Here is a 55812-nt window from a genome sequence, read left to right as displayed (position 1 = left end):
GGGTCTCGATTTCGGCAATCATCTGCCGGAACGACACGTTCGTTTCGCCTACACCAACGCCATTCCGGTTCTGGCCGAAGGGCTGGAACGGCTGCGGCGGGCGCTGGCGGTCTAACTCGGCCGCCCACTAAAGAGGCGGTGGAACGCTCACAGGGCTATAGCGCTCGCGCGCCTGCTGGCGGTACTTGCTGGGCGTCATCCGTTTGTGTTGCGCAAAACGCCGGTTGAAGTTGGCGATATTGTTGAAGCCGATTTCACAACTGATCAGCGTTATAGCCATATCGGTTCGAGATAATAAATCACAGGCTCTGGCGACCCGGACGCGATTGACAAAATCGTTGAAGCAATTGCCCGTGGCTCTGTGAAAGAAACGCGAGAAATGGCCCTCGCTCATCCCGACCAGCGCCGCCACCTGTCCCAGCAGGATCTTATGCTGATAGTGACCCATCACAAAGCGAATCACGCTATCGACTTTTTTCTGCAATTCGCTGTTGGCGGGCAGGTCGATATGCGTCGTTGACAGCGAGCGTTGCTGCGGGCTGCGGGCCAGCATGTCAAGCAACTCATAAAAATAACCCACCCGCGCCGCACCATCCGTTTCCTTAATCCGCAACATCTGCTTTTCGGCAGTCTCCCCATGGCGCAAAAACTCAATGCCGTGCCTGGCCTGATCCAGCAGCGGCAGCAGCATGGCCAGCTCCGGAAATAACGTGACCGCGCCGGCAATAGCCTCGTGATCGAAATGCACGACCCGATCGCGCAACTCGTAATGCGTGCCATCAGGCGCGCTCGTCACCCAATTGTGCGGCAGGCGCGGGCCGGTCAGCACTAGGCAGCCGGGTCGAAAGCTGCCGATGTAATCGCCGATGAACATCTTGCCGCTGCTGGCGACGATCAGGTGCAGTTCGTACTCGTCATGGTAGTGCCAGCGAATCCGCCAGTGCGGGCAGCCGTGTTCGAGGTAACGGACGGCTCCGGGCTGTTTGTCGCTGATTTCCAGCTCCGGCATTCCCTGATTCGGTTGATGTTGCGTCATGACGCTCCCCTCCTCTAGCACCATCATCAGAAAAGTATAGATATTGGTGAATCAAGTACTGGTGATGCTGAAGGAATGCGCCATATTTCCAATAAGGCTCCTAGATTAACGCCGACAACACCTTTGGAGTGGAGAGGACAACCCGATGAAACTACGCAAATCCGCGATTGTGATTGCCGCTTTATCATTCGCCGCCGCCGTGCAGGCGGCCACTACCGTCACCATCGGCACCGTCAACAACGGCGACATGGTGATCATGCAGAAGCTGTCGAAACAGTTCGAGGAGCAAAACCCGGACATCAAGCTCGATTGGGTGGTTTTGGAAGAAAACGTTCTGCGCCAGCGGCTGACCACCGACATCGCCACCAAGAGCGGTCAGTTTGACGTGGCGACCATCGGCACCTATGAGGTTCCCATTTGGGCCAAGCAGGGCTGGCTGATGCCGCTGGAGAATTTGCCCGCCGATTATGCGGTGGACGATATTTTGAAGTCGGTGCGCGACGGCCTTTCCTACGAGGGCAAGCTGTATGCCGCCCCCTTCTACGCCGAAAGCTCGATGCTGTTCTACCGCAAAGACCTGTTCGAGAAGGCCGGCATCGCCATGCCCGAACAGCCGGCCTGGGATAACGTCAAGCAGTGGGCCGAGAAGCTGACCGATAAAAAGGCTGAAGTCTACGGCATCTGCCTGCGCGGCAAGCCGGGCTGGGGCGAGAATTTCGCGTTCCTGTCCACCATGATCAACACCTACGGCGGCCAGTGGTTCGACATGAACTGGCAGCCGACCATCGACACCCCGGAATGGAAAGCCGCCATCGGCGATTACGTCGAGATGCTGAACAAATACGGCCCGCCCGGCGCGGCCGCCAACGGCTTCAACGAGAATCTGACGCTGTTCGCCAACGGCAAATGCGCAATGTGGATCGACGCCACCGTGGCGGCGGGCCTGCTTTATAACCCGAAGCAGTCCAAAGTGTCGGATAAAGTCGGCTTCGCCCAAGCGCCCATCGCCAAGACCCCGAAGGGCGCGCATTGGCTGTGGGCCTGGACGCTCGCCATCCCGCAATCCTCCGACGCCAAGGACGCCGCCAAGAAGTTTGTGCTGTGGGCCACCTCCAAGCCCTACGTCCAATTGGTCGGCGAGAAGGAAGGTTGGGCCAGCGTGCCGCCCGGCACCCGCACCTCGACCTATGAGAATGCCAAGTATCTGGAAGCCGCACCCTTCGCCAAACCAGTATTGGCCGCGATCACCAGCGCCGATCCCACCGATCAGACGCTTAACCCCCGGCCGTATGTCGGCATTCAATACGTCGGCATCCCCGAGTTCCAGGCCATCGGCACCCAGGTCGGCCAGACCATCGCCGCCGTGCTGACCGGCAAGATGCCGATCGACCAGGCGCTGAAGAGCGCCCAGGCCGCCACCGCCCGCACCATGACCCAAGCGGGCTACGGCAAGAAATAGACGCTGGCAACCCTGCTCCCCTCTCCCCTTGAGGGAGAGGGATCGGGTGAGAGGGAATCACGTAACGGCTTGTTCCTGCCACCGACCGGCGGCAGGCGATCCCGAAATCTTCCGCACGAGGGTTTTTTATGACGGCCCTGGCATCCGCTCCGCCCGCCGCCGTGGCGGCGAAAACCACCCGACAAATCGATACCCGACCGTTCCTATGGCCGTCGGTCGGCGTCTTGTTTCTGTGGATGATCGTCCCGCTGGCGATGACGCTGTATTTCTCGGTCATCCGCTACAACCTGCTCAATCCGACCCTGACCGGTTTCGCCGGCCTCGAAAATTATAAATTCCTGTTTGACGACCCAGCCCTGTGGACCGCGCTGTGGAATACCCTGGTGCTGGTGGGGTCGGTGCTCGTCATCACCGTGGTCTTGGGCACTTTGTTCGCGGTGCTCTACAACCAGGAATTTCCGGGCCGCAACGTGGCCCGATTGCTGGTGATCGCGCCGTTCTTCGTCATGCCCACCGTCAGCGCGCTGGTGTGGAAAAACATGATGATGCACCCGGTCTATGGGCTGATCGCCTCGCTGCAAAGCATGATCGGCTTAACCCCCACCGACTGGTTCAGCGATTACCCGATGTTCTCGGTGATCGTGATCGTCGCCTGGCAGTGGGTGCCGTTCGCCTTTCTGATCCTGCTGACGGCGATTCAGTCGCTGGATTCCGAGCAGAAGGAAGCGGCGCGCATCGACGGGGCCGGGCCGTTTGCGATGTTTTTCTATATCACCCTGCCGCATCTGAGCCGGGCGATTTCGGTCGTCATCATGATCGAAACCATCTTCCTGCTGACGATCTTCGCCGAAATCTACGTCACCACCTCCGGCGGGCCGGGCACCGCGACCACCAATCTGGCCTGGCTGATTTACTCGGTCGGCCTGTTGCAATTCGATGTGGGCTACGCCTCGGCGGGCGGCATTATCGCCGTCATTCTGGCCAACATCGTGGCGTTCTTCCTGGTGCGCACCGTGTCCCGCAACTTGCAGCAAGGCTAAGGAGCACGCCATGTCCATGCCGTCCACCCTGCAAAAACCGCCGCGCTGGATTCCGATTCTGGCCTGGGTCATCGCCATTCTGGTGTTCTTCCCGATCTTCTGGATGGCGCTCACCTCGTTCAAAACCGAAACCGAGGCGATCAGCACCCCGCCCTCGCTGTTCTTCGTGCCGACGCTGGAGAATTACACCGATGTCTTCGCGCGCAGCAACTACGCGCGTTTCGTCTGGAACTCCATCGCGGTGTCGTTCGGTTCGACGCTGCTGGCGCTGGCGTTCGCCATCCCGGCCGCTTATGCGATGGCCTTCTTTCCGACCAAGCGCACGCCCTCGACGTTGTTGTGGATGCTGTCCACCAAGATGATGCCGCCGGTCGGTGTGCTGATTCCAATTTATTTGTTGTTCAAGACCTTGGGTCTGCTGGATACCGTCACCGGTCTTCTCATCATCTACACCCTGATCAATCTGCCGATTGTGGTGTGGATGCTGTACACCTACTTCAAGGACGTGCCGGGCGAGATTTTGGAAGCCGGGCGGGTCGATGGGGCCAATCCGATACAGGAGCTGTTCCTGTTGCTGCTGCCGCTGGCGGTGCCGGGCATCGCCAGCACCGGACTGCTGTCGGTGATCCTGTCCTGGAACGAGGCGTTCTGGAGCCTCAACCTGACCAGTTCCCAGGGCGCGCCACTGACCGCCTTCATCGCCTCGTTCTCCAGTCCCCAGGGTCTGTTCTGGGCCAAATTGTCGGCCGCCTCGCTGATGGCCATCGCCCCGATTCTGGTGGTGGGCTGGATGAGCCAGCGGCAACTGGTGTCGGGCCTGACCTTTGGCGCTGTCAAGTAACCTCATTCCGGGATCACGATCATGGCTGAAGTCGTCTTACGCAATATCAAGAAATCCTTTGGGCCGGTCGACATCATCAAAGGTGTCGATATCGATATCAACGATAAGGAATTCGTGGTCTTCGTCGGGCCGTCCGGCTGCGGCAAATCGACCCTGCTGCGGATGATCGCCGGGCTGGAAAGCATCTCCGACGGCGAACTGAGCATCGACGGCCAACGGGTCAACGACCTGTCGCCCGCCGACCGTGGCATCGCGATGGTGTTTCAAACCTACGCGCTCTATCCGCACATGACGGTGCGCGACAACATGGGCTTTAGCCTCAAGCTGGCCAAGGTTCCCAAGGATGAAATCGACCGCAAGGTCAACGAGGCGGCCCGCATTCTCAAGCTCGACCCGCTGATGGATCGCAAGCCGAAAGCCTTATCGGGCGGCCAGCGGCAGCGGGTGGCCATCGGCCGCGCCATCGTCCGCAACCCCAAAGTGTTCCTGTTCGACGAGCCGCTGTCGAATTTGGACGCGGCGCTGCGGGTGCAGATGCGCATCGAAATCGCAAGGATGCACAGCGATTTCAACGCCACCATGATCTACGTGACTCACGATCAGGTCGAGGCCATGACCATGGCCGACAAGATCGTGGTGTTGCAGGGCGGCGTGGTGGAACAGGTCGGCTCGCCGCTGGAGTTGTACCACCATCCGCGCAACCGCTTCGTCGCCGGGTTCATCGGTTCTCCGACCATGAATTTCCTGGATGTCACCGTAAAAGCCGTTGCCCCGGAAGGCGTGACCGTCGAACTGCCGGGCGGCGACAGCCTGACCGTGCCGGTGCGGCCGGGCGCGACCAAGGCGGGCGATAAGCTGACCTTGGGCGTTCGGCCGGAACACATTCAGGAAGGCGGCGGCGACGGCAAGTTGAGCGGCAAGGCGCTGGTGGTGGAACGCCTCGGCGGCGCGACCTACGCCTACGTCAAGCTGGATAGCGGCGTGATGATCACGGCGGAAGTGGACGGCAATAGCCACATCAGCGTCAACGATCAGATTCAGCTGGGCGTGCGCAGCGCAACCTGTCACTTGTTCGCCACCGACGGGCTGGCGCTTGTCCAATCTGCCCGCCATCCGCTGGCCGATGTCGGCAGGGGCAAACCGGGGGCGCATTAGAGCCATCAGCCCTCTCCCCAACCCTTTCCCCCAAATGGGGGAGGGGCTTTTACTCCCCTCTCTCCTTGGGGGAGAGGTGTCGGGGGTGAGGGCTTAAAGTGAAAGGAGCCAGTTGCAATGGCAAAAGAGCTGGAAGGTAAAGTCGCGGCGATCACCGGATCGGCGTCGGGCATCGGGCTAGCCAGCGCCGAAGCGATGGCGGCGGCGGGTGCGCGGGTGGTGTTGATCGACCGCGACGAAGCCGCCTTAACAAAAGCGTGTACCAAACTCGGCGGCGCGGCGATTCCATTGGTTCTGGATCTGCTCGATCCCAAAAGCTGCGCGACGCTACTGCCGCAGGTGCTAGAGAAAGCGGGTCAACTCGACATTTTGCACGCCAACGCCGGTATCTATGTCGGCGGCGATCTGATTGATGCCGACACCGACGCCATCGACCGGATGCTGAATCTGAACGTCAATGTGGTGATGAAAAACGTCCACGATGTGTTGCCGCACATGATCGAACGGCGCACCGGCGACATCATCGTCACCAGTTCGCTAGCGGCGCATTACCCGACGCCGTGGGAACCGGTCTACGCCTCATCTAAATGGGCCATTAACGCCTTCGTCCAAATCGTGCGCCGCCAGGTCTTCAAGCATGGCATCCGCGTCGGCTCTATCTCACCTGGCCCGGTCATCACCTCGCTGCTGTCCGACTGGCCGGAAGAGAAACTGAAGGAAGCCAGAGAATCCGGCAGCCTGATTGAAGCGAGCGAAATCGCCAATGTAGTGATGTTTATGCTGACCCGGCCACGCGGTATGACCATCCGCGATGTGGTGATTTTGCCGACGAATTTTGACTTGTAAGCTTTTAGTAAGCTTTTAATGCCCTTTCTCATCAGCCATCAGTTCTTAAGGAACAAGCTCAGTGGACTTAGTAATTTTCGACTGCGATGGCGTACTGGTGGACAGTGAAATCCTCGCCCTGCATGTGGTGGAGCGGGAACTGGCCCGGCTGCTGCCCGGCATCGACGCCGCGCCGTTGCTTCACAACACCGCGGGCATCAGCACCGCCGACATTCTGGCGATGGTGGAACAGCGCACCGGCCGGACGCTGCCGCCGGGCGCGGTTCCGGCCATCATCACCGCCATCAACCGGGCGTTGGATGAAGAAGTCGAGCCGATTCCGGGCGCGCGAAACGCCGTCGAGCAAATTCCGACCTTGAAAGCGGTGGCGTCCAACAGCGATCTGGCCAGCGTGCGCCGCTCGGTGGCGCGGGCGGGATTAACCGATTATTTCGGCGACCGGCTGTTTTCCGCCGACATGGTGGCGCGCCCCAAACCCGCCCCTGATTTATATCGCTACGCCGCCGAACGTTTAAATGTCGCCCCTGACCGCTGCCTGGTCATCGAGGACAGCGTATCGGGCGTTCGGGCAGCGCGGGCGGCGGGCATGACGGTCATCGGCTTTACCGGAGCCAGCCACACGCCAGCAGATCAGGAGCAACGACTGCGCGAGGCTGGCGCGGCGGTCATCATCGACCAAATGCAAGGACTGGCGGAATTGGTGAACGGCTGGCCTGTTCCATCGGTGCAGTAAATAAACAACGCACCCTCTCCCCCACCCCTCCCCCCAAATGGGGGAGGGGCTACTCCTCCTCCTTCCTTAAGTGGGGGGAGCTGCTACTCCCCTCGCCCCTTGGGGGAGAGGAGGGGCCGGGGGTGAGGGGTGAGGGCTGGAAGCTGCGAGAAAGCAACCCAACATTTAACATCCTTTATCCAAAGGAGTTCCGCTGATGAGCGATACCCAAAACCGCCGCCTGAATCCGGCGCTGCTCGGCCAACTGCCTTCCACGGTCTCCGTTCCCCGCTACGACCGTTCTAAAATCGGCCAAGCCATCGCCCATATCGGACTCGGCAACTTCCACCGCGCCCATCAGGCCCTGTATCTCGACGACCTGTTTAACGCCCAAGGGCCGGGACCGTGGGGCATCTGCGGGGTCGGGCTACTACCGCAGGACCAGGCGATGGCCGAGGCGCTGCGCCCGCAGGATTTGCTCTACACGCTGGTCGAACGCGACGAAGGCGTCGAGACGGCGCGAGTGATTGGAACCCAGCGCGGCTATCTGCACGCGCCCAGCGAACCGGATGCGGTCATCCAGCGGCTGGCCGACCCGGAAACCCGCATCGTCTCGATCACCGTCACCGAAGGCGGTTATTACCTCGATCACGGCACCGGCGAACTCGATCAAAATCACCCTAACCTGCGCCACGATCTGGCCAAACCCGGTGACGCGCCGGTGTCGCTGTACGGCTATCTGGCCGAAGCCCTGAACCGTCGCCGCAAAGCTGGAGCCGCGCCGTTTACCGTGCTGTCTTGCGACAACCTGCAAAGCAACGGCGAACTGGCCGGGCGGATGCTGACCGCCTTTTCCCGCCTGCGCGATGCCGAACTGGGCCGCTGGATCGAAACCAACGTGACTTTCCCCAACTGCATGGTGGATCGGATTACGCCGGTCACCACCGACCTGCACCGAGAACAGGTCAAGGCGCTGCTGGGCGGGATCACCGACGCCTGGCCGGTGGTGGCCGAACCGTTCCGACAATGGGTGGTCGAGGATAAATTCTGCAACGGCCGCCCAGACTTAGCGGCGGTCGGGGTACAGATGACTCCAGACGTACACCCCTACGAACTGATGAAAATCCATCTGCTCAACGCTGGTCATCAGATGCTGTGCCATTACGGCGTGCTGCTGGGCTATGTCACCGCCGATGAGGCGATGCGCGACCCCGACATCCGGGCGCTGCTCAACCGCTACATGGACACGGTGCGACCCCTGATTCACGAGCCGCCGGGCGTCAATCTGGTGGAGTATCAACAGACGCTGATTTCCCGCTTCGCCAATCCTTCGGTCAAGGATCAATTGTCGCGGATTGCCTTCTACGCCTCGTCCGGCATTCCCAAGTTCGTGCTGCCCATCGCCCGCGAGCAACTGAAACAGGGCAAGCCGATGGCCATCTTTGGTCTGCTGATCGCCGGTTGGATTCGCTACCTTGGCGGTACGGATGACGCGGGCAAGCCCATCACCCCGACCGATCCGCTGCGGGACGAACTGCAACGCCAGGTGCAAAGGGGCGATACCGACCCGACGCCTTTCCTCGGTCTGCATCAAATCTTCGGCTCCGATCTGCCGCAGGCCGAACCGTTCGTTAACGCGGTGCGTCAGGCGTTGGCGAGCCTCTACACCAATGGCACGCGCGCCACGGTGCAAAACCATCTGAAGGGCTGAAACGGCCAGCGCGAGGATCAAACCATGTATCTCGGATTCGATATTGGCACCTCCGGGGTCAAGGCCGTGTTGCTGGACGCCGACGGCACGGTGCGCCAGCAGGCCACCGCCGACCATCCGGTGTCCAACCCGCAGCCGTTGTGGTCGGAGCAAAACCCCGACGACTGGTGGCAAAGCTGCCGCGCGACGCTGGCGGCGCTCAAGGCCCAGGGCGCGGCGCTGGATCAGGTTAAAGCAATCGGATTATCCGGCCAGATGCACGGCGCAACGCTACTGGACGCCAACCACGCTGTATTGCGGCCCTGCATTTTGTGGAACGATGGCCGCAGCCACGCCGAATGCGCCGAACTGGAAGCCGCGCTGCCGGATTTCCGCGAACGCTGCGGCAACATGGCGATGCCGGGTTTCACCGCGCCTAAGTTGCTGTGGGTGAAAAAGCGCGAGCCAGACATTTTCGCCCGCATCGCCAAGGTGCTGCTGCCCAAGGATTATCTGCAATTCCGGCTGACCGGCCAGTTCGCCTCGGAAATGTCCGACGCGGCGGGCACCTTGTGGCTTGATCCCGCCAAACGGGATTGGGATGACTCACTGCTCGCCATCACCAGTCTGAATCGTTCCCACATGCCCGCGCTGTTTGAAGGCTGCCAGATTGTCGGCGAACTGACCGCAGTAACGGCAACGGCTTTAGGTTTACCTCGCGTCCCCGTAATAGCCGGGGCGGGCGACAACGCCGGTGGTGCGGTCGGGGTCGGCGTCATCGATCCCGGTCAGGGCTTTTTGTCGCTCGGCACCTCTGGCGTGTTGTTCGTGGTCAGCGCCACGCATCACGCCTGTCCCGAACGAACGGTGCACGCTTTCTGTCATTGCTTGCCTGACCGCTGGCATCAGATGTCGGTCAGCCTGTCGGCGGCCAATTCGCTGGCTTGGCTGGCCCGCACGGTCGAGCGCGAGGTCAGCGAACTGCTGGCGCGGCTGGACGCCAGCGGCAAGACCGAAACACCGGTATTGTTTTTGCCGTATCTGTCCGGCGAGCGCACCCCGCACAACGACCCACGCGCGGTCGGCCAGTTTCACGGCCTGAGCAACGCCACTGACCTTAACGACCTGACGTTAGCCGTGCTGGAAGGTGTGGCCTATTCCTGTGCCGACGGCTTGGACGCCTTGCGGGCGGCGGGCAGTGCGCCGCGTGAATTGACCCTGATCGGCGGTGGCGCACGTTCGCGTTTCTGGCGGCAACTGCTGGCCGATGCCTTGAATCTGCCGCTGGTTTATCGCACCGGTGGCGAGGTCGGCCCAGCCTTGGGCGCGGCGCGGCTGGCGCTGATTGGCGCACTCGGCGGCGAGGTGGAAACTGCTATCCGTCAGGTCTGCACCCAGCCGCCCCAACAGGAAGACCACCCGCCTCGCCCGGATCGCGCCGCCTACCATCAGGCCAAACTCGCACGCTACCGGCAACTGTACGCGCTGACTCAACCGCTGCACGCCGCAGGCTGAACACCATGAACGCACCCGTCAATCTCGATCAACTAGCGATCAATACCATCCGCACTCTGGCGATGGATGCGGTGCAGGCCGCCAATTCCGGCCATCCCGGCACGGCGATGGCGATGGCCCCCGTCACCTATTGCCTGTGGCAGCGCTTTCTGCGCTTCGATCCCGAAGACCCGATCTGGCCCAACCGCGACCGGTTTGTGCTGTCCATCGGCCACGCCTCGATGCTGCTGTATGCGCTGCTGCATCTGACCGGCACCAAAACCGTCAATTCCGCCTACGAGCGGATGGGTGAACCGACCGTCTCGCTGGACGACATCCAGCATTTCCGCCAGCTTGACAGCAAATGCGCGGGTCACCCGGAATACCGCTGGACTTCCGGTATCGAAACCACCACCGGCCCGCTCGGCCAGGGCGTCGCTACCAGCGTCGGCATGGCGATGGCGGGGCGTTGGCTGGCCGCCCGCTACAATCGGCCCGGTTTTGAACTCTTCGATTACGATGTCTACGCGCTGGCGGGCGATGGCTGCATGATGGAAGGCATCACCGGCGAAGCGGCCTCATTAGCCGGGCATCTTAAATTGTCGAATCTCTGCTGGCTGTATGACAACAACAAAATCACCATCGAAGGCCACACCGATTGGGCGTTCAGCGAGGACGTGGCGACCCGCTTTATCGGTTACAACTGGAACGTGCTGCGGGTCGGCGACGCCAACGATTTGGAAATGCTGGAGCGGGCCTTTCGCACCTTCAAGAACACCCGCGACCGGCCCACGCTGATCATCGTCGATAGCCACATCGCCTATGGTGCGCCGAATAAACAGGACACCCACGAAGCTCACGGCAGCCCGCTGGGCGAGGACGAAATCCGCCTGACCAAGCGCCATTACGGCTGGCCGGAAGACGCGAAATTTCTGGTGCCCGGTGAAGTTTTGAGCCATTTTCAGCAGAACATGGGCCGTCGCAGCCGCAGCCTGCGGGATGCCTGGTTCGTCAAACTCGACGAGTATCAGCAGCAATATCCCGATCTGGCCGACGATCTGCGACGGATGCAGAACCGCGAACTGCCCGCCGGTTGGGATAAGGCGTTGCCGGAATTTCCCGCCAGCGATAGCGGCATGGCGGGCCGCATCGCCTCGGGGCAGGCGCTCAACATCCTCGCCCGCAACGTGCCGTGGCTGATTGGCGGCTCGGCCGATCTCGCGCCGTCCACCAACACCCGCCTGACCTTCGACGGCGCGGGCGATTTCACGGCGGAGAATTACGGCGGTCGCAATGTCCATTTCGGGGTACGCGAACACGCGATGGGCGCGATTCTGAACGGGATGTCACTGTGCAAGGTGCGGCCCTACGGCTCCGGTTTTTTGATTTTCAGCGACTACGCCCGTCCGGCGATCCGGTTGAGCGCGCTGATGGAAATTCCGGTGATTCACATTTTCACCCACGATTCCATCGGCGTCGGCGAGGACGGCCCGACCCATCAGCCGGTGGAGCAATTGGCCTCGCTGCGGGCGATTCCGGGTCTGGTGGTGTTGCGTCCGGCCGACGCCAACGAAGTGGTGGAAGCCTGGCGGGTAATCATGCAGTTCCGGCATCAGCCCGTCGCGCTGATTCTGACCCGGCAGAACCTGCCGACGCTGGATCGCCGCCGCTATGCGCCTGCCGCTGGCCTCGCTAAAGGTGGGTACGTGCTGGCCGATGCGGACGGTGGTAAACCTGAGGTGATTCTGGTCGCCACCGGCAGCGAAGTGTCGCTGTGCATCGCCGCCTACGAGCAGCTCAAGACGGAAGGGGTGAAGGCGCGGGTGGTCAGTATGCCGTCCTGGGAGTTGTTTGACCGCCAGGAGCGAGTCTATCAGGAGAGTGTGCTGCCGCCGGACGTGATCCCCCGGATTTCGGTCGAGCAGGCTTCAACGCTGGGTTGGCGGCGCTATGTCGGCCTGCGTGGCCTGACCATCGGGATGCATACCTTCGGCGCGTCGGCTCCGCTAAAAGCCTTGCAGAACAAATTCGGCTTCACGCCCGAAAAAATCGCCGCCGCCGCACGGAATCAGATCGCTCAAAAAAACGCTACGCTTTAACCTCGAATCCGCAGGGCGCTGATGCGGGTTGGATCAGCGTCCTACCGCCATTTGGAGAACCTGTTTATGAGTCGTTTGCAAGGCAAGGTCGTGATCGCCCAGGGCGGCGGGCCGACGGTGGTCATCAATCAAAGTCTGATCGGGGCGGTGCTGGAAGCACGTAAGTTCCCGGAAGTCACCCGCGTCTGGGGCGCGCGGCATGGGGTGCGCGGCATCGTTCATCAAGCCTTCGTCGATCTGTCCGAGGCCACCACCCACAACCTGGAGCGGGTCGCGCAAACGCCTTCCTCGGCGCTCGGTTCGACCCGCGATAAGCCCGATGCCGAATATTGCCAAAACATTCTCAACGTCTTTAAGAAACACGATGTGCGCTATTTCTTCTACATCGGCGGCAACGATTCTTCGGACACCGTGCGCATCGTCGGCGAATACGCCGCCAAGGAAGGCTACGAGCTACGGGCCATCCACATTCCGAAAACGGTGGACAACGATCTGCCGCTTAACGACCACTGCCCCGGTTATCCGTCCGCCGCCCGCTTCGTCACCAGCGCCTTTCGCGGAGCCAACAGCGACAACATGGCCTTGCAAGGCGTCTACATCGCCGTAATCATGGGCCGTCATGCGGGCTGGCTGACCGCCGCGTCCGCCCTCGCCCGCCAGCACGATGACGACGGCCCGCATTTGATCTACCTGCCGGAACGGCAATTCTCGATTGACCGCTTTCTGACCGATATCGACCGCGTGTACCAACAGCACGGCCGCTGCATCATCGCCCTTTCCGAAGGGGTCTGGGCCAACCGCGACGGCAAAGGCAAGCAAATTCCGCTGGCCGCCGATCTGATGCGCAAGGCCGGACGCGAACCGGACGTGGACGCCCACGGCAATGTGCAGCTTTCCGGCGGTGCGCTGGCCGACGAACTGGCGGCGACCGTGCAAGGCAGCCTCGGCATCAAGCGGGTGCGTTCCGACACCTTCGGCTATCTTCAGCGCTCCTTTCCCGGCGTGGTCTCCGACGTGGACGCCCGCGAGGCGCGCGAGGTGGGCGAGAAAGCGGCGCATTACGCCTGCGGGCAGGGCCTCAGCGGTTCGGTGGTGATCAAGCGGGTCGGGGATTATGCGGCGCGCTACGAACTGGCGGACGTTCGGGAAATCGCGGCGCAAACCCGGCACATGCCCGACGACTACATCAACGCCGAGGGCAACCACGTCACCGACGCCTTCCGCGCGTATCTGCGGCCACTGCTCGGCGATGGAATGCCCTATCTGGAACGGCTGTGGGCGCCGGGGGTGAGGCTGGGCGACTAAACATTCTGCGGCTCCATAGGTCTAGAGCGCCGTTATGACCAAACAGGAAAAGTGCAAAAATATTCGTTGCTGTTAAGGCAGGACACACGATAGCTCGATGCTCTTTTTCCGTGCTACACTGATCTCGTGTTATCGTGGAACGATGATTATGACCAATCTCACGATCAGTGTCGATGCGGAAGTCCTCAAACGCGCTCGGATTCGAGCATTGGAAGATAATACTTCAATCAATGCGGTACTCGCTCAGTACCTCGTTCGTTATGCCCGACTGGACGAAAGTCGCCGCCAGCGGCAGGCCGCGTTGGAGGCGCTGTTGACGCTGGCCGAACAAGGCCAAGCGGGGCGCGGTGACAACACCTGGACGCGGGATGCGTTGCATGAACGATGAGGTGCTGTTTATCGACACCAACGTCCTGGTCTACTTGTTTGACGGCGATGCGCCCACTAAAAAGGCTATCGCCGAGACGTTGTTTCGTGAACCGAATATCCGGTTGAGCACGCAAGTACTGCAAGAGTTTTACGTGACCGTAACGCGCAAACTGGCGCGGCCGCTGTCACCCGCGCAGGCGTTGCAAGCCGTGCACCATTTCCAAACCTATCCGGTCGCGGTGATTTCCAGTGCGCTGGTCACCCGGAGCATTGAGCGGAGTATCGATTCCCAGCTATCCCTTTGGGACAGTCTGATCGTGGAAACGGCGTTAGCCGAAAACGTGGATCGCCTGGTGACAGAGGATCTTCAGGACGGCTGGATCATCGACGGGATGCGGGTATGGAACCCGTTCAAGCGCTAATTGCTTCAAGCCCGCCCAGGCCTGTCAGCGTGGCCCCGTTGCGTTAATTTTTATAGAGCAAGTTTTTGGAGAAGGTGGGCTGACGTCAGGCGCAATCAGATGAGCGGCTCGGTGGTCATCAAGCGCGCTGTGGGCTATGCCGTGCGCTACGAACTGGCCGATGTTCGAGAAATCGCCGCGCAAACCCGGCACATGCCCGATGAGTTCATCAACGCCGAGGGCAACCACGTCACCGACGCCTTCCGCGCGTATCTGCGGCCACTGCTCGGCGATGGAATGCCCTATCTGGAACGGCTGTGGGCGCCGGGAGTAAAGTTGAGTGACGACTGAGCAAAAAGGGTTTTGAGCTTTTCGAGAAAACGATTGGCTCGGAAGGAACGCCCTCGCGGCTCAAACGCTCAGCGCCTGTTCCGCCGCCGCCGCGTCAGCGCGCAAATGTTCGGGATCGAGCGTGCCAACCACCACGCTGCTGACGCCCGGTTCGGCGTAAATCAACCGCAGCGCCGCCAACACCGGATCGGGGGTAGCAATTGCATCGAGATGACCGCTCTGCAACGCTTTCTTGATCAGCACGCCCTTATTGGCGGCTCGGGCGGCGCGGATCACCGGCAAATCGTCCCGGTCGCGCGGATTATAAGTGAGCATGACCACATCGCAGCACTCAACCGCGCGCAGACCGCCGGCGACCGTCTTGGTGGACATCCCGACCGCTCGCACTAAGCCGGCTTGTTGAAGGTCGCGCAGAGCAAGCAACACTCCTTCGTGTTCCAGAATACCCAAGTCGTCGCCGTTGGAATGGATCAGCACCGCATCCAGCGTCTCCACGCCCAAGCGGCGCAGGCTGCGCTCCACGCTGGCGCGGGTGGCGGCGGCGGAAAAGTCAAAGCGTGAGCTCCCAGCGGTGAATTCCTCGCCGACTTTGGTCACGATGATCCATTCACGCCGGCACCTTTTCAGCAAGCGCCCCAGCCGTTCCTCGCTGATACCGTAAGCTGGCGCGGTGTCCAATAAATTGATTCCGAGATCCCAAGCGGCACCTAACACATTTAAAAGCGTCTGATCCGAGGGCAGATCAAACGCTTGGGGATACTTGACGCCCTGATTGCGGCCGAATTTGACGGTTCCCAACCCCAACGGACTGACGCGCGGACCAGCCGCGCCCAACGACCTCAACTCCACTGCACGTCTTCTTTATCCCACGGATAGGTCGCCACCGCGGGCCGCGGCCAATCTTCCAGAATCCGCAGATCCGCCGGTTTGGGTCGCAGGTCGAGCATCCGTAACATCTGTTCGACTTGCTCGGCCAGCAGCGGCGCCAGCGCCAGTTTGGTAGGCCAGACCACCAGAGTCCGCCCATCGCGGATCACGCTCGGTCCGACCGGCCGGCTGCCGTTGTCCTGGCGGGCCTCGGCCCGCTTGACGGTAAAGGTGGCGAATTGGGTGTGCGCCCAATCCACCCACGGCAACAGCGTTGTCAATTCGCGGCGGGCCGCGCGAATCTGTTCCTGACGGTCGCGCTTGACGCCGGTCTCGGCCAGTTCGCCCCCGAGATACCACAACAGATGGCCGTTGGCGTCACAGTGGGTGGTGACGGTGAGGCGCGGCACATCGCGGGTTCCCACGAAATGGCCGTACATCGGCCCCGGCAAGCCAAGCCCCCGAACCAACACCATATGCAGGGGCCGCTGTTGCAACGGCGCCCACGGCACCGCCGAATTACCGCTGCCCGCGGCAAAGATCGTGCAAGACGGGCGAATCGCCAGCATGGGCTGCTTCGGATAGCGCAACGTGATCGCGCCATCGCCGGACGGTACCGCCGGCCCTTCACACAGCACGATGGCCTCACGGTGGCGCTCGGCGAACGTCCCCAACACCGACGCGACATCGATGATCGGTTCGTCCAGCCGGTACACCGAACCCCGGAAGGCCGCCTGCCGCAGCGCCGGCGGATAGTCGTTGGCGCCGGCTACCGCCAGTTTTTCCACCTTGTCACGCATCAGTTTGCTGGCCAGGAAACCCGCCAACCAGGAGCGCGGCGAACGGGTCGCCAGCAGATATTGATGTTCGACCAGCAAGGAACCCCGCAAATCGATTTCGCCTTCACCGTTCAGGCAGCGCCGCCAGATCGCTGGCATCTCCGAAATCAACTTGGCGGATTCGGTGACCCGTCCTTGCAGCGAATATTTGACGCCACCGTGAATGATGCCTTGCGAGCAGATGGTCTGGCCGGAGCCCAAGGCTTCACTTTCGATCAACAACGCGCTGTAACCACGCTTGCGCAAGCGGGACAACATCCACAACCCCGCGATACCTCCGCCGATGATGGCGATATCCACCCGTAAAATGTTATTTGCAAGATTCATGTTCGGTTCAAGAGTCGCGCGATAGTGCTAGTAGTCGAACAGCCTTCGATATAATCCATGACGGTAACTTGGCCACCCGCATCCCAAACAGACCGGTTGCCGGGTATCTGGGCCGGATCGTTATCGCCGCCCTTGACCAGATAGTCGGGCGCGACCGCGCCGATCAAGCGCGCCGGTGTGTCCTCGCCAAACGCCACCACCCAATCGACCGCCGACAGGCCGGCCAGCACCCGCATTCGCTGCCATAGCGAATTGACGGGCCGGTCCGCGCCCTTGAGCCGGCGCACCGAGGCATCGTCGTTGACCGCCACCACCAACCGGCCGCCGAGCCGTTTGGCTTGCTCAAGATAGCTGACATGGCCAGCGTGCAGGATATCGAAACAGCCGTTGGTCATCACGATGGTTTCGCCATGAGCTTTGGCATCGGCTATCGCAAGCAATAATTGTTCCTCATCCAATATCCCGCGCGGTGGCTCGTCATGCTCGTATACGGCCCGGCGCAGTTCGGAGACAGTGACGCCGGCGGCCCCCAGCTTACCGACCACGATTCCCGCCGCCAAATTGGCTAGCAGCGTCGCGCTGGCCAGCTCCAGACCGGCGGCCAGCCCAGCGGCGAGCGTGGCGATGACGGTATCGCCAGCGCCGGTCACATCGTACACTTCACGGGCGCGGGCGGCTAAATGGAGCGGCTCGGCGGACGTTTGCAGCAAGCTCATGCCGTGTTCGCCGCGCGTGATCAACAGCGCCTCCAAGGCCAGATCCCGGCGCAGGGCTTCTCCCTTGCCGACCAATTCCGCCTCATCACGACAGCAGCCGACCACCGCTTCGAATTCCGCCAGATTGGGCGTCAGCAGGGTCGCGCCGCGATAGCGCGCAAAGTCGCAACCCTTGGGATCGACCAACACCGGCCGGCCGGCCGCGCGGGCGGTCCGAATGTAATGCTCGACCTCGCGCAGCGCGCCTTTTTGATAATCGGACAACACGACGACATCCGTTTCCGGCAAGGCGGCTTCGAATCGATTTTGGAGCATCGCCGGTTCGAAGCCGGGAAAGCCATCCTCAAAATCCAGCCGCAACAACTGCTGGTTGCGGCTCAACACCCGCAGCTTGGTAATGGTCGCTTGGCCGGGCAGGCGGATTAGCTCGGCGGTCACTCCCGACCGTCGCAATTTAGCCTCCAGCTTGTCAGCCGCCTCATCCGCGCCGGCCACGCCCAGCACCCGCACCTGCCCGCCCAGGGTCGCGATGTTGGCCGCCACGTTCGCCGCGCCGCCGGGGCGCTCTTCGACGGCCTCGACCTTGACGACCGGCACCGGCGCTTCGGGTGAAATGCGCGCGGTGGGACCGTGCCAGTAGCGATCCAGCATCACATCGCCCACGATCAAAATACGGGCTGGTTCGAAACGGGGAATAAGCGGCTTCATGCAGCAAGTTGAGAGTGTTTCATTGGAGTCGCATGATAGCATGATTGGTTTGAGGATTTAGCCAGGGATTTGCCCTGTCTTGGGGCATTGACCTCTCGGGAGTAAAGCGTCCGCTATGAAAGGCAATAAAACCCTTTACCTGCGCTTGTTACGCTACGTCAAACCGTACAGCCGCATTTTCGCGCTGGCGCTGGCCGGCACGGCGGTGGCGGCGATCACCGAGCCGCTGGTCGCCGCGCTGATCAAGCCGTTGCTGGATGGCAGCTTCGTCGAAAAAGATCCGTATTTGATCCGGATGATGCCGTTGTTGTTGGTCGGCGTCTTCATCGTTCGCGGCATCGCCGCCTTTATCGGCTCCCTGGGCATGGAGTGGATCGCGCACCGGGTGGTCATGGATCTCCGCAACGCGCTTTTTGCCCGGCTGCTCGCGTTGCCGACCCGCTATTTCGACGATCACCCCGCCGGAAATTTGCTGTCCCGCCTGACCTATGATGTCAACCAAGTACTGACCGCCACCACTCAGGCGCTGGTGGCCTTGGTCCGAGACGGGCTGGCGGTCACCGGCCTGCTGGGTTGGATGCTGTACCTGAACTGGAAACTGTCGCTGCTGGCTTTCCTGATCGCTCCCGGCGTCGCGACCATCATGCGGGTCATCAGCCAGCGACTGCGCCGGCTGAGCCGGGAATTGCAGGATTTGATGGGCGAGCTGACGCACGCGATCGACGAGGTTTTGCAAGGCCACAGAGTCATCAAGATTTTCGGTGCGCAGGCCTACGAGCGGCAGCGGTTCAACCGCATCAACAACCGGGTGCGCCAGCGCAACCTGAAACTGGCCGCCGCTTCGGAGGGCAGCGGGCCGCTGGTGCAACTGTTGGCGATCGTCGCCCTGGGCGCGATGATCTACTTCGCCTCCCTCCAATCAGCCGCCAACCAAATCACGGTCGGCGGCTTTGTCTCGCTGTTCGGCGCGATGGCGATGCTGCTGGCGCCGATCAAGCGGCTGACCAAGGTCAACGAGCAGTTGCAGCGCGGGCTGGCGGCGGCGGAAACCATCTTCGCGCTGCTGGACGAACCGCCCGAACCGGATCGAGGCACCCGCTCCATCGGTCGGGCGCGGGGCGCGGTCGCTTTTCGCGACCTCAGCCACCGTTACCGACCGGAAGGCCCTGATGTGCTCGAAGGTTTGAACCTGGAGGTTCAGCCGGGTGAGACCGTCGCACTGGTCGGCCCCTCCGGCAGCGGCAAGACCACCCTGATGAGCCTGTTGCCCCGCTTTTACGAACCCCACGGCGGCGATATCCTGCTGGATGACGTGCCGATCCGCGAGCTGCAACTGGTCGAACTACGGGCCAACATCGCCTTCGTCAGCCAGGACATCGTGTTGTTCAACGACACCGTGGCCGCCAACATCGCCTACGGCGCCGGTTTTCAAACCAGCGAAGCCGATCTGATCCGCGCCGCCGAAAACGCTCACGCCATGGAGTTCATCCGGCAGTTGCCCGAAGGCTTGCAGACCCTGATCGGCGAAAACGGCGCTCGGCTGTCGGGCGGGCAGCGCCAGCGCATCGCCATCGCCCGCGCCCTGCTCAAGAACGCGCCCATCCTGATTCTCGATGAAGCCACCTCCGCGCTGGACACCCACTCCGAACGCAAAGTCCAACAAGCGCTCGACACCCTGCGTCAGGGCCGCACCGCCTTCGTCATCGCCCATCGCCTGTCCACCATCGAAACCGCCGACCGGATCGTGGTGCTCGACCGTGGTCGCCTCGTCGAGACCGGTACCCACACCGAATTACTGGCCCTTAAAGGGCTGTATGCCAGCTTGTATCGACTGCAAACCCATGACGGTCAAACAACAAAGTTGCAATAGAAATAAAATTATTTTCAAATATACAACATTCTCTCGAAGGATCGGTCTGACGATGCGTGCTGGCCGGCGGTACAGACAATGTATGGCAACACTGACTTTTCCAGGAAAGTGGCCCCTCTCTTACCTCACGCCTTCCGGCAAGGCATCGAGGCGGCAGCCCGAAACGACGAACGCAACCCTTACGTACCGGGCAGCCATTTCTATCACGCTTGGTTAGCGGGTCGGGCGATGCTCGCGCGCGGTTGGTTCGATGGCGACGGCCCGCGCCAGCCCTGACTTGCGCCGGCCCTACAACGGCAACATGCGATACACTTATCGGCCAAGCCTCTGGCCAACTAGCCCTGACCCTTCCGATCCATCCTCTCAATTGTCGAATGAGGTATCTATCCATGCGCAAACCGCTTTTTCTACTGCTGGCCAGTTTATCGAGCGCCGCGCCCGCCTGGGCGGCCGAGGGCGACTGGGATCGGGCCAAATCGGCGCACGAGCGCGGCGATTACGCCACCGAGCTGGCCATCATCCGGCCGATGGCCGACAAGGGTTATCCGTTCGCCCAATTTAATATGGGCGTGCTCTACGACGAGGGCAAAGGGGTCGCGGAAGATAACGCCAAGGCGATCGACTGGTATCGCAAGGCAGCCGATCAGGGCTTTGCGCAAGCCCAGGTCAATCTGGGGATCATGTACGAGCAGGGCGAAGGAGCGCCGGCCGATCCAGCGCGTGCTTACTTCTGGTACGCGCTGGCCGAAAGCCAAGGCGACGGACGAGCGCCCCAGGCCAAACAGGATATCGCCAAAAAAATGACGCCCGCTCAACTTCAAGAGGCGGAGCGGCAGGTGAGAGACTATCGGGCAACCCACAAATTCTCGGTTCCACCCACGCCGCCGGTACCCGGTTCCGGCGCCGGGCACGGCAACGGTTAGGCCGGCCGCCTGCGAGTGGCTTCAGGAGGCGGGATAAACGATCAGTTTTTGCCCGGCTCTCAAGACGCTGTTAATCCGCAGGCTATTCCACTCCGCCAGGGCCTGCGACGACACTCCGTGGCGCTTGGCGATGGTGGCGATGGTCTCCCCTTTCTTGACCGTGTACTTATTGGGGGCTATCAAGCGGGCGCCCGGCACCTTCTCAACCAAGCTTTGGGCTTGCTCCCACGGCAACAATAGATTGTAAGCGCGCGAGGGCGGTTCGACGCCGGGCTTGAAGCCGGGATTAAAGCGAAAAAATTCCTCAGTAGAGATGCCGGTCAGCACGAGCGCGTCGGTGATTTTAACCTCCGGCGCAAGATCGACTCTGAACAAGTAAGGCCGGTTTTCCATCAGGGCGAGCCGCAAGCCATACGCCTCCGGATTCGAGATGATGCGCGCCAGCGCCAGGATTCGGGGTACGTAATCCTGGGTTTCCTTGGGCAGCTTCAGCCGCCAGAAGACTGATTCTGGCTTGAGCGGCGGCGCGGCGGGCGCATTCACAGCAGCTACGGTTCCTGCCTTAGCTCTGGTTTTGACGGCGGGCGCGGCAGCGGCGTTTGACGGCGCATTGAGGACTGAGGTGGACGCTGCCGGCAGACTCGCCTTGGAAGCGAGAGGATGGACAAAGACGACGGAAGTTGCCGGTGACACCGCGGACGCGGAGGTCGGCGGTGACGCCGCGGGCGGAGGGCTGACGGGCTGGCCGGAGAGCGGATTCAGCGCCTGTTCCACTGCGGGCACGGGCGCGGGCGCGGTTGCCAGTTTTAGCGCCTCCGCCGCTTGCTTCCGCGCCTCGGCCTCCTGCCGCTTTGCTTCCTCGGCCGCTTGTTTTTTCGCTTCAGCCGCCGCCTTGGCTTCCGCGCGGGCATTGGCCTCGATAGCGTCCTGGACGGCGCCCGGACCCGCATTGTAGGCCGCCAGCGCCAACAGCCAGTCCCCTTTGAACATCCTGTTCAGCCAGCGCAGATATTCCAAAGCCACGCCGGTCGAGGTGTGGACATCCAGCCGGCCGTCGTAACCTTCAGCGATGACGAGTCCCCGCTCCTGCCCGGTGGTGGGGATGATTTGCCAGAGGCCGGCGGCTTCTTTCGGAGAAACCGCCGTGGGCTGGAACGCGCTTTCCACCATCGGCACCAACGCCAGATCCATGGGCAACCCACGCCGGTCGATCTGCTCCACAATGTAATGCAGGAACGGTCTAGACCGCTGCGATAACAGATTCAGATAGCCGGGATTACGTTTCAAGAACTCGATTTGATCGTTGATTCGGGGATGCTCCACATCGGTCAGCACTGACCGGACGCGTACTCGACCCCAGAGATCCTTACGGCCCGCCACGACCGGTTTGCGCTTGCCTTTGCGGATCGAGGTCGCGAGAGTGGACGGAACCTTACTGATGCTGGCGAGGGTCTTGGCGGGCTTCGCCGTTCCGGCTTTGCCTCGGTTTACCGGCTCCACGGCGGTGACGGCCGCGCCTTGCGGCACCGCGCCTTGCGGCACCGGTACGATCATGCTGATTCTGGTAGCGGCGGTTTTGCCGATTTTTCCAGAAGCCTTGTTTTTACCCGCCATCACGACATCCTTGGATGAGCCGACGCGCTTGCGGTTGCTGGCGCGGCTGATCGTGTAGCGATAGTCGGCGGGATCGCGGGTCCGCCAGTAATCAACGTACGGCTGAGATGGCGTCGCCTGCGCGGGTCCGGCAGAGCCCCAGGGACCGAAAGATATTTCGGCGCAGGCGCTTACGGCCGATGCGATAACGAGCGCGGTGAGGCTGCTCTGGATTGCTTTCGTCATGTTCGCTTCTCGATCATATGGGTGGTTCTGGCCGCTATCGCGATACGTCGTGCTGGTCCGGCCGGTTGCACTCACAGTTCGCCATTATTTAAAAATTATACCCCTCTAGTTTCGTCCGCGGTCGCCGATAAGACTATCAAGGCCGGCAATCCGCCCGGACACGATACAGTTTATTAGAGGAACGGTTCATGAACGGCGACAACATTCATTGTAAAGCGCTCGATAAAGCGAGCGTTAGTATGGCGATGGCGGAGCGGGTGGGGCTGCACGGCTACTCCATTCTTTCCTATGCCATATTCAGCCCGCGACGCGCTCACGGCTGGACCTTTACGCGCAAAGGCAGCATCGAGGTGATCCGGGTCGAGGCGGAAGCTCTGCAACAATTGTATCCAAACGGGCTGGGATGCGACGCCACGTTGGTCTGAACGGTTTTGCGGCATGTTCGATCATCGCTCGGCCCGCTTGATGATCCTGTTGCCGCGCGCCTTTCAAGCCGCGCCGGTGGCGATCGGACGGTTCGGATCGCGAATCCATTCGCTCCAGGAGCCGGCGTACAATCGCGAGCCGCTCAAGCCGGCCGCTTCCATCGCCAATAGATTGTGGCAGGCCGTCACGCCGGAGCCGCAGCCATGCACCACCGCCGTCGGTGCCCGCCCGTTCATGACGGCCAAAAACCGTTCCCGCAGTTCGTCGGTCGGCCGAAATCGGCCATCCGTTCTCAGATTGGCCTCGGTCGGCAGGTTGACCGCGCCCGGAATGTGGCCGGCGACCGGATCGATAGGTTCCTGTTCTCCCCGATAGCGGATCGCCGCCCGCGCATCCAGCAGCAGTTCCCGAGCAGACAACGCTTCAATCTGGGCCGTGGTCAGCCACAACCGATCCATCAGCCGGGCTTCGAACCGTTTGGGCGGGATGGCGGGCAATTGTTCGGTCAGCGGCAACCCGGCCCGCCGCCAAGCCAAAAATCCGCCGTCCAGCACCGCGCAAGCGTCATGGCCCAACCAGCGCAACAGCCACCATAACCGCGAGGCGGCCAGTATCCCGCCCATATCGTCGTAAGCGATTACTTGAGTGGCGTTGCCGATCCCCCACGCTCCCAGTTTTTGCGCCAGTTTTAGCGGATCGGGCAGCGGATGACGGCCGGTGACGGGCGTGATGGGGCCAGACAAATCCTCGTCCAGATGCGCGTAACGAGCGCCCGGAAGATGGCTTTCCGCATAGGCCCGCCGTCCGGCTTCGGTATCGGCCAGACTGAAGCGGCAATCCATCACCACCCAATTGGGGTCGTCAAGATGAACGCTCACGGTGGCGGCATCGATGATGTTTGTATAAGCCATTTATTTTTATAGATCTTTAAAAAAGGAACCCAGGTAAACCAAGCCCTTGAATGACTCAAGGCGCTGGCGCTAGCCACTCCAACCGGGTTTGGCCGTGTTGGCCGGCCCGCAAGCGGCCTAACAGTTCGGGCAGCAAGCGGCCGAGCGTGTCAGCCAGCTTCCACGGTGGGTTGATGACGATCATACCGCAGCCATGCAAGCCCGGTGGACCCTCATAGGGATGCAGGCCCAGTTCGGCACACAGCATGGCGGGAATGCCCGACTCGCGCAACCGCTTCTGAAAGCGCGCGCTCGGCGCGCGGTCGAGAATCGGATACCAGATGGCGGCGATACCGCTGGCCCAGCGGCGGTGAATCTGACGAACCGCTTCAACGACCCGGTCGAATTCGTCCTTGCGCTCGTAAGCCGGGTCCACCAGCACCAAACCGCGCCTTTCGGGCGGGGGCAGGAACGACTCCAGCAGCGCATAGCCGTCGCCATATCGGACCGCAACCTGCCGGTCGCCCTTGAATTCTTCCGCCAGTCGGGGAAATTCGTTGGGATGAAGCTCGGTCAGCACCAGCCGGTCGCTCGGCCGCAACAGATCGCGAATGATGCGGGGCGATCCAGGATACCAACGCAGCCGACCATCCGGATTCAGCGTCCGAACCCGTTCCAGATAACTGTCGAGCTTGGGGCTAAAGCCTGTCTGACCCCACAACCGCCCGATGCCTTCCTCAAACTCGCGCTGTTTCTGGGCCTGCGCCGCATGGAGATCGTAACGCCCGGCCCCGGCATGAGTGTCGAAGACTCGAAACGGCTTGTCCTTGGCCCGCAGCGCGTGAAGCACGCACACCAACACCACATGTTTGAACACATCGGCAAAATTGCCGGCGTGAAAGCCGTGACGGTAGCCGAGCATCGAGGACGATCACGGCCGGCCGAACGCCAAGGCGTCAGGCCGCATATTGCCGCAAGCGCACCGGCCGCCGCCGCGCGCCCCAGGTTCCGGGTTTGGCCTCGAACACGCCGGCGCAGGGCGTGCCGCAGGCGCTACAGCATCCGTCGGCATTCAGGTTCCACACCCCCAGCGCGTACCAGTCGCGGCCGATCAGTTTCTGGTTGCAGTGGTGACAATAGGTGCTGCCGCCCTTCTCGTCGTGGACGTTGCCGGTGTAAGCGTAGCGGATTCCGTTCTTGACGGCGATGCGCCGCGCCCGGCTCAGGGTCGAAGGCGGGGTGGGTGAATGGTGCATCATCTTCCAGTCGGGGTGAAAAGCAGTGAAATGCAGCGGCACGTCCGGCCCCAGGTTTTCCATCACCCACTGCGTCAGCGCCTCCAGCTCCGCGTCGGTGTCGTTCTCACCCGGAATCAGCAGCGTGGTGATCTCGAACCAGACGCTGGTTTCGCGTTTGAGATAAATCAGGGTATCCAGCACCGGCTGCAAGTGACCGCCGCAAACCTTCCAGTAAAAATCCTCCGAAAACGCTTTGAGATCGACATTGGCCGCGTCCATGTAGCGGTAAAACTCCCGACGGGGCTCATCGCACATATAGCCCGCGGTGACCGCCACCGACTTGATGCCGTACTCCCGGCAGGCGGCCGCCACGTCGATGGCGTATTCCATGAAGATGACCGGGTCGTTGTAGGTGTAGGCAACGCTACGACAGCCCAACTCGTGCGCGACTCGCGCCAGCTTGTCCGGGGAAGCGGCATCGGCTAGCGTGTCCATCTCGCGGGATTTGCTCATATCCCAGTTCTGACAGAACTTGCAGGCCAGATTGCAGCCGGCGGTGCCGAACGACAATACGGAGGTGCCGGGCAGGAAATGATTGAGCGGTTTTTTCTCGATGGGATCGATGCAAAAACCGCTGGAGCGGCCGTAGCTGGTCAGCTTGATCATGCCATCGTGGCAGCCGCGCACGAAACACAAGCCCTGCTGGCCTTCGTGCAGTTTGCAATAGCGAGGGCAGACGTCGCACTGGACGCGGCCATCGTCGAGAACGTGCCAGTAGCGGGTCGGAAAGAACTCGGTGGTTATCGCATTCATCGCGGCCTCCTTAAAAAAAGGCTCTCATTTATGAAACTTCAAAGAACTGGCATCGCCGCCGGTTGCCATAAGTTTTATACTGTTGTTTCGACTATTAGCAGATAAACTTTGCGCCCTATACTCTAAATGAGAGGGATTGGCAAATTTATCGGGAGGGCGTCATGCACACCGTACGCACACCTGCCGTCGCCGGCTTGTTCTATCCGGCCGATACCGCCGAGTTGCACGCTCAGGTGCGGCATTTCATCGGTGAGGCCGAAGCGCCTGACGGACCGTCGCCCAAGGCGATCATCGCCCCGCACGCCGGTTATGTCTATTCCGGTCCCATCGCCGCCTCGGCGTATGCCCGGCTGCAAGCGGTTCGAGGACCCATCACCCGCGTCGTGCTGCTCGGCCCCAGCCACCGGGTGGGATTCCGGGGCATTGCCGCCAGCGCCATGACGGCGTTCGAAACGCCGCTCGGAAAGATTCCCGTCGACCAAACCGCCGTGGCGCGGGCGCGCGAATTGCCGGAAGTCGGTATTCTGGAACAAGCCCACACCCGCGAGCATAGCCTAGAAGTCCATCTGCCGTTCCTGCAAGAGGTGTTGGGGGAGTTCGAGCTCGTGCCGCTGGTGGTCGGCGAGGCGCGTCCGTCGCAAGTGGGCGAAGTGCTGGAAGCGCTGTGGGGCGGCCCGGAAACGCTCATCGTCATCAGCACCGATCTCAGCCATTATCTGGATTATCAGCACGCCCGGCAAATGGACCAGGAAACCTCGCGGGCCATCGAGACGCTGCGTTTCGAGGAGATCGGCTACGAACAGGCCTGCGGGCGCAATCCGGTCAACGGCCTGCTCTGGGTGGCGCGCCGCAAGCACCTGAATGTGGAAACCATCGATTTACGCAACTCCGGCGATACCGCCGGGTCGCGCGATCAAGTGGTCGGCTACGGAGCCTATGCTTTCCATTGATGCGCTGTCCCGCCAAAATCGCGCCACGTTGCTTGAGGTCGCCCGAACGTCGATCCGCCACGGCCTGGAGCACGGTCAGGCTTTAGCCGTGAATCCCGACGACTATCCTGAGGCTTTACGACCGACGCGAGCGACTTTCGTGACGCTGGAAACCGAAGGCCAACTGCGCGGTTGCATTGGCACGCTGGCGGCCCATCAACCGCTGGTGCGGGATGTGGCCGAACACGCTCATGCCGCCGCTTTCGATGATCCGCGCTTTCCCGAGCTAACCGCCAAGGAGTTTCCCCGGTTGGACATCCATATCTCCGTGCTATCGCCGCCGGAGCCGCTGCAATTCGAATCCGAGGACGAGCTATTGGCGCAATTACGGCCGGGCGTGGACGGTCTGATCCTCCAATTCCGCAGCCATCGCGCGACCTTTTTGCCGGCGGTCTGGGAAAGTTTGCCCGCCCCTTACGTATTTTTGGCCCAACTCAAGCAAAAAGCCGGTTTGCCGTTGAATTTCTGGTCGCCGGACTTGCGGGCGGAACGCTATACCACCGAATATTTCGGCGATGCCGATGTGGCTGGCGGCACCCGCTGATCTTTCGAACGCCTGCTCGTTGCGGCCAGCCTAGAAGCCAGACGCTCAAAGCAGGCCGGACCGTCGCAACCGCTTTAGATCGGCGGGCGTGTCCACATCCCAACCGGACGGCAGCTCGATCCACCCCAGTGCTGACCGTTTGAGCCGGCGGCGGGTCGCTTCCAACACGGTCGGAGCGCTCCAAGGGATACCTCGAAACATCCCCGGACAAGGCCGCCGCAAGCCGACCAGCACGTAGCCCCCATCCTGTGCCGGCCCCAGCACCACATCCCAACCCGTAGCGAGCCGATCGAATGCGGTACGCAATTCCGCGATTCCGACCGATGCGCAATCCCCCCCGATCAACACTGCCCGCTTGTTCTCCCGCAGCGTTCGATTGAAGGCGTGATTCATCCGCCGGCCGAGATCGCCCGCGCATTGGCGGCGCAACCGCACGCCATAATCGCGCCGGCAAGCGCTAAAGAAGCCGTGGCGCGAATCCGGCGCACACCACAATTCGACCGGACACAGCCGGGCCGCGCACGCTAGCCCGAGCGTCCGGCGCAATAGAGACTGGTAGAGCCGCGCCGCGCCGCGCGTCCCCAACGGCCTAGCCAGCCGAGTTTTGACCCGACCGGGAACCGGGGCCTTGGCAAAGACCAGCAAACGGGCGTCGGAAAACATAAAGCTGTCGTTCATGAGCGGTAATAAATCCGGGCCAGTCGGGCGGGGTCGGCGCCGAGGAAATAGGCCAACCGCAACCGCCACATCAGCAGAATGGTTCGCGCGATGCCGTCGCGCTCCCAGCGCCGGCTGGAAACTTGCAGCTCCTGGCGCAAGCAGACCGGCCGGCCTTGTCGCTTCAACAAGCGACTGAGAGCGATGTCTTCCATCAAGGCGATGGCCGGATAGCCGCCGACGTGCTCGAACACGTCCCGACGCACGAAAATCCCTTGATCGCCAGTGGCGATGCCGGTCAGCCGGGAACGCAAGTTCATCGCGTCTTCGACCACCCGCAACAGCGGCTGCCGGCCGGACAGTCGGATATCGAAGCGGCCCCAACAGTACGCCGGCGACTCCAAAGCGTTCCGAATCAGCCGGGCGGCATCCGGCGGCGGCAGGCTGTCGGCGTGCAGGAACCAGAGAATATCGCCGCTGGCCCGCCGCGCGCCCGCGTTCATTTGCATCGCGCGACCTTTGGCGCTAACAACGACCTGATCCGTCAAGGGCTCGGCCAACGCCGCGCTCCGATCTTGACTGCCGCCGTCCGCCACGATCAGCTCGCAAGCCTGAGCGCGCAGCGGCTGCAAGGCGCTCAAGCACGCTTTAATCTGAAACGCTTCGTTCAGAACGGGCATGACGACTGAAATTCGGGACATGATTTTGGGTGCGAGGTCTAGCTTAGGAAACTCGAAGATTGTATAGTTCTTTTTCTATTTTTTACGGGGCGGTAGCTCAGCTGGGAGAGCGTCGCGTTCGCAATGCGAAGGTCGAGGGTTCGATCCCCTTCCGCTCCACCAAATTCCAAAGGCTCGGACAATGTTCGGGCCTTTTGCTTGTCCGAAACGCCCGTCTGGCGCAGGACGTTCGATTCGTTGGCTAGCTTTCGGTCGGGTGCGCGCAAGCTGATCGACCACCTGATGGTTCAACACATGCCATGGCCGAGAACGGCAAGATCGTGATCCGCCACATGGACGACGGCAAGTTTCAGCGCACGGTATTTCCGAGGCTGATGCGGGAGCTCGTTGAGGCGACACACGCAACGCGGAAGTCGGCGGGCGCTGGCGGAGAGATGACGGAGACTTGCCAGCTATCCGGGAAAACTGGCGCTCCCTAGGGGTTTCGAACCCCTGTTCCCGCCGTGAGAGGGCGGTGTCCTAGGCCACTAGACGAAGGGAGCAAGGATGACGTGACAGGCGGTAGCGCCTGCTGGAGGAAAAATAGTATTATACCGCTGCTCCCGCATCATACAAGATTTTAAAACCCTCCTTGAAAGCCAGCCTGATTCCCCAACCTACCATCATCCCCCGCCCGGAACACACCATCTCGCGGGCCAATATCAGTCCCAATGCCGTCAAGGTTTTGTACCGACTGCGCGAAGCCGGGTTTCGAGCGTGTCTGGTCGGCGGCGGGGTGCGCGACCTGCTGCTCGGCCGCGAACCCAAGGATTTCGATATCGCCACCGACGCCCGCCCCGAACAAGTCCACAAACTGTTCCGCAATTGCCGCTTGATCGGTCGCCGCTTCCGGCTGGCGCATGTCCAGTTTGGCCAGGAAATCGTCGAAGTCGCCACCTTCCGCGGCCAGAGTGGAGACCGCGAGGACGGTGACGGACCGGGTGTGGAACGCACGGCCAGCGGCCGCATCCTCAGCGACAACGTTTACGGCAACATCGAGGAAGATGCCTGGCGGCGCGATTTCACCGTCAACGCGCTGTATTACGATATCGACAATTTCGTGGTGCTCGACTACGTGGGTGGCATCGCCGACCTCAAGGCGGGCCTCATCCGGCTGATCGGCGATCCGGCGCAGCGCTATCAAGAAGATCCGGTACGCATGTTGCGGGCGGTCCGGTTCGCCGCCAAACTGGGTTTTCGCTTCGATCCCGCCACCGAAGCCCCTTTGCACCGTTTGGGCAACCTGCTGGAGCAGATCCCCTCGGCCCGGTTGTTCGATGAAGTGCTGAAGCTGTTTCTGACCGGCAGCGCCATCCAGGCTTTCGAGTTGTTGCGCCATTACCGCTTGTTCGGTTGGCTGTTTCCGGCGACCGAGCGCTGCCTGAACCACCAGCAGCAGCATTATCCGAAAACTCTGCTGGTCCGGGCGCTGGCCGACACCGACCGCCGGCTGGCCGAGGATAAACCGGTCAATCCGGCGTTTCTGTTCGCCGCCCTGCTGTGGGAACCGTTGCGGGAACGGATGAAACACTTTCATGACCACGGTTTGAACGACACCGAAGCGCTGCAAACCGCCGCCGACGCGGTCGTTCAGGATCAGATTCGCCACACCGCCCTGCCGCGCCGCCACAGCCTGCCGATGCGGGAAATCTGGGACATGCAGCAGCGGCTGACCGTCACCGCCGGCAAGCGGCCGCTGCGCCTGCTGGACCATCCCCGCTTTCGCGCCGGCTATGATTTTCTGCTGCTGCGCGCCGAGGCCGACGAGCAGGCCGCCGAATTGGCCGATTGGTGGAATCGGTTCCTGGCGCTGGACGAAGCCGGCCGCGCCCAAGCTCTCCAACCGACCAAAACCACCAAGACAGGCAAATCCCGGCGCCGGCGCAAGCCGCGCTCCGCTCGCAAAGGCCCTCAAGGCGTCTCGCTGCAACCCGAAAACTGATCGTGGAACTGGCCCCATGCAACCCGCCCGTGCTTACATCGGTATCGGCAGCAATCTGGATGACCCCATCCAGCACGCGCGACGCGCGTTTCAAGTGCTAAGCGGCATTCTGGCCAGTTGCTGCGTGGCCCGATCGCCGCTGTATCGAAGCGCACCGGTCGGTGGGCCGCCCGATCAGCCGGACTATATCAACGCCGTCGCCGCCCTGGACACCGGCTTGACGCCGGGGCAATTGCTCGCCGTGCTGCAAGCGCTCGAACTGGCGCAAGGCCGGACCCGCACCGTGCGCTGGGGCCCGCGCACGCTGGATTTGGACTTGCTGCTGTACGATCGACTGATTTGTGACGACCCCCGACTCATCCTGCCCCACCCCCGCTTGCACGAGCGGGCCTTCGTTCTCTACCCGCTCTACGACATCGCTCCGACCCTCACCATTCCTGGCTTAGGTTCTTTGCACGAACTGCGCGCAAATTGTCCGCAACAAGGTCTAATCCGGCTGGACAGCGACGATTAACCGGCTACGATAGCCGCGCAGCCCGACCTGCTCCAAAAACCCTAAAACCCCGCCGCCGCGCCCGGCGTTCCCGGTGCGTTGCGGCCCGCACGCCGAGCACGCCATGTACCAGGAACAGCCGACACGCAAGCCACTTACTATCAATACCTTAGCCAAGATGAAGCGCGACCGGGAGAAGTTCGCGGTTTTGACGGCTTACGACGCCAGCTTTGCAGCACTGCTGGACGCGGCCGGGGTAGAAGTCATTCTGGTCGGTGATTCGCTGGGCATGGTGGTGCAGGGCCAGCGCACCACCGTGCCGGTCACGATGGACGACATGGTTTATCACACCCGCAACGTGGCGCGCGGCAGCGGCACGGCGCTGCTGATGGCCGACATGCCCTTCGCCAGTTACGCGACGGTCGAACAAGGCGTGCGCAACGCCGCGCGGCTGATGCAGGAAGGCGGCGCGCACATGGTCAAACTGGAAGGCGGCGCGGTGCTGGCTGACACGGTGCGCCAGCTCGGCCGCAACGGGATTCCGGTCTGCGCCCATCTCGGTCTGCTGCCGCAATCGGTGCACAAACTGGGCGGCTATAAGGTGCAAGGCCGCGAGGAAGCCGCCGCGCGGCTGATGATCGACGAGGCGCTGGCCTTGCAGGAGGCCGGGGCCGATATCGCGCTGGTGGAGTGTATTCCGGCTGAATTGGGGGCGCGGCTAACGGAAGCGCTGGATATCCCCCTGATCGGCATTGGCGCGGGTCCGAGCTGTGACGCCCAGGTGCTGGTCAGCTACGACATGTTGGGGATTACCTTCGGGCGGCGGCCGCGCTTCTCCAAGAACTTCATGACCGGCCACGACAGCCTGCACGCAGCGGTGGCGGCTTACGTGGCCGCCGTCAAAAGCGGCGAATTTCCCGGCCCCGAACACTGTCTCGCCTGAACACCGAGGAAAACATCACCATGCGGACTGTCCACACTATCGCTGAATTGCGCGACCACGTTACTACCTGGCGGCGAGCCGGAGAACGAGTGGCTTTCGTCCCCACCATGGGCAACCTGCACCGTGGCCATATTCACTTGGTCGAGCGCGCCCGCCAGCAGGCGCCGCGCACGGTCGCCAGCATCTTCGTCAATCCCACTCAATTCGGGCCCAACGAGGATTTCACCGGCTATCCGCGCACCCTGCTCGAAGATTCCCGCCAGTTGGAAGCGGTCGGTTTGGATCTCTTGTTCGCGCCGGCGGTCGCCGAAATCTATCCGCGCCCGCTGGAGGACATGACCAGCATTACGGTGCCGGAGCTGTCGGATATCTTGTGCGGGGCCAGCCGGCCGACTCATTTTCGCGGCGTCGCCACCGTGGTCGGCAAATTGTTCAACATGGTTCAACCAGATATAGCTCTGTTCGGTGAAAAGGATTGGCAGCAATTGAGGGTCATTCGGCGCTTGGTGGACGATCTCAATTTTCCCATCGAAATCGTCGGCGTGCCTACGGTGCGGGAGGCCGACGGCTTGGCGATGAGTTCGCGCAACGGCTATCTGACGCCCGAGGAACGCGCCATCGCCCCGACCTTGTATGCCACGCTGACGGCCAGCGCCGAGCGGCTGCGCGCGGGCGAACGTGATTACCAGCGTCTGTCGGATGAGGCGAAGGCGCGACTGGCGGCGGCGGGCTTCCGACCGGATTATTTCGAAATCCGCCGCGCCAGCGATTTACAATCGCCCGCTAGCGGTGACGAGAACTTGCGGATTCTGGCGGCCGCTTGGCTGGGTCGAGCACGGTTGATCGACAATTTGGCGGTTTGACGGCGGTCTCCGACGCACGATCCATTTACAGGATGCCTAGTAGAGAGGATGCTTTACCTCAATTCATTGAAAACATGGCGCCCCGGACAGGAGTTGAACCTGTGACCTCACCCTTAGGAGGGGTGCGCTCTATCCAACTGAGCTACCGGGGCCAAACAGGGAGGGAGTCTTGGAAAAACCGGCTACCCGTCGCCGGGTTTATTGGTATGTAGTTTGTGTAGGATAGCCGATCAGGCTTTGCTCGAACAAGAGACAGTTTTTAGCGGATTTGGATCGGACCGCGCGTCATTGTCTCCACTCACGCACGCGGACCGCCCTTATCACCCGGTCGGCCAGTCCGTTTGAAACTCTCGCCGGCCGCCGTCCGGCCATGTCGCTTCGACCATGCGCACACGCCCGAGATGATCGACCAACAACACAGTCGAGGCGCGAGTTCCATAGCCCGGCGCGCTGATAAACAGCGGCGATAACCAGCGCTCCCATTCCAGCGGGATGCCGGTATCGGGCAGCTCGTCGTCAGGCGCGGGCGCGCGGTCCGCCAAGAGTCTCAATAAATCATCCGGGCTCGGATCGGACGCTTCCGCCAACAGGCGTCGCAGGGCTGCCCGACCCCGGCGCACTTTTGGCCACGGGCTATCCAGAAACCGGTTGCTCAAACCGTAGAGCCCCGGCTTCAGTGCGCGGGGCGCCTCTCCGTAGTTAGCGTAGTAAAACAAGCCTGCCGCATCGCCTAACAGCAGATTGAAGCCGTTATATGCGCTAGCCTGATGCGATAGCTGCTCTAGATAAGCCCGCGCGGCGCTGTCCCCCCGCAGATAATCGCCGGTCAGCCGACCCCGCGACGGCGCGTTTGGCATCAGGCGGTTCGGGTCGCGATAATTGGTCAGCGCCGCCAGGCGGCCCGCGCGGGTGATACCCAACCAAGTACCTCCTTCCTTGAGATCGCGCCCGGCCAAAACCTGCGGGGCATCGTCCCAGAAAGCCAGGGGCGCGGTGGGGCGATCATAAAATTCATCGCGGTTGGCCGCCACCACTAAGGGATAGCTCGGATGGCAGCAATAAGCTAATAGAATCAAACACATGATGCTGACAGTGCCTACTCGATCAAGGTGGCTTTCGGCAAAGCGATAGCGCCCGTCGCATCGAAAATTTGGAGGATATCAAGCGCCATCGCCATGCGGATCAGTTGGGATAGCGTCTCAGCCTGCATTTTCTGCATGACCTTGGCGCGATGGACTTCCACTGTCTTTCGGCTCAAGTTCAGCAGCTCGGCGATTTCCCGGTTGGAAAGTCCTTCCACCACTTGCCGCAAGACATCCTGCTCGCGCGGGGTCAGGGTTTTAAACCGAGCCAACAGCACCTGGCGCTGCGCGCGCGTTCGCCGCCGGATGCGGTCTTCGATCAATGCGTTGTGGACGCAATCCAGCAGCATCTGATCGTTGAAAGGTTTTTCGATGAAGTCCAGCGCACCCTGCTTCATCGCGGTCACCGCCATCGCCACATCGCCGTGTCCGGTGATGATCACCACCGGCACATCGATACCCCGGTCGCGCAGCAGTTGCTGGGAACTTAAATCGTTGCGACCGGGAATGCGCACATCCAGCAACAGGCAACCCGGACAGTCGGGCCGGTAAGCCGTCAGGAAGGTCTCGGTGTCAGCGAAACTCTGCACCTGCAAGCCGACCGACTCCAATAGATTTTGAAGCGAATCACGAACCGCCGGGTCATCGTCCACGAGGTAAACCAGCACGGTATTCTGTGCGGTCATACCGTTTCCGTTCCGAATTTTTCATCGCGCCGCCACCGCGGCAGCAAACCGCGCTGGCCACCGCAGCGATGCAAGCCCGCCGGCGCTTGCTCCAGCAGTGTTTCCAGCAACCTGTCGCGTAAGGCCAGCACGCTGCTTGCGACCGACAACGCCCGCCGGCGGCGCGGAAACGGGTTGCGGCAGCGGTCGGCCAGGAACGGCGGCGCGTCGTTACACAGTTCCTGTAAAAAGGCCATTGTTAGGGCAGCGATTCAATCCCGCCAAAGGTTGCTACTCTGTAGGTAGAGCAATTGATAGGCCGTTGAAACTGACGGATAGAATATACCCCACCTTGCGAAATTTCGAGCAAGCCGCCCACCGTAACGAGAGGAGAACCACCGTATGACCGCGACTGTTCCTTCCGAAGAAAGTCTCGTGCTGCGTCAGACCGAGGCGGGCGTCGCCACGCTGACGCTCAATCGACCCAAGCAATACAACGCCTTATCGCAAGCAATGCTGGCCGCGCTGCAAACCGAGCTGGACCGCGCGGCGACCGACCAGAGCGTGCGCGTGGTGGTGATCGCCGGCAGCGGTCCAGCTTTTTGCGCCGGCCACGACCTCAAGGAGATGCGCTCGCACACCGATCCGGCCTTTCATAGGGCGTTGTTCGATCAGTGCGGTCGAGTGATGCTGACCATCAATCGGTTGCCGCAGCCGGTGATCGCGCGGGTGCACGGCATCGCCACCGCCGCCGGCTGCCAACTGGTGGCGGCCTGCGATCTGGCGGTCGCGTCCGACAACGCCCGATTCGCGACTTCCGGCATCAACGTCGGCCTGTTCTGCGCCACCCCCGGCGTGGCGCTCAGCCGCAACCTGGGTCGCAAGCAAGCCCTGGAGTTGTTGCTGACCGGCGATTTCATCGACGCGCCCACCGCTTTGCGGCAAGGGCTGATCAATCGGATCGCGCCACTCGATCAGTTGGACGCGGCCATCTGGAAGCTGGCCGATTCGATCTGCGCCAAATCGCCGCTGGCCATCGCCATGGGCAAGGAATTGTTCTACAAGCAATTGGAGATGGGCCTGGAAGCCGCCTATGCTTGTGCGAGCGAGACCATGGCGTGCAACATGAACAGCGAGGACGCCCGCGAGGGCATCGACGCCTTCATCGCCAAGCGCAAGCCGGAATGGAAGGGCTGCTGAGCGCCCGCCAACCGCTTCGTCCGCCATAATCAAACCAAACGTCACCACCGGAGAAGACCCGATCATGAGCGCCAACGGCCACAATCCCTACGCCATGCATTTGGACCAGAACGCCGCCAATTTTGTAGCCCTCACCCCGCTGACCTTCATCGAGCGCGCCGCCGCCGTCTATCCCTACAAAATCGCCTGCGTGCATGGTTCGGTCCGACGCAACTGGGCGGACACCTATACCCGCTGCCGGCGACTGGCCTCGGCGCTGCAACGGCGCGGGATCGGGATCGGCGATACGGTGGCGGCGATGCTGCCGAACATCCCCGAAATGTTCGAATTGCACTTTGGCGTACCGATGAACGGCGCGGTGCTCAACACTCTGAACATCCGTCTGGACGCCGAGGCGATCGCCTTCATGCTCGGCCACGGCGAGGCCAAGATCCTGTTCACCGACCGCGAATTTTCCGACACCATCAGCAAAGCGCTGCACTTGATGGAACCCGCCAAGCGCCCGCTGGTGATCGATGTTGACGACCCGCAGTACAGCGGCGGCCAGAAGCTCGGCCAACTCGATTATGAGGCGCTGCTGGCCGAGGGCGATCCCGAATTCGCCTGGCAAAATCCGGCCGATGAATGGCAGGCGATTTCGCTCAATTACACCTCCGGCACCACCGGCAATCCCAAGGGCGTGGTCTACCACCATCGCGGCGCTTATCTGAACGCGGTGTGCAACGCCATGGTCTGGGACATGGGCCTGCATCCGATCTATCTGTGGACCTTGCCGATGTTTCACTGCAACGGCTGGTGCTTCCCCTGGACCATCGCCGCGACCGTCGGCACCAACGTCTGCCTGCGCCAAGTGCGCGCTGACCTAGTGTTCGATCTGATCAAACAGGAGAAGGTCAACCACTTCTGCGGCGCGCCGATCGTGCTGAACACCTTGAAGAACGCCCCGGACGAGATGAAGGCCGGCATCAACCATCGAGTCAAGGTGATGACCGCCGGCGCGGCTCCGCCCGCCGCCGTGATCGAGGGCATGGAGCGGATGAATTTCGAAGTCACCCACGTCTACGGCCTGACCGAAACCTACGGCCCGGCGGTGGTGTGCGCCTGGCACGACGAGTGGAACGAGAAGCCCCTGGAAGAGCGGGCCGTGCTCAAATCCCGCCAGGGCGTGCGCTATCCGATGCTGGAAGGGCTGATGATCGCCCATCCCCAAACCCTGGAACCGATGCCGAAAGACGGCAAGAGCATCGGCGAGATTTTCATGCGCGGCAACAACGTCATGAAGGGCTATCTGAAGAATCCCAGCGCCAGCGAGGAAGCCTTCGAGGGCGGCTGGTTCCACAGCGGTGACCTGGCGGTCTGGCATGAAAACGGTTACATCGACATCAAGGACCGCTCCAAGGACATCATCATTTCCGGGGGCGAAAACATTTCGACCATCGAGGTCGAGGACGTGCTGTACCGGCATCCGGCGGTGTTGGAGGTGGCGGTGGTGGCGCGGCCCGACGAGAAATGGGGTGAAACCCCCTGCGCCTTCGTGACCCTCCAACCGGGTAAGGAAAATACCACCGAGGCGGAAATCATCGAGTTTTGCCGCACTCAACTGGCGCGCTTCAAGGTGCCTAAGACCGTGGTGTTCGGGCCGCTGCCGAAAACCTCGACCGGCAAGATGCAGAAATTCATCCTGCGCGAGCGGGCCAAGGCGCTTTAGGCGATACCACTCAAAAAGAAACCCTTCCTCATCAGAGGAAGGGTTCCGCTAAACCTCGATTACCGCCGCTCGCCGCGTAAGCCACGGGCGGGCGACGGTCGAAAAGATCAGGCTTGCCCGACCGCCCGCTTGACTTCTTCTAGCGAGTTCGGATCGTCCAAGGTGGACAGATCGCCCGGATCGCGGCCTTCGGCCAGCGCCTGAATCGAACGCCGCAGCAGCTTGCCGGAGCGGGTCTTGGGCAGGGCGGTGACGAAATGGACCCGGTGCGGCTTGGCGACCGCGCCCAGAATCTCTTGCACCTTGCCGATGACTTCCTTCTCCAGCTTCTCGGCCGCACCCTCCGCGCCCAATTGGCTCGGATCTTTCAAGCGGGCGAAGCCGACCGGCACTTGCCCCTTGAGCTTGTCGGCCACGCCGATGACCGCCACTTCGGCGATGGCCGGGTGGTTTTGGATGGCTTCCTCGATTTCGCGGGTGCCCAAGCGGTGGCCGGCGACGTTGATCACGTCGTCGGTGCGGCCCATGATGAAGTAGTAGCCGTCCTCATCGCGCACCGCCCAGTCGAAGGAGCTGTACACCATTTCCTTAAAGGCGGTGAAATAGCTCTTGACGAAGCGCTCGTCGTCGCCCCACACCGTGGACAGGTTGCCCGGCGGCAGCGGCGGCACCACCACCAGCACGCCCTTTTCACCCGCGCCCACTTCCTCTCCGGTGCCTTCGCTGATGACTTTGATGTTGTAGCCGAAGTTGGGCAGTCCGGGCGAGCCGAAACGGTTGGGTTTCAAGTCCACGCCGGGCAGATAGGTCAGCATCGGCCAACCGGTTTCGGTCTGCCAGTAGTGATCCAGCACCGGGCGGGCCAAGCCGTCGTTGATCCAGCGCGAGGTCGGCTCGTCCAGCGGCTCGCCGGCCAGGAACAGATAGCGCAAGGTCGATAGATCGTACATCTTCATGTACTTGGGATCTTGCGACTTCAGCACGCGCACGGCGGTCGGCGAGGAGAACATGGAGGTGACCTGGTAATCCTGCACGATCTTCCACCAGATGCCCGGATCGGGGTTGGTGGGCAAGCCTTCGTACATGATCGTGGTCACGCCGACGATCAGCGGGGCGTAAACGATATAGGAGTGGCCGACCACCCAACCGATGTCGGAGGTGGCGAACATCGCCTCGCCGGGATAGCAGCAATACAGATGCTGCATGGTGGCGGCCAGCGCCACGGTGTAACCGCCGGTGTCGCGCTGCACGCCCTTGGGGATGCCGGTGGTACCGGAGGTGTAGAGAATGTAGCTCGGCTCGTTGGATTCCAGCCAGGCCACGGGCACTTCGGCGTCCATGTGCTTGGCGCGCAAGGTAGCGTAGTCCACGTCGCGGCCTTCGACCAGCTTCATGCCCTTGTCCAGACCCCGGTTGCAGATCAGCACCTTTTCTGGCGGGAATTTGGACAGGCGGACGGATTCGTCCACCAGATGCTTGTAGGGCACCGGCTTGCCGCCGCGCATGCCGGCGTCGGAGGTGATCATCAGCTTGGGTTTGGCGTCGTCGATGCGCACCGCGAGGTTGGCGGAGGCGAAACCGCCGAACACCACCGAGTGAATCGCCCCCAGCCGCACGCAGGCCAGCATGGCGATAGTGGCCTCGGCGATCATCGGCATGTAGACGATCACTCGATCGCCTTTTTTCACGCCCAACTCTTGCAGCACGGCCGCGCAGCGGTTTACTTCGCGGTACAGTTCCCGGTAGGTGAAAACCTTGGTCTCGTTGACTTCAGTGGAGATATAAACCAGTGCCGGTTGGTCGGGGCGATCTTTCAAATGCCGGTCGACGGCGTTGTAGCAAAGATTGGTTTCACCGCCGACGAACCACTTGGTAAAGGGGGGCTTGGAATAGTCCAGAATTTTCTGGGGCGGTTTGTGCCAATGAATTCTCTTGGCCTCTTCGCCCCAGAAACCTTCTGGGTCGTCGATGGAGCGGCGATGAAACTCTTCGTGGGTGGTCATGCATGGCCTCCAGTTCGGCGGTTAGAGATTTAAGCGATATTTTGAATATCGTCGTAAAAGTGTAGTTGTCCGATCAGAATTTTTCTGCACGCCGCCCCCGCTACGCGGGCGGGGGCAGTTTCAAACGATTTATTTAGCCTTCAAAAGGTCTTCGATGCTGGCGCGTTCCTCGCGCAGCTCCTGCTCGGTCGCTTTCATCTTCTCGCGGCTGAACTCGTCGATCGGCAAGCCCTGCACGATTTCATAGTTGCCATTTTTGCAAACGCAAGGATACGAATAGATCACGCCCTCGCCGATGCCGTAGGAACCGTCCGATGGCACCGACATGCTGACCCAATCCCCCTCCGGCGTACCGAGCGCCCAATCGCGCATGTGATCGATGGCCGAAGAGGCGGCGGAGGCGGCCGAGGACGCGCCGCGCGCCTTGATGATCGCCGCGCCGCGCTGCTGCACGTCCGGAATGAAGGTATTCCGATACCAGCCTTGATCCACCAACGAAGTAGCGGCCTTGCCCTTGACGGTGCATTGGCCGATATCGGGATACTGGGTCGAGGAATGGTTGCCCCAAATGGTCATTTTCTTGATGTCGTTGACGTGCGAGCCGGCTTTTTCAGCCAACTGGCTCAGCGCGCGGTTGTGATCTAGCCGGGTCATCGCATGGAATTGGCGGCGGTTCAGATCGGGGGCGTTACTGGCGGCGATCAGTGAGTTGGTGTTGGCTGGATTGCCGACCACCAGCACCCGAACATCGCGGGCGGCATGATCGTTCAGCGCCTTGCCTTGCGGCCCGAAAATGGCGCCGTTAGCGGTCAGTAGATCCTTGCGCTCCATGCCGGGACCGCGCGGGCGCGCGCCGACCAACATGGCGAAGTTGGTGTCTTTGAACGCTGTTTTCAGATCGTCGGTGGCGACCACGCCGGCCAGCAGGGGAAAAGCGCAATCGTTCAGTTCCATCACCACGCCTTGCAGGGCTTGCAGTGCCGGAGTGATTTCCAATAATTGCAAGATCACTGGCTGATCGGGACCCAACATGCTGCCTGAGGCGATCCGAAACGCCATGGCGTAGCCAATGTTGCCAGCGGCACCGGTAATGACGACGCGAACAGGTTGTTTCATGCTTGTGCTCCTTCGACGTTTGAGATGACACATTTGTGGGTGATGCGGCTCCGACCGCGCGCTTGCGGCGCGTGCCCGAAGTGTGGGAGAGCGCTGTCGACCGAATCAGGCTCGAAAAACGCAGGCGCGCGCGCGCATTCCATTAATCCGGCGCAAGACACCGGCGAGCGGAAAGCGCAAGGCTTTATCACCGCCAAGGGCAAAACGGACCTGAAAGACAATAAAGGAATGTCGGTAATCGAGTAAGCGTTATGAATCGCCATATTCCGCGATGGGGCGGCGACCGCAAACAGGATGGCAAGCCTTCGGCTCAATCCCTGGGGCGGTCGGAACCGCAGCGATATGATTATATAATGCGCCGCTCGGACTCGGGGCAGCTTGATTGACCCTTCAAATAGTATCGTAGATCAGCGCGATTTGAAACGAATGCCGTGTTCCGCCCTCAAAGGCAACCATCGCAGCAGAGGTACCCATCGTTCATGAGTCTTTCTTTCGCCGACGGCGCCGGTTATGTGCTGACGGGCTTGCGCTGGCTGCCAAGGGCGGGTTTGCGCGGCTTTGTGGCGGTTCCGCTGTTGATCAATACGGTGTTGTTCTCTATTGGAATCTGGTTTGGCGTCAATCAATTGCAGCGGCTCGATCAAGCGTTGCTAAACTGGTTGCCGACGTGGTTGGACTGGCTGCATTGGCTGTTGTGGCCATTATTCATCCTGACCGCCTTGGTGGTGGTCTTCTATAGCTTTACCTTGGTAGCCAACCTCATCGGTTCGCCGTTTAACAGCTTGTTGGCCGATCGCGTCGAAAAAATCCTGGCGGCGCAGAGTGCTACCCCACGGCCTTCGGCCGCTACGACGTGGCGGGATTTTTTGGCTATCCCTTTCACGGAATTACGCCGGCTACTTTATTTCGCGGGCTGGGCGATTCCGCTGCTGATCGTCTCGTTCGTGCCGGCGATCAACGCCGCCGCGCCGGTGCTGTGGGCAGGTTTTATTTCCTGGATGCTGGCGTTGCAATACGCCGACTACCCTCTCGGCAACCGTGGCTTGAAATTCCGAGAACAGCGTCAGTTACTGCGCCGGCATTGGCCGCTGGCCTTGGGTTTTGGGGGCATGACGCTACTTCTGACTTCAATACCGATAGTCAATTTCCTGGCGATGCCAGCGGCGGTGATCGGCGCCACCTTGCTGTGGAATCAGGAGCTGGCGGACCCCCGATGAGATGAACCGAACGCCCGACCGATGGGGCCGCATCCTGCGCGGGCTTTACACCGGCCTGATTTATTTGGTGTTGCCGCTGGCGTTGCTGCGACTGTACTGGCGGGGACGGCGCGACCGCGACCACCGGCGGCGCTGGGGCGAACGGCTGGGCTTCATCCCATCCCTACCACCCTGCGGCTGCCTGTGGGTTCATGCCGTCTCGGTGGGAGAAACCCGCGCCGCCTTGCCCTTGATCCGGGCCTTGCAGGCTCGCTATCCCGAAACGCCGCTGCTGGTGACCACCACGACGCTGACCGGCTCCCGTCAAGTACGAGAGGCGCTGGGCGCTCACGTTTACCATGCTTATGCCCCTTACGATCTGCCGGGGGCGGTGCGGCGCTTTTTACAGCGAAGCCGGCCGCGGTTGGCGGTGATCATGGAGACCGAATTGTGGCCCAACGTGCTTCACCATTGCGCCGTCGGCGACGTGCCGGTGCTTGTCGCCAACGCCCGACTGTCGGAGCGCTCGGCGCGCGGCTATGCGCGGCTCGGTCGATTGATCGTCGCTATGCTGCGCGAGGTCACGCTGATCGCGGCGCAAGCCGAGGCCGACGCGGCGCGTTTTCGCGCGCTGGGCGCGCCGCGCGTGCAGGTGATCGGCAATCTCAAATATGACTTGACGTTGCCCGATGAGTTGGCCGCGCAGGGGCGGGCGCTACGGCAAGAACTGTTGGGCGCAAACCGATGGGTCTGGATCGCCGCCAGCACTCATGCCGGTGAAGACGAGCAGATTTTGACCGCGTTTGCTACGATCCGCCGCCGCCGGCCGGACTTGCTGCTGCTGTTGGTGCCGCGCCACCCGGAACGGTTCGACGGCGTGGCGGCCTTGGGCCGGCAACACGGCTTCAAGGTGGTACGACGCAGCGAACGACAATCTTGTAGCCCGGATACCGCCGTCTTCCTCGGCGACAGCATGGGCGAATTGTTGCTGTTCTACGCCGCCGCCGACATCGCGTTCGTCGGCGGTAGTCTAGTCCCCACGGGCGGCCATAACGTGTTGGAACCGGCCTTGCTAGGCTTGCCGGTACTGTTCGGCCCTCACATGTTCAACTTCACCGAGGCCGGTCAGCGACTGCTGGCGGCGCAGGCCGCTTGGCAGGTCAACGACGCGGCGGCTCTAGCGGCCATCGTGGATCGGTTATTAGCCGACCCTCGCTTGCAGCGAGCCGCCGGCCAGCGCGGGCGGGACACCGTAGAGCGCCATCGCGGCGCATTGGCGGCGTTAATGGGCCACATCGAGCGGTTACTTTCTAATACAGCAACTCCGGCGCGCTCGGCGGCCGGGTCTTGAAACGCTTGTAAGACCATAAATACTGCGTCGGCAAGGACCGAACCGCCGCTTCCACACCCCGATTCAGCGCCGCCACCGACTCCGCAAGCGATCCAGCGGCGGTGACCTCGGGCAGCACCCGCAAATGCAGGATGAACCCTCGACCGCGCGGCAAGCGTTCGGCCCAGGTCAAAAAAATCGGCACTTGGGACTTCAAGGCCAGCCGCGACACCAGCGTCATCGTGTTGGCGGGAATGCCAAAGAACGGCGCGAACACCCCGCCTTCCTCCCCAGGGTCTTGATCGGGCAGAATACCGAGCACCTCACCGACGCGCAGCGAGGCCAGCAAGGCTCGCACGCCGCTGGTGTCGGTCGCCACCAACTTGCCGCCCAGCCGGCCACGCCCCTGGCGGCTGAGTTCGTCGAGTCCCAGCCGGCTGGGTCGATAGAGGATGGTCAGCGGATGACGGCTGGAATAATACAAACCGACCATCTCCCAAGAACCCAGATGCGGCGTAAGTAAAATCGCGCCCCGTTTCTCGCGCACGGCATCAGCCAGCGCTTCTTCGCCGGCCACCGAGCCTCGAACCAGACCTAATGCGCGCTCGCCGCGCCAGAGCCAAAGCGGCCCCAGCTCCAACAGCAGCTTGCCGGTTTCTTGCAAATTCTGTCGCAGCAACGCATCGCGTTCGGCGGGCGAGGCTTCAGGAAAACACAAGCTGAGATTGCGTGCGCTCAGCTTGCGCGGGGCGTTTTGGGGAATTAGCCACAGCAACCAGCCGAGCCACGCGCCGATGCCGTGCGCGAGCGGCAAGGGCAACAGTGCCGACAATCGCAGCAGGTCGGCTAGCAACGACCGCCGCTTCATGGGCTAGTCGAGTTCCCCGGAATAATCCGTGCTCAGCACGTCTTGCGCCCGCGCCAAATCCGCTGACGCGACCTGAAGTTCGATCCCGTCAGCCACGATACCTAGTTGCAGCAGCGAACGGTCCACCAGCACGCACGGAATCTGCTCGGCCAACAGCCGGCCACGGGCGATTTCGGCCCACGACAGGGCGTCGAATACCGTGAGCGTGACCCATGAGGCGGTCATGGCGCGGGCTTGGCTGATTCAGCGTCGAAATCAAAGTCCGGCGTGGGCGGATTGCCGTCGTAAACCAGATTGCGCCGCTGCTGCAAATAGGCGCTGCGCCGGAACGAATAAGGATCGATCTGGGCATCGGCAAAGGCGCGCTCGACCCGCAACAGAGCGGCCCGCTGATTGACGAAATTCAGGCCCCACAAACTCCACTGCACCTCATCGGAATCTGTCCCCCAGGCCAGAGGATCGGTCAGGGCATCAGCGATGAAACCCACCGTATCGCGCACGGTGCTTGGCCCCAAAAACGGCAATACCACGTAATATCCTTCACCAACCCCCCAAACCCCGAGCGTTTGCCCGAAATCTTCGTAATGCTTGGGCAGCTCCACGCGGCTGGCGACATCGAACAAACCGAGCACCCCAAAGGTGGTATTGCATACGATCCGGCCGCTATCCATCACCGCCTGATGGAGCTTCAGTTGCAACACATCATTAGCAAGAACCACCACATCGTTAAGATTGCTGAAAAAATTGCCGATGCTGCTGATGACTGGATCGGGCAGCACCGTTTGATACGCTTGGGCAACCGGTTTGAACACCGCTTTATCCGCCGCTTCATTAAACGCGAACATGGCGCGATTGTAGCTTTCAAGGGGATCGGAAACGTCGCGGGAAGGATCGGCGGTCGTGGCGCAACCCGCCAGTAAAGCGACGGCCAAGACGATCAAGATACGGCGTACATTCGTATTCATGAGTCTGGGAACGTGAAATCCAGGGCGAAATTGCCTAAGCCATCTTACTCCAACCACCGCTGACGCGCATGGCACGCCATCGATCTGAGCCGTTCGCTCGCTTTCAACCCGACCCAAAAGCGCGGGCTGCTCCCGCTGTTACGAAGAATCCGGCGAAATCGCGCGGCCTGCTGCCATGGCGTTTTAAAAAACACCAGCAATTGATTTTTATCCTAAAAATTTAGGGGAAAGCGCCATGCGCGCCCAGCTAACCGGCCCTGCCTCATACGAGCTCGCCGTCCGACTCAAGCATCTACCGCTCCTGAAAGCTTTCGAAGACCGTCATCTCAAGAGTATCCTGAGCGCCAGCCGCCCGCTCGTCTTCGACCCAGATGAAACGCCGAAGCAGCCTAAAGAAAAACCAGCACGGTTGGAACGGTCGATCGAGGAATCGCCACCAGCCTGAGCCGATGTCGGATTCGCATTAGGAGACACCATGCATTATCGAGCCTGTTTGTGGATGATTTTGAGCGTTTTACTTTGGAGCTTTGAGGCAGAAGCGGCCAAACCGGCTTCCGATGAATTTACCGTGCCGCTGCAAGCCTCCGCCGCTGCCCTGCGCCTCAGTCCTAGCGCGCCCGGCCGGCTCCGACCCGTCAAGGATGACCTGACCGGAGAGCCCGCGCTGCGCGCCGGAAACGCTCAGGCCGCTATTGCCGCCGCCATCGGACAACATGCCGCCGGCTGTCGCATGATCCGCTTTGAAAGCGGTTTCGGCTGGGTGGCAACCGGAACCGCGCAATACCCCCCCTCCGAAAACCCGGTCGCCCTTTACCGGTCTCGTCAGGAAGCGCATTTCAAGGCTTTTTTGGATGCGGACGCACGACTGGCCGGCTGCCTGTCTCGATTGGATCAGGAAGTTCGGCGCAAAATCACCGAAACCCTAGAGCAAAATGATGGCATCCGGCTAGCGCTCGTCAACCTGGCGCTGACTGAAATCGAAAAGCGGGAGCAGGCGCTGAGAATCCTGGCGCGCGGTTATGTCAGCTATTCGGTCGAGGAAGACCCCAAGCAGCGCACGGTCTACGTGAATCTGGTCACCACCCCCAAGACCGCGAGCCGCATGACGCGCCCCGCGCCGGGCGCTGTCGAAGCGATCACGTTGCAAGAGGGCCTGCGGCAGATCCAGGCCGAAATCGGCGCCGGACTCATTCCGGCGACCGGCAACCGCTTGATCGTGGTCAATGCGACCGGCGAACTGGCGCTGGTCGGCTATGCCGTCAATCTGATCGGAACGCATCCAGAACCTGGATCTCAGGAAAAACTGCGCGTCGATGCCGAGAAAATCGCCACCAGCCGCGCTGTCGAAGCGCTCATGGCGGTGGCGTCGGGCGACGATTCGGCATGGCAAAGGGGTCTGGACGAAATTACCCGAAGCGAGGTTCAAATGCTTTATGCCGGCTATGCCGAGGGCGAACCCAGCATTGTTCGTTTCATGCAAATTCGCGATTTTGCCTTAGCTTCCCTCAAGAACGATTCCGGTTTGGAAGCCTTGCGGGAAGGCGGCTTGCCAAAGACGGCAACCTTCAAACGATTCGCGACTGAAAACACCATCGCCGTTGCGGTCACTTATACGCCTCCCGTCAAAAAACGGATTGTCAAGCCGGCCCCGCCGCCGCCCTCGCGCGCGCCAGCCGGAACGGTCAAGCCAGCGGCCCCGCCCGCTGGAACGTTACCGCCGGCTCCCGCCACACCAGCCGCTAACCCGCCCGCTCCAACGTCTCCAGCACCAACCGCGCCCCCGAGCAGCGCACCCACACCGCTCGCGCCCGCGCCTCCAACCTCGAATACCGCGCCCGCACCAGCCGCTCTACCAGCGCCAGCCGCTCCAGCAGCAGCACCGGCGCCAGCGCCAGCCGCTCCAACAGCACCGGCAGCACCGGCAGCACCGGCAGCACCGGCAGCCAACGAGGTTGTCCCGGCCACACCCAAAGCCGAACCGACCCCGGTATCGCCTGTGCCGCAAACTGAACCCCCCACCAGCAACAAGGGCGCTGTTGACGGAGTAAAACCGGTCGAAACACGCTAAATTTTCGGGCGCGGGCTAAGCTTGGCAGCGCGGACAGAAATAGGTCGCCCGCTGACCGATCCGGCCTTGCTGGATCGGTTCGCCGCACACGAGACACGCCAACGCCCGGCGGCCGTAGACCTTCAGGCATTGCTGGAAATAGCCCGGTTCGCCCCGGCCCCCGACGAAATCCCGCAAAGTGGTGCCCCCTTGGCGGATGGCTTCGGCCAACACCTCGCGGATCGCGGTCGCCAGTCGTTGGTAGTCGGCCAACGTGACGCGGCCAGCCGGCTGTAAGGGATGGAGGCCCGCAGCGAACAACGACTCGTTCGCGTAGATATTGCCAACTCCCACGACCACTCGGTTATCCATGATGAAGACCTTGACCGCTGTAGTCCGGCCTCGTGCTTGTCGGTGCAGATAAGTCCCGGTAAACGCTTCGTCGAACGGTTCGGGGCCGAGCGTTTGGAGGAGTGGATACTGGTCTGGAGGCTTTCGGGTCCATAACACGGCGCCAAAGCGCCGGGCGTCGTTGAACCGCAGGCAGTACCCGCTCGCCAGCACCCAATCCACATGATCGTGCTTCAATAACGGCGTATCGGCGGGCAGCACTCGCAGTCGGCCTGACATGCCCAAGTGCAGGATCGCGGTGCCGGCGTCGGTACCCAGTAATAAATACTTCGCGCGCCGGTCGATCCGTCTTATCGTCTGTCCCGCCAGTTCGATTGGCAATTCGTCCGGCACCGGCCAACGCAAGCGAGCTTGTCGGACCACGACCTGGATGACTCGCTGGCCGAGCAGATAGGGCGCGATCCCACTGCGAATGGTTTCGACTTCCGGTAGTTCAGGCATCACTTACCGTCCTTTGCTTTCATCAGCAAGGTCTCGATGGACGGTGCCAAGAAGCTTTCCGCCGCGCTGGTGAGCAGTCGATACAGCTTATCGGGGCAAAGATGGACCGTGGCGCCGATTTGCAGGTACCGCTGACCGTCAGTGGGGGCGGTGGCGCCGAAGCGTATCTCTCGGTCATCCAGCCGTAACCGCAGTTTGGGAGGTTCGAGCTGTAAGACTTTCGGGTCCAAGGCGGCGGCGGCGTACTGTAAGTCACAGCGCGTTGCCGCAAGCTGCTGGATCGGTTCGAGCAGCGTTGGATTGGCCGGGCCGGTCGCCGGCGCGATCATCCACCACAGTCCCTCACGCCGTTCGAAAGCCAGTGACGGCTGTCCGGACCGCTCGACGGTAATGCGCCCGATCCGTGCTGGCGTCAAATCCAGTAAGGGCGGCATTCCCGCTGACCGATCCCGATCGGCTTCGAACCACACCAGCGTGGCCAGCGCCCCGGCCACGAGGCACAACCCCACATTGAACCATTGCCGTCGCGCCAAGGCGTTCATGTTCACCGCCGTCGCCGCCGGTGCCAGATCAGCCAACCGCTGACCAACAAACCACCCGGCATGACGACCAAGAAAAAAGCGGCAAGCAGCGAAAGCGCGCCGTCCGAAAGATTCAGGCTCTGATCGGGAGCCGTCTTGGGACGGATGATGACCGGAGCCTCTTGCAGCGTCAGCCAATTGATGAGGTTGAGTCCCAGTTCCAAGTTAGCCCCATTACCCAGGTAGGTATTCGATAAGAAATCGCCATCCCCAATGATGGCGATGCGCTGCTGGAGGGACGCCTCGGGCGCTGAGCCTGAAGCCGTGCTGGCAGGGCTGGGTCGAAACAGCGTCACGCCCACGGTCAGCGGTCCTTCCTGCTCGCCGGCGTTGGCCTCGTGTTGGCTAGAACCCTCCACCGGACCGGTTTCGGTCCAGGAACCGGATTGACTTTCCAGCAGCACCGCCGCGCGCCAGCCGGCGGCCGGCCGAACCTCCAAGGCGACCGCTTGCGGCAATAACGCAGGCGCCCTCAAAGATTCGGTAACAGGGTGCGGACCATAATCCACGATGGGAATGAAAGCAGGATTCTTGATGCCGAGCCGCGCGGTATCGGGATCCACCACCACACCGGGCAGCGCGGAAATTCCAAGCATCTGCGCCAGCGCCTGGAGCCCGGAAGGATCGTTGGGTTCCAACAACCACAACAGATGGCCACCGCGTTCGAGGTAATCGAGGATCGCCCGAACCTCAGCGGCCGCAAGCGGCCGTTGCGGCCCGGCGATGACCAACGCCGTGGTGGCCGGCGGGATGGAAGGCTCTTTCGATAAATCGAGCGATCTCATTCGAACGCCGATTTTTTCCAGCTCCCGGCCGAAGGTCCCTAGATCGTAATTGGCTGCTCCCAGTGGCTTGCGCTCGCCGTGGCCTTCCAGGAACAGGACGGTGCGCCCTTGCTGGCGGGCCAGGCGCTGCAAAGCCAACGTGAGGCTTTGCTCGTTAAGCTGCCGGACCTTCTCAGCCCGACCCTGATATTCGACGTACAACTCACCATCCAAGGTCACACCGAGCTCACGCACCCGATCCGGCAACAGATCGGGATTGACGAATGTCAGCGTCAGATCCGGCTTGGCGCGCCGATAGCGCTCGATCAAGCGACTGATGCCATCGCGCAGAACCGAATTGTCGCGGGCAAAGGCGGTGATTCGCGCCGGTTCGCTCAAGCCGGCCAGCAACGTCCGACTCGCTGCGGATAAGGTATTACGCCCGCCGGCGGTCCAATCGACCTGGATCGCATAGCGGGTGCTCAACCAGGCTAGCAGCCCGATTACCAAACCAAACAACAGCAAAAACAACAGGCTTTGCAGCCGCAATCTCCAGCGCACCGAGGAATTCAGCCACATGCCTCAATCCCGTAATCGTCCATCATTCAGCCGCTGGATTGCCAAACCGAGGCAGGCCGCGCTGAACAAGAGGTAATAAATCAGATCGGCGCTATCGAACAATCCCAATAACAACGCATCGTAATGGCGCAGTAACGACAGATAGCCGAACAAACCTTGGGCTGTTTCCCGACTGCTGCTGGCCGCATCAACGACGCACAGGAACAGCAATAGCCCTAAAGTGGAAATCGCCGCTATCACCGGTTGGGCGGTCAGCGTGGACAGATAAAGTCCGGCGGCAGTAAAGCTCGCGGCCAGTAACGCCAGCCCCAACGCCCCAGCGAACAGTTTGCCGAAATCGAGTGGCGTACCGACGGCCAAAGTCAGGGGCATCAAGCTGACCAAGCCGGTCACGCCGAGCAGGAAGGTCAGCACCCCCAGATACTTGCCCAGGACAATCGCCGCCGCGCCCACCGGGGCCGACAGCAACAGATCGAGCGTGCGCGTTTTGCGCTCTTCACTGAACAGACGCATGGTCAGCAGCGGCGCGAGCAGCAACAAACCCCAGGCCGCGACCCGAAACAAGGGAGCGGCGACCAAGTCCGTCACGCCGGGCGGATTTTCCAAACCGCCCAAACGGCCTTGTAAGTTCCGAAACTCATCGACCAAAATCAGAAAAATCCACGCCAGCCCCCCTTGTACCACCGCCAGCAAGGTCCAGGCTAACGGTGAAAGCAACAAACTTCGTAATTCGCGACCGGCTATCGTAAAAATCATGCGGAGGCTTGCCCTCCTAGCGTTAACCGAACGAAAATCTGTTCCAGATCGGCATATTCAGGCGTCAACTCCCACAACTCCCAATGCCCCGCGCGGGCTTGATCGAGCACAGCTTGCTGTAGCGCCAAACCGGACCCATGATGCAACCGAAAACGGCCGCTGCCTAAGGTCTCGACGCGCGCCACACCCGGTAGCTCAGCCAGACGCGATGCGGCAGGCGGCGCATTCAAGCCGATCCGCAAGCAAACCGATTCGCGGTGCTGGTCCCATTCAGCCAGCGCGCTGGCGTACACCAACCGCCCGTCCTTCATGATCTGCACGTGACTGCACACCGCCTGTACTTCCGCCAACAGGTGAGTGGATAAAATCACGCCGTGGTTCCCTTGCAATTCACCGATCAGCGTTCGGATCTCTTGAAGTTGCAGCGGGTCCAGGCCAATGGTCGGTTCGTCCAGCAAGATGACCGGTGGCTCGTGCAAGATCGCTTGCGCGATGCCGACCCGCTGTCGATAACCCTTGGACAAGTTGCCGTTCAAGCGCTGGCCGACGCCAGTCAACCCACACCGGTCCTTTGCTCGGGCGACGGCCGCCCGACTCGCCGCGCGATCGAGCCCGTGCAGGCGGGCGCTGTAGCGCAACTGCTCGTCCACGGTCAATTCTTGATAAAGGGGCGGCTGTTCGGGCAGGTAACCGATGGCTTTCTTGGCCTGTCGAGGCTGGTCGAATAAATCGTTGCCGGCAACGATGATGCGTCCGGCATCCGGAGCGAGCACGCCGGCCAACATGCGTAGCGTGGTCGATTTGCCAGCACCGTTGGGGCCGAGAAATCCCAGGATTTGGCCTCTAGAAAGGGTGAGGCTGAGTTCATCGACCACTCGATGATCGCCGTACCGCCGGGTCAACCCTTCAACACTCAGCAGTGGGTCGCCAGTCATGAAATTATCGATTCGTTTCGGTAATCGGCTGTCATATTCCGCCTTCAGCAAACATCATGCATGATAGCTCCGATCACGGCCGAAATTATCCTGAACACTGTTTTTATGGCCCGGAGGCCGGACAGGTCAAAATAGTTCAGGTACGAGCAAAAATAGTGTTGCCCGAAAAATAATTATGCTGGATTCTAAAATAGTGGAGATCGAAGAAGGCCAGTGGATTCGCTGTTCATAGCGAGCGAACAGTTAAGCAAAGAGATCAGCAAAAGCTAGATCTATTAAAAGGATACCCAGTTGAATCTCATCGCGTATGGTTTATTGGCTCCCTCTTTCGGGGAGCTGGTGTTGGTGACGCTGTTAATGACCCACCTCACCATCATTGCAGTCACGATTTTCCTGCACCGAGCTCAAGCCCACCGCGCCCTTGAGCTTCACTCGGCCCTCAGTCATTTATTTCGCTTTTGGTTGTGGCTGACGACGGGCATGATCACCAAGCAGTGGGTCGCCATTCACCGAAAGCACCATGCCAAGTGCGAAACTTTAGAAGACCCCCACAGCCCGCAGGTACTCGGCATTCGTAAAGTGCTATGGCAGGGGGCCGAGCTATACCGTCTGGAAGCGCTCAAACCCGAAACGATGGAACGCTATGGTCATGGCACCCCTGACGACTGGCTGGAACGAAAGCTCTATACCCGCCATGATCGCTTGGGCTTCGTGCTACTGTTGTTCTTGGACTTGGCGCTTTTTGGTATCGCCGGACTGACGGTCTGGGCGATACAGCTGATGTGGATTCCGTTTTGGGCCGCGGGCGTGATCAATGGCCTGGGTCACTATTGGGGTTATCGCAATTATGAAACACGTGACGCCTCCGCCAATTTATCGCCGCTGGGGTTCGTGGTCGGAGGCGAAGAATTGCATAACAACCATCACGCCTTCCCCAGCTCCGCCAAACTGTCCAACAAATGGTGGGAAGTCGATATCGGCTGGCTCTATATTCGCTTGTTGGCTTTTTTGCGTTTGGCGTATATCAAGAAAGTCGCGCCGGTACCGCAACAACTGCCAGGAAAACAAAGCATCGATTTGGATACCTTGCGCGCGGTGGTGTTAAACCGGTTATATGTCATGGCCGACTTCGGGCGGGAGGTGGTGGCACCGGTACTGCGGGAGGAGTTGCATAAAGCCGATGGTTCGCATCGGCAATTGCTAAAGCGGCTCCGAACCCTGCTGATCCGTGAAGAAGATCGCCTGGACGCTGGCGAGCGCGACCGTTTGCGCAACGCCCTCGCGCTAAGCCAAGCCCTACAAACCGTCTACGAGTTCCGTATCAGCTTGCAAACCGTCTGGAGCCGAACAACCGTCAGCCCCGAAAAATTGCTAGCCACCCTACAGGAATGGTGCGCTCGCGCAGAAGCGAGCGGCATTCAATCTTTACAAGAGTTTGCGCAGGCTTTACGGGGTTATTCGACCCGTCCGGTATAACGGGACAGCCGATCATCTTCACTAAAAAACCCGCCGGGCGGCGGGTTTTTTAGATGGCTCAAGCAACGGCCAAACCAGTCGGTCACTTAATTTTGGCTTCCTTGTAAGGGACATGCTTGCGGACCACCGGGTCAAATTTTTTCATTTCGAGCTTTTCCGGTGTAGTGCGCTTGTTCTTGGTGGTCGTATAAAAATGCCCCGTTCCGGCGGTGGAAACCATCTTGATTTTATCACGCATGATTAGCCTCCTAAATCTTGGTGCCTTGGGTCCGCAGATCGACTAAAACGGCGTCTATGCCGCGTTTATCGATGATGCGCATACCGTGCGAAGACACCCGCAGCTTGATAAAACGCTGTTCGCTCTCGACCCAGAACCGATGGACATGCAAATTCGGAAGAAACCGACGGCGGGTCTTATTGTTAGCATGTGAAACATTATTTCCAGTGATCGGACGCTTGCCCGTCACCTGACAGACTCTGGACATCGGATTCTCTCCAACCGTGAAGCAAATTCGCAAATTTATACGCTTGCAATGATTTTTTCGATTATCAGCAAACAGATAACCCCCCTTGTCATCAAGGGGGGTTTATGTAGGAGCTTGGCGATGACCGACTTTAGCGTGAGTGGATCTCACACGATCATAGGCGCGGTGCGGTTTCACGGTCGAGTTCGGGATGGGGTCGGGTGGTTCCCGCACGCTGAGGTCGCCAAGCGAAAAGGGGTGGTCGGTGCGACGCCGCCGGACTCGCAGGGAGGGGCCGGCTTGAAGGGGGGGTCGGGGTCGGGGTCGAAGTTGAGATCGAGATCGAGATCGAGATCGAGATCGAGCCGGCGCCGGAGGGGGGCCTCGGCGCGCAGCGGTTGGGTGTTGGCGGATCAAGCCGCACGGTCGATTAGTACGGGTCGGCTGCACGCCTCACGGCGCGTCCACCGCCCGCCTATCCACGTGGTGGTCTCCCACGGACCTTCAGGAGTCTCAAGGACTCGGGAGCGCTCATCTTGGGGGGGCTTCCCGCTTAGATGCTTTCAGCGGTTATCCCGTCCGGACGTGGCTACCCGGCCGTGCCACTGGCGTGACAACCGGTGCACCAGAGGTCCGTCCATTCCGGTCCTCTCGTACTAGGAACAGCTCCCCGCAACGCTCCAACGCCCACGGCAGATAGGGACCGAACTGTCTCACGACGTTCTAAACCCAGCTCGCGTACCACTTTAAATGGCGAACAGCCATACCCTTGGGACCGACTGCAGCCCCAGGATGTGATGAGCCGACATCGAGGTGCCAAACACCGCCGTCGATATGGACTCTTGGGCGGTATCAGCCTGTTATCCCCGGAGTACCTTTTATCCGTTGAGCGATGGCCCTTCCATCAGGAACCACCGGATCACTAAGACCTGCTTTCGCACCTGCTCGACCTGTCCGTCTCGCAGTCAAGCACCCTTTGGCCTTTGCACGCACCGCGCGATTTCCGACCGCGCTGAGGGTACCTTCGCGCTCCTCCGTTACGCTTTGGGAGGAGACCGCCCCAGTCAAACTACCCACCATGCACGGTCCCTGAACCCGTTTCGGGTCCGAGGTTAGAACCTCGAGTGTTCCAGGGTGGTATTTCAAGGTTGGCTCCACCGGAACTGGCGTCCCGGCTTCCAAGCCTCCCACCTATCCTACACAAGAAGACTCAAAGTCCAGTGCAAAGCTGTAGTAAAGGTTCACGGGGTCTTTCCGTCTTGCCGCGGTACGCTGCATCTTCACAGCGAGTTCAATTTCACGGAGTCTCGGGTGGAGACAGTGTGGCTATCGTTACGCCATTCGTGCAGGTCGGAACTTACCCGACAAGGAATTTCGCTACCTTAGGACCGTTATAGTTACGGCCGCCGTTTACCGGGGCTTCGATCAAGAGCTTCGCCTTGCGGCTGACCCCATCAATTAACCTTCCGGCACCGGGCAGGCGTCACACCCTATACGTCCACTTTCGTGTTGGCAGAGTGCTGTGTTTTTAGTAAACAGTCGCAGCCACCTGGTCACTGCGGCCCGCCTCCGCTCCGCCCGCAAGGGGCTTCACGTACCGCGGGCGCACCTTCTCCCGAAGTTACGGTGCTAGTTTGCCGAGTTCCTTCACCCGAGTTCTCTCCAGCGCCTGAGGATGCTCTCCTCGCCCACCTGTGTCGGTTTCGGGTACGGGTGGCGGAAACCTGAAGCTTAGAGGCTTTTCTTGGAAGCCGGGCGTGGGCCACTTCGCCCCGAAGGGCTCGTTGTCGCGTCTCGGCATTGGGCGGCCGGATTTGCCGG

The 55812-nt window shown here is 61.2% G+C and carries 56 protein-coding genes, 3 tRNA genes and 2 rRNA genes (2 of these 61 running past the window's edge); 32 read left to right on the top strand and 29 right to left on the bottom strand.

Annotation, left to right across the window (positions count from 1 at the left end):
- A protein-coding gene (locus IPK09_14095) for a pyridoxal phosphate-dependent aminotransferase (protein MBK7984732.1) crosses the window boundary here: on the top strand, positions 1-115 show its end. 1025 nt of this gene lie to the left of the window's left edge; the window shows 115 of its 1140 coding nt (coding positions 1026-1140); its start codon lies beyond the left edge, outside the window; the stop codon is at positions 113-115.
- 12 nt (positions 116-127) lie between these two features.
- Here IPK09_14095 and IPK09_14090 read toward each other — a convergent pair whose 3' ends face one another.
- Complete coding sequence (locus tag IPK09_14090; GenBank protein ID MBK7984731.1) at positions 128-1009, bottom strand: AraC family transcriptional regulator; 882 nt, start codon at positions 1007-1009, stop codon at positions 128-130.
- 172 nt (positions 1010-1181) lie between these two features.
- Between IPK09_14090 and IPK09_14085 the strand changes: the two genes are divergently transcribed.
- The 13 genes from IPK09_14085 (at position 1182) to IPK09_14025 (ending at position 14798) form a co-directional block, all read left to right on the top strand.
- Complete coding sequence (locus IPK09_14085) at positions 1182-2495, top strand: sugar ABC transporter substrate-binding protein (protein MBK7984730.1); 1314 nt, start codon at positions 1182-1184, stop codon at positions 2493-2495.
- Positions 2496-2623: 128 nt separating this feature from the next.
- A complete protein-coding gene (locus IPK09_14080; protein ID MBK7984729.1) occupies positions 2624-3535 on the top strand; it encodes a sugar ABC transporter permease in 912 nt (303 codons plus the stop codon).
- 16 nt (positions 3536-3551) lie between these two features.
- Positions 3552-4376, top strand: a complete 825-nt coding sequence (locus tag IPK09_14075; GenBank protein ID MBK7984728.1) for a carbohydrate ABC transporter permease — start codon at positions 3552-3554, stop codon at positions 4374-4376.
- Between the two features lie 21 nt (positions 4377-4397).
- Positions 4398-5531: a sn-glycerol-3-phosphate ABC transporter ATP-binding protein UgpC gene (gene ugpC, locus IPK09_14070; GenBank protein ID MBK7984727.1), complete on the top strand. Its 1134-nt coding sequence runs from the start codon at positions 4398-4400 to the stop codon at positions 5529-5531.
- A gap of 117 nt (positions 5532-5648) precedes the next feature.
- Positions 5649-6377: an SDR family oxidoreductase gene (locus IPK09_14065; GenBank protein MBK7984726.1), complete on the top strand. Its 729-nt coding sequence runs from the start codon at positions 5649-5651 to the stop codon at positions 6375-6377.
- Positions 6378-6438: 61 nt separating this feature from the next.
- Positions 6439-7110: an HAD family hydrolase gene (locus tag IPK09_14060; protein ID MBK7984725.1), complete on the top strand. Its 672-nt coding sequence runs from the start codon at positions 6439-6441 to the stop codon at positions 7108-7110.
- A 196-nt stretch (positions 7111-7306) separates the two neighbouring features.
- On the top strand, positions 7307-8800 hold the full coding sequence (locus IPK09_14055; protein MBK7984724.1) for a mannitol dehydrogenase family protein: 1494 nt from the start codon (positions 7307-7309) through the stop codon (positions 8798-8800).
- Positions 8801-8824: 24 nt separating this feature from the next.
- A complete protein-coding gene (gene xylB / locus IPK09_14050; GenBank protein ID MBK7984723.1) occupies positions 8825-10294 on the top strand; it encodes a xylulokinase in 1470 nt (489 codons plus the stop codon).
- Positions 10295-10299: 5 nt separating this feature from the next.
- Positions 10300-12372: a transketolase gene (tkt, locus tag IPK09_14045; protein ID MBK7984722.1), complete on the top strand. Its 2073-nt coding sequence runs from the start codon at positions 10300-10302 to the stop codon at positions 12370-12372.
- A gap of 66 nt (positions 12373-12438) precedes the next feature.
- Positions 12439-13677 carry a 6-phosphofructokinase gene (locus IPK09_14040; GenBank protein ID MBK7984721.1) on the top strand — a complete coding sequence of 413 codons (1239 nt, stop codon included), beginning with the start codon at positions 12439-12441 and terminating at the stop codon, positions 13675-13677.
- Between the two features lie 148 nt (positions 13678-13825).
- Positions 13826-14065 (top strand): hypothetical protein, encoded by a 240-nt coding sequence (locus IPK09_14035; GenBank protein ID MBK7984720.1) that lies wholly within the window; start codon positions 13826-13828, stop codon positions 14063-14065.
- The gene (locus IPK09_14030) at positions 14055-14468 is read left to right on the top strand and encodes a PIN domain-containing protein (GenBank protein MBK7984719.1); all 414 of its coding nucleotides are present in this window, start codon (positions 14055-14057) and stop codon (positions 14466-14468) included. Before IPK09_14035 ends, IPK09_14030 begins: the two co-directional genes overlap by 11 nt.
- A gap of 99 nt (positions 14469-14567) precedes the next feature.
- Positions 14568-14798, top strand: coding sequence for a hypothetical protein (locus IPK09_14025; protein MBK7984718.1), 231 nt, complete (start codon positions 14568-14570; stop codon positions 14796-14798).
- 60 nt (positions 14799-14858) lie between these two features.
- Here IPK09_14025 and IPK09_14020 read toward each other — a convergent pair whose 3' ends face one another.
- The 3 genes from IPK09_14020 to hldE are packed head-to-tail and all read right to left on the bottom strand — an operon-like array spanning position 14859 to position 18255.
- Entirely contained in the window at positions 14859-15647 is a 789-nt protein-coding gene (locus IPK09_14020) for an aldo/keto reductase (GenBank protein ID MBK7984717.1), read from the bottom strand.
- Positions 15638-16831 carry an FAD-dependent oxidoreductase gene (locus tag IPK09_14015; GenBank protein MBK7984716.1) on the bottom strand — a complete coding sequence of 398 codons (1194 nt, stop codon included), beginning with the start codon at positions 16829-16831 and terminating at the stop codon, positions 15638-15640. The genes IPK09_14020 and IPK09_14015 overlap by 10 nt, the downstream gene beginning before the upstream one ends.
- Positions 16828-18255: a bifunctional D-glycero-beta-D-manno-heptose-7-phosphate kinase/D-glycero-beta-D-manno-heptose 1-phosphate adenylyltransferase HldE gene (gene hldE / locus IPK09_14010; GenBank protein ID MBK7984715.1), complete on the bottom strand. Its 1428-nt coding sequence runs from the start codon at positions 18253-18255 to the stop codon at positions 16828-16830. The genes IPK09_14015 and hldE overlap by 4 nt, the downstream gene beginning before the upstream one ends.
- A 115-nt stretch (positions 18256-18370) precedes the next feature.
- Here hldE and msbA point away from each other — a divergent pair, with 115 nt between their 5' ends.
- The 3 genes from msbA (at position 18371) to IPK09_13995 (ending at position 21048) form a co-directional block, all read left to right on the top strand.
- Entirely contained in the window at positions 18371-20125 is a 1755-nt protein-coding gene (msbA, locus tag IPK09_14005) for a lipid A export permease/ATP-binding protein MsbA (protein ID MBK7984714.1), read from the top strand.
- Between the two features lie 78 nt (positions 20126-20203).
- Positions 20204-20401 (top strand): hypothetical protein, encoded by a 198-nt coding sequence (locus tag IPK09_14000; protein ID MBK7984713.1) that lies wholly within the window; start codon positions 20204-20206, stop codon positions 20399-20401.
- Positions 20402-20652: 251 nt separating this feature from the next.
- Entirely contained in the window at positions 20653-21048 is a 396-nt protein-coding gene (locus tag IPK09_13995) for a sel1 repeat family protein (protein MBK7984712.1), read from the top strand.
- Positions 21049-21069: 21 nt separating this feature from the next.
- On the opposite strand, the gene IPK09_13990 is transcribed toward IPK09_13995, so the two are convergent.
- Positions 21070-22887, bottom strand: a complete 1818-nt coding sequence (locus IPK09_13990) for a transglycosylase SLT domain-containing protein (protein MBK7984711.1) — start codon at positions 22885-22887, stop codon at positions 21070-21072.
- Between the two features lie 188 nt (positions 22888-23075).
- Between IPK09_13990 and IPK09_13985 the strand changes: the two genes are divergently transcribed.
- A complete protein-coding gene (locus tag IPK09_13985) occupies positions 23076-23312 on the top strand; it encodes a hypothetical protein (GenBank protein MBK7984710.1) in 237 nt (78 codons plus the stop codon).
- A 63-nt stretch (positions 23313-23375) separates the two neighbouring features.
- Here the strand turns inward: IPK09_13985 and IPK09_13980 are convergent, their stop codons facing one another.
- From IPK09_13980 to amrS, 3 genes are read right to left on the bottom strand one after another with little or no spacing between them, the layout of a single operon-like run.
- Complete coding sequence (locus IPK09_13980; protein MBK7984709.1) at positions 23376-24224, bottom strand: sulfurtransferase; 849 nt, start codon at positions 24222-24224, stop codon at positions 23376-23378.
- Positions 24225-24279: 55 nt separating this feature from the next.
- Positions 24280-25125, bottom strand: coding sequence for a 23S rRNA (adenine(2030)-N(6))-methyltransferase RlmJ (locus IPK09_13975; protein MBK7984708.1), 846 nt, complete (start codon positions 25123-25125; stop codon positions 24280-24282).
- Positions 25126-25159: 34 nt separating this feature from the next.
- Positions 25160-26254, bottom strand: coding sequence for an AmmeMemoRadiSam system radical SAM enzyme (gene amrS / locus IPK09_13970; protein MBK7984707.1), 1095 nt, complete (start codon positions 26252-26254; stop codon positions 25160-25162).
- Positions 26255-26415: 161 nt separating this feature from the next.
- On the opposite strand from amrS, the gene amrB reads away from it, so the two are divergent.
- Positions 26416-27204 carry an AmmeMemoRadiSam system protein B gene (gene amrB / locus IPK09_13965; GenBank protein ID MBK7984706.1) on the top strand — a complete coding sequence of 263 codons (789 nt, stop codon included), beginning with the start codon at positions 26416-26418 and terminating at the stop codon, positions 27202-27204.
- Positions 27191-27787 carry an AmmeMemoRadiSam system protein A gene (amrA, locus tag IPK09_13960; protein MBK7984705.1) on the top strand — a complete coding sequence of 199 codons (597 nt, stop codon included), beginning with the start codon at positions 27191-27193 and terminating at the stop codon, positions 27785-27787. The genes amrB and amrA overlap by 14 nt, the downstream gene beginning before the upstream one ends.
- Positions 27788-27832: 45 nt before the next feature.
- Here the strand turns inward: amrA and IPK09_13955 are convergent, their stop codons facing one another.
- Both IPK09_13955 and IPK09_13950 read right to left on the bottom strand, forming a co-directional pair.
- Positions 27833-28450 (bottom strand): TIGR04282 family arsenosugar biosynthesis glycosyltransferase, encoded by a 618-nt coding sequence (locus tag IPK09_13955; protein MBK7984704.1) that lies wholly within the window; start codon positions 28448-28450, stop codon positions 27833-27835.
- 11 nt (positions 28451-28461) lie between these two features.
- Positions 28462-29145: a TIGR04283 family arsenosugar biosynthesis glycosyltransferase gene (locus IPK09_13950; protein ID MBK7984703.1), complete on the bottom strand. Its 684-nt coding sequence runs from the start codon at positions 29143-29145 to the stop codon at positions 28462-28464.
- A 65-nt stretch (positions 29146-29210) separates the two neighbouring features.
- Between IPK09_13950 and IPK09_13945 the strand changes: the two genes are divergently transcribed.
- Positions 29211-29286: transfer RNA gene (locus IPK09_13945), tRNA-Ala, on the top strand.
- 304 nt (positions 29287-29590) lie between these two features.
- On the opposite strand, the gene IPK09_13940 is transcribed toward IPK09_13945, so the two are convergent.
- Positions 29591-29666, bottom strand: a tRNA-Glu gene (locus IPK09_13940).
- A gap of 74 nt (positions 29667-29740) precedes the next feature.
- On the opposite strand from IPK09_13940, the gene pcnB reads away from it, so the two are divergent.
- The 4 genes from pcnB to IPK09_13920 all read left to right on the top strand — a co-directional run bounded on the left by pcnB (position 29741) and on the right by IPK09_13920 (position 33404).
- Complete coding sequence (gene pcnB, locus IPK09_13935; protein ID MBK7984702.1) at positions 29741-31105, top strand: polynucleotide adenylyltransferase PcnB; 1365 nt, start codon at positions 29741-29743, stop codon at positions 31103-31105.
- A gap of 16 nt (positions 31106-31121) precedes the next feature.
- Positions 31122-31619: a 2-amino-4-hydroxy-6-hydroxymethyldihydropteridine diphosphokinase gene (gene folK, locus IPK09_13930; GenBank protein ID MBK7984701.1), complete on the top strand. Its 498-nt coding sequence runs from the start codon at positions 31122-31124 to the stop codon at positions 31617-31619.
- Between the two features lie 103 nt (positions 31620-31722).
- Positions 31723-32541 (top strand): 3-methyl-2-oxobutanoate hydroxymethyltransferase, encoded by an 819-nt coding sequence (gene panB / locus IPK09_13925; protein MBK7984700.1) that lies wholly within the window; start codon positions 31723-31725, stop codon positions 32539-32541.
- A 20-nt stretch (positions 32542-32561) separates the two neighbouring features.
- A complete protein-coding gene (locus IPK09_13920) occupies positions 32562-33404 on the top strand; it encodes a pantoate--beta-alanine ligase (protein MBK7984699.1) in 843 nt (280 codons plus the stop codon).
- A 75-nt stretch (positions 33405-33479) separates the two neighbouring features.
- On the opposite strand, the gene IPK09_13915 is transcribed toward IPK09_13920, so the two are convergent.
- The 4 genes from IPK09_13915 to IPK09_13900 form a co-directional block, all read right to left on the bottom strand.
- Positions 33480-33556 (bottom strand) — tRNA-Arg (locus IPK09_13915).
- A 168-nt stretch (positions 33557-33724) separates the two neighbouring features.
- Positions 33725-34486, bottom strand: coding sequence for an NRDE family protein (locus IPK09_13910; GenBank protein MBK7984698.1), 762 nt, complete (start codon positions 34484-34486; stop codon positions 33725-33727).
- A 14-nt stretch (positions 34487-34500) separates the two neighbouring features.
- Positions 34501-35172 carry a response regulator transcription factor gene (locus IPK09_13905; protein MBK7984697.1) on the bottom strand — a complete coding sequence of 224 codons (672 nt, stop codon included), beginning with the start codon at positions 35170-35172 and terminating at the stop codon, positions 34501-34503.
- Positions 35169-35408 carry a hypothetical protein gene (locus IPK09_13900; GenBank protein ID MBK7984696.1) on the bottom strand — a complete coding sequence of 80 codons (240 nt, stop codon included), beginning with the start codon at positions 35406-35408 and terminating at the stop codon, positions 35169-35171. The genes IPK09_13905 and IPK09_13900 overlap by 4 nt, the downstream gene beginning before the upstream one ends.
- Before the next feature lie 145 nt (positions 35409-35553).
- Here IPK09_13900 and IPK09_13895 point away from each other — a divergent pair, with 145 nt between their 5' ends.
- On the top strand, positions 35554-36351 hold the full coding sequence (locus IPK09_13895; protein MBK7984695.1) for an enoyl-CoA hydratase: 798 nt from the start codon (positions 35554-35556) through the stop codon (positions 36349-36351).
- Positions 36352-36415: 64 nt separating this feature from the next.
- Positions 36416-38059 carry an acyl-CoA synthetase gene (locus IPK09_13890; GenBank protein ID MBK7984694.1) on the top strand — a complete coding sequence of 548 codons (1644 nt, stop codon included), beginning with the start codon at positions 36416-36418 and terminating at the stop codon, positions 38057-38059.
- Positions 38060-38166: 107 nt separating this feature from the next.
- Here IPK09_13890 and IPK09_13885 read toward each other — a convergent pair whose 3' ends face one another.
- Positions 38167-40062 (bottom strand): propionate--CoA ligase, encoded by a 1896-nt coding sequence (locus IPK09_13885; protein ID MBK7984693.1) that lies wholly within the window; start codon positions 40060-40062, stop codon positions 38167-38169.
- 129 nt (positions 40063-40191) lie between these two features.
- Positions 40192-41178, bottom strand: coding sequence for a malate dehydrogenase (locus IPK09_13880; protein ID MBK7984692.1), 987 nt, complete (start codon positions 41176-41178; stop codon positions 40192-40194).
- A gap of 479 nt (positions 41179-41657) precedes the next feature.
- Between IPK09_13880 and cysZ the strand changes: the two genes are divergently transcribed.
- Positions 41658-42395 carry a sulfate transporter CysZ gene (gene cysZ / locus IPK09_13875; GenBank protein ID MBK7984691.1) on the top strand — a complete coding sequence of 246 codons (738 nt, stop codon included), beginning with the start codon at positions 41658-41660 and terminating at the stop codon, positions 42393-42395.
- 31 nt (positions 42396-42426) lie between these two features.
- Positions 42427-43725 carry a lipid IV(A) 3-deoxy-D-manno-octulosonic acid transferase gene (gene waaA / locus IPK09_13870; protein MBK7984690.1) on the top strand — a complete coding sequence of 433 codons (1299 nt, stop codon included), beginning with the start codon at positions 42427-42429 and terminating at the stop codon, positions 43723-43725.
- Here waaA and IPK09_13865 read toward each other — a convergent pair.
- The 3 genes from IPK09_13865 to IPK09_13855 are packed head-to-tail and all read right to left on the bottom strand — an operon-like array spanning position 43685 to position 45537.
- Positions 43685-44572 carry a lysophospholipid acyltransferase family protein gene (locus tag IPK09_13865; protein MBK7984689.1) on the bottom strand — a complete coding sequence of 296 codons (888 nt, stop codon included), beginning with the start codon at positions 44570-44572 and terminating at the stop codon, positions 43685-43687. The genes waaA and IPK09_13865 overlap by 41 nt on opposite strands.
- A 3-nt stretch (positions 44573-44575) precedes the next feature.
- On the bottom strand, positions 44576-44797 hold the full coding sequence (locus IPK09_13860) for a hypothetical protein (GenBank protein MBK7984688.1): 222 nt from the start codon (positions 44795-44797) through the stop codon (positions 44576-44578).
- A complete protein-coding gene (locus tag IPK09_13855; protein ID MBK7984687.1) occupies positions 44794-45537 on the bottom strand; it encodes a VacJ family lipoprotein in 744 nt (247 codons plus the stop codon). The genes IPK09_13860 and IPK09_13855 overlap by 4 nt, the downstream gene beginning before the upstream one ends.
- A 235-nt stretch (positions 45538-45772) precedes the next feature.
- Between IPK09_13855 and IPK09_13850 the strand changes: the two genes are divergently transcribed.
- A complete protein-coding gene (locus IPK09_13850) occupies positions 45773-45982 on the top strand; it encodes a hypothetical protein (protein MBK7984686.1) in 210 nt (69 codons plus the stop codon).
- A 30-nt stretch (positions 45983-46012) separates the two neighbouring features.
- Positions 46013-47605, top strand: coding sequence for a hypothetical protein (locus IPK09_13845; protein ID MBK7984685.1), 1593 nt, complete (start codon positions 46013-46015; stop codon positions 47603-47605).
- A 15-nt stretch (positions 47606-47620) separates the two neighbouring features.
- On the opposite strand, the gene mutM is transcribed toward IPK09_13845, so the two are convergent.
- The 5 genes from mutM to IPK09_13820 are packed head-to-tail and all read right to left on the bottom strand — an operon-like array spanning position 47621 to position 52051.
- The gene (gene mutM / locus IPK09_13840; protein ID MBK7984684.1) at positions 47621-48436 is read right to left on the bottom strand and encodes a bifunctional DNA-formamidopyrimidine glycosylase/DNA-(apurinic or apyrimidinic site) lyase; all 816 of its coding nucleotides are present in this window, start codon (positions 48434-48436) and stop codon (positions 47621-47623) included.
- Positions 48436-48978, bottom strand: coding sequence for a hypothetical protein (locus tag IPK09_13835; protein MBK7984683.1), 543 nt, complete (start codon positions 48976-48978; stop codon positions 48436-48438). The genes mutM and IPK09_13835 overlap by 1 nt, the downstream gene beginning before the upstream one ends.
- Before the next feature lie 2 nt (positions 48979-48980).
- Positions 48981-50360 carry a GldG family protein gene (locus IPK09_13830; GenBank protein MBK7984682.1) on the bottom strand — a complete coding sequence of 460 codons (1380 nt, stop codon included), beginning with the start codon at positions 50358-50360 and terminating at the stop codon, positions 48981-48983.
- A 3-nt stretch (positions 50361-50363) separates the two neighbouring features.
- Positions 50364-51116: an ABC transporter permease subunit gene (locus tag IPK09_13825; GenBank protein ID MBK7984681.1), complete on the bottom strand. Its 753-nt coding sequence runs from the start codon at positions 51114-51116 to the stop codon at positions 50364-50366.
- The gene (locus IPK09_13820) at positions 51113-52051 is read right to left on the bottom strand and encodes an ATP-binding cassette domain-containing protein (protein MBK7984680.1); all 939 of its coding nucleotides are present in this window, start codon (positions 52049-52051) and stop codon (positions 51113-51115) included. The genes IPK09_13825 and IPK09_13820 overlap by 4 nt, the downstream gene beginning before the upstream one ends.
- Positions 52052-52342: 291 nt before the next feature.
- On the opposite strand from IPK09_13820, the gene IPK09_13815 reads away from it, so the two are divergent.
- Positions 52343-53527: a fatty acid desaturase gene (locus tag IPK09_13815; GenBank protein ID MBK7984679.1), complete on the top strand. Its 1185-nt coding sequence runs from the start codon at positions 52343-52345 to the stop codon at positions 53525-53527.
- Positions 53528-53609: 82 nt separating this feature from the next.
- On the opposite strand, the gene rpmG is transcribed toward IPK09_13815, so the two are convergent.
- The 4 genes from rpmG to IPK09_13795 form a co-directional block, all read right to left on the bottom strand.
- Positions 53610-53765: a 50S ribosomal protein L33 gene (rpmG, locus tag IPK09_13810; protein MBK7984678.1), complete on the bottom strand. Its 156-nt coding sequence runs from the start codon at positions 53763-53765 to the stop codon at positions 53610-53612.
- Between the two features lie 10 nt (positions 53766-53775).
- Complete coding sequence (gene rpmB, locus IPK09_13805; protein ID MBK7984677.1) at positions 53776-54012, bottom strand: 50S ribosomal protein L28; 237 nt, start codon at positions 54010-54012, stop codon at positions 53776-53778.
- Between the two features lie 112 nt (positions 54013-54124).
- Positions 54125-54240: ribosomal RNA gene (rrf, locus tag IPK09_13800) — 5S ribosomal RNA — on the bottom strand.
- A 160-nt stretch (positions 54241-54400) separates the two neighbouring features.
- Positions 54401-55812: ribosomal RNA gene (locus tag IPK09_13795) — 23S ribosomal RNA — on the bottom strand; it runs 1474 nt beyond the window's last position.

Source organism: Candidatus Competibacteraceae bacterium, assembly GCA_016713505.1.
Classification (GTDB): Bacteria; Pseudomonadota; Gammaproteobacteria; order Competibacterales; family Competibacteraceae; genus Competibacter_A.
The sequence above is the reverse complement of the archived record's forward strand: the minus strand, read 5'-3'. Positions and strand labels throughout refer to the sequence as shown.

Excerpts from the sequence above, each read along its gene's own strand:
- IPK09_14090 (MBK7984731.1), bottom strand. The coding sequence starts at position 1,009 with ATGCCGGAGCTGGAAATCAGCGACAAACAGCCCGGAGCCGTCCGTTAC.
- IPK09_14085 (MBK7984730.1), top strand. The coding sequence starts at position 1,182 with ATGAAACTACGCAAATCCGCGATTGTGATTGCCGCTTTATCATTCGCC.
- IPK09_14080 (MBK7984729.1), top strand. The coding sequence starts at position 2,624 with ATGACGGCCCTGGCATCCGCTCCGCCCGCCGCCGTGGCGGCGAAAACC.
- IPK09_14075 (MBK7984728.1), top strand. The coding sequence starts at position 3,552 with ATGCCGTCCACCCTGCAAAAACCGCCGCGCTGGATTCCGATTCTGGCC.
- ugpC (MBK7984727.1), top strand. The coding sequence starts at position 4,398 with ATGGCTGAAGTCGTCTTACGCAATATCAAGAAATCCTTTGGGCCGGTC.
- IPK09_14065 (MBK7984726.1), top strand. The coding sequence starts at position 5,649 with ATGGCAAAAGAGCTGGAAGGTAAAGTCGCGGCGATCACCGGATCGGCG.
- IPK09_14055 (MBK7984724.1), top strand. The coding sequence starts at position 7,307 with ATGAGCGATACCCAAAACCGCCGCCTGAATCCGGCGCTGCTCGGCCAA.
- xylB (MBK7984723.1), top strand. The coding sequence starts at position 8,825 with ATGTATCTCGGATTCGATATTGGCACCTCCGGGGTCAAGGCCGTGTTG.
- tkt (MBK7984722.1), top strand. The coding sequence starts at position 10,300 with ATGAACGCACCCGTCAATCTCGATCAACTAGCGATCAATACCATCCGC.
- IPK09_14040 (MBK7984721.1), top strand. The coding sequence starts at position 12,439 with ATGAGTCGTTTGCAAGGCAAGGTCGTGATCGCCCAGGGCGGCGGGCCG.
- IPK09_14035 (MBK7984720.1), top strand. The coding sequence starts at position 13,826 with ATGACCAATCTCACGATCAGTGTCGATGCGGAAGTCCTCAAACGCGCT.
- IPK09_14030 (MBK7984719.1), top strand. The coding sequence starts at position 14,055 with ATGAACGATGAGGTGCTGTTTATCGACACCAACGTCCTGGTCTACTTG.
- IPK09_14025 (MBK7984718.1), top strand. The coding sequence starts at position 14,568 with ATGAGCGGCTCGGTGGTCATCAAGCGCGCTGTGGGCTATGCCGTGCGC.
- IPK09_14015 (MBK7984716.1), bottom strand. The coding sequence starts at position 16,831 with ATGAATCTTGCAAATAACATTTTACGGGTGGATATCGCCATCATCGGC.
- hldE (MBK7984715.1), bottom strand. The coding sequence starts at position 18,255 with ATGAAGCCGCTTATTCCCCGTTTCGAACCAGCCCGTATTTTGATCGTG.
- msbA (MBK7984714.1), top strand. The coding sequence starts at position 18,371 with ATGAAAGGCAATAAAACCCTTTACCTGCGCTTGTTACGCTACGTCAAA.
- IPK09_14000 (MBK7984713.1), top strand. The coding sequence starts at position 20,204 with ATGTATGGCAACACTGACTTTTCCAGGAAAGTGGCCCCTCTCTTACCT.
- IPK09_13995 (MBK7984712.1), top strand. The coding sequence starts at position 20,653 with ATGGCCGACAAGGGTTATCCGTTCGCCCAATTTAATATGGGCGTGCTC.
- IPK09_13990 (MBK7984711.1), bottom strand. The coding sequence starts at position 22,887 with ATGACGAAAGCAATCCAGAGCAGCCTCACCGCGCTCGTTATCGCATCG.
- IPK09_13985 (MBK7984710.1), top strand. The coding sequence starts at position 23,076 with ATGAACGGCGACAACATTCATTGTAAAGCGCTCGATAAAGCGAGCGTT.
- IPK09_13980 (MBK7984709.1), bottom strand. The coding sequence starts at position 24,224 with ATGGCTTATACAAACATCATCGATGCCGCCACCGTGAGCGTTCATCTT.
- IPK09_13975 (MBK7984708.1), bottom strand. The coding sequence starts at position 25,125 with ATGCTCGGCTACCGTCACGGCTTTCACGCCGGCAATTTTGCCGATGTG.
- amrS (MBK7984707.1), bottom strand. The coding sequence starts at position 26,254 with ATGAATGCGATAACCACCGAGTTCTTTCCGACCCGCTACTGGCACGTT.
- amrB (MBK7984706.1), top strand. The coding sequence starts at position 26,416 with ATGCACACCGTACGCACACCTGCCGTCGCCGGCTTGTTCTATCCGGCC.
- amrA (MBK7984705.1), top strand. The coding sequence starts at position 27,191 with ATGCTTTCCATTGATGCGCTGTCCCGCCAAAATCGCGCCACGTTGCTT.
- IPK09_13955 (MBK7984704.1), bottom strand. The coding sequence starts at position 28,450 with ATGTTTTCCGACGCCCGTTTGCTGGTCTTTGCCAAGGCCCCGGTTCCC.
- IPK09_13950 (MBK7984703.1), bottom strand. The coding sequence starts at position 29,145 with ATGTCCCGAATTTCAGTCGTCATGCCCGTTCTGAACGAAGCGTTTCAG.
- folK (MBK7984701.1), top strand. The coding sequence starts at position 31,122 with ATGCAACCCGCCCGTGCTTACATCGGTATCGGCAGCAATCTGGATGAC.
- panB (MBK7984700.1), top strand. The coding sequence starts at position 31,723 with ATGTACCAGGAACAGCCGACACGCAAGCCACTTACTATCAATACCTTA.
- IPK09_13920 (MBK7984699.1), top strand. The coding sequence starts at position 32,562 with ATGCGGACTGTCCACACTATCGCTGAATTGCGCGACCACGTTACTACC.
- IPK09_13910 (MBK7984698.1), bottom strand. The coding sequence starts at position 34,486 with ATGTGTTTGATTCTATTAGCTTATTGCTGCCATCCGAGCTATCCCTTA.
- IPK09_13905 (MBK7984697.1), bottom strand. The coding sequence starts at position 35,172 with ATGACCGCACAGAATACCGTGCTGGTTTACCTCGTGGACGATGACCCG.
- IPK09_13900 (MBK7984696.1), bottom strand. The coding sequence starts at position 35,408 with ATGGCCTTTTTACAGGAACTGTGTAACGACGCGCCGCCGTTCCTGGCC.
- IPK09_13895 (MBK7984695.1), top strand. The coding sequence starts at position 35,554 with ATGACCGCGACTGTTCCTTCCGAAGAAAGTCTCGTGCTGCGTCAGACC.
- IPK09_13890 (MBK7984694.1), top strand. The coding sequence starts at position 36,416 with ATGAGCGCCAACGGCCACAATCCCTACGCCATGCATTTGGACCAGAAC.
- IPK09_13885 (MBK7984693.1), bottom strand. The coding sequence starts at position 40,062 with ATGACCACCCACGAAGAGTTTCATCGCCGCTCCATCGACGACCCAGAA.
- IPK09_13880 (MBK7984692.1), bottom strand. The coding sequence starts at position 41,178 with ATGAAACAACCTGTTCGCGTCGTCATTACCGGTGCCGCTGGCAACATT.
- cysZ (MBK7984691.1), top strand. The coding sequence starts at position 41,658 with ATGAGTCTTTCTTTCGCCGACGGCGCCGGTTATGTGCTGACGGGCTTG.
- IPK09_13865 (MBK7984689.1), bottom strand. The coding sequence starts at position 44,572 with ATGAAGCGGCGGTCGTTGCTAGCCGACCTGCTGCGATTGTCGGCACTG.
- IPK09_13860 (MBK7984688.1), bottom strand. The coding sequence starts at position 44,797 with ATGACCGCCTCATGGGTCACGCTCACGGTATTCGACGCCCTGTCGTGG.
- IPK09_13855 (MBK7984687.1), bottom strand. The coding sequence starts at position 45,537 with ATGAATACGAATGTACGCCGTATCTTGATCGTCTTGGCCGTCGCTTTA.
- IPK09_13850 (MBK7984686.1), top strand. The coding sequence starts at position 45,773 with ATGCGCGCCCAGCTAACCGGCCCTGCCTCATACGAGCTCGCCGTCCGA.
- IPK09_13845 (MBK7984685.1), top strand. The coding sequence starts at position 46,013 with ATGCATTATCGAGCCTGTTTGTGGATGATTTTGAGCGTTTTACTTTGG.
- mutM (MBK7984684.1), bottom strand. The coding sequence starts at position 48,436 with ATGCCTGAACTACCGGAAGTCGAAACCATTCGCAGTGGGATCGCGCCC.
- IPK09_13835 (MBK7984683.1), bottom strand. The coding sequence starts at position 48,978 with ATGAACGCCTTGGCGCGACGGCAATGGTTCAATGTGGGGTTGTGCCTC.
- IPK09_13830 (MBK7984682.1), bottom strand. The coding sequence starts at position 50,360 with ATGTGGCTGAATTCCTCGGTGCGCTGGAGATTGCGGCTGCAAAGCCTG.
- IPK09_13825 (MBK7984681.1), bottom strand. The coding sequence starts at position 51,116 with ATGATTTTTACGATAGCCGGTCGCGAATTACGAAGTTTGTTGCTTTCA.
- IPK09_13820 (MBK7984680.1), bottom strand. The coding sequence starts at position 52,051 with ATGACTGGCGACCCACTGCTGAGTGTTGAAGGGTTGACCCGGCGGTAC.
- rpmG (MBK7984678.1), bottom strand. The coding sequence starts at position 53,765 with ATGCGTGATAAAATCAAGATGGTTTCCACCGCCGGAACGGGGCATTTT.
- rpmB (MBK7984677.1), bottom strand. The coding sequence starts at position 54,012 with ATGTCCAGAGTCTGTCAGGTGACGGGCAAGCGTCCGATCACTGGAAAT.